Genomic DNA, 55,688 nt, shown 5'->3' with positions numbered 1-55,688 from the left:
AGGGCTACAACACTGCCGTTGGTGACGAAGGTGGTTTCGCTCCGAACCTGAAATCCAACGCCGAAGCGCTGGAAGTGATCGCCGAAGCCGTTGCCGCTGCCGGTTACAAACTGGGCACCGACATCACCCTGGCCATGGACTGCGCTGCTTCCGAGTTCTACGACGCAGAGAAGAAAGAGTACAACCTGAAAGGCGAAGGTCGCATCTTCACCTCCAACGGTTTCTCCGACTTCCTGGCTGACCTGACCACCAAGTTCCCGATCGTTTCCATCGAAGATGGCCTGGACGAATCTGACTGGGAAGGTTTTGCCTACCAGACTGCTGAACTGGGCAAGAAAATCCAGATCGTGGGTGACGACCTGTTCGTAACCAACACCAAGATCCTGAAGCGCGGTATCGACAACGGCATCGCCAACTCCATCCTGATCAAGTTCAACCAGATCGGTTCCCTGACCGAAACCCTGGCTGCCATCAAGATGGCCAAAGACGCTGGCTACACTGCCGTCATCTCCCACCGCTCCGGTGAGACCGAAGACGCGACCATCGCCGACCTGGCCGTTGGTACCGCTGCTGGCCAGATCAAGACCGGTTCCATGAGCCGTTCTGACCGTGTTGCCAAGTACAACCAGCTGATCCGTATCGAAGAAGCGCTGGGTGCCAAGGCTCCGTTCCGTGGTCTGAAAGAAGTGAAGAACCAGGCTTAATTTTCGCCTGCTTCCACGCTGTGCAAAGCCCCGCCAATCGGCGGGGCTTTTTTGTTTCTGCCGCCGCCACGGCGGGTTTCTGCATTTTTTATTCCGGCCCAACCCATCCGGGGCACAGGCTTTCTTTTGTCTTGCCTGCGAATATGGGAAACTAGGCCGCTTGAAGGAGACTCAGTGCATGCGGCTACTCACTCTTATCCTGCTTCTCCTGTTGGGGGGGCTTCAATATGACCTCTGGCTGGGGAAGAACGGCCTGTCTGACTATCATGAGCTGTCCGATGCCATCACCCGGCAGCAGCAGGACAATCTGGTACTCAAGGATCGCAACAACCTGATTTATCGCGAGATCGACGATCTGACCTCGGGCCTGGAAGCCATTGAGGAGCTGTCACGCAACGATCTTGGCTACATCAAGCAGGGCGAGACCTTCTATCGGATCATCCCCAAGGACAAAGACAAGGGTTCCAGCTCCGGAGACGCAGCCTACGATGACTGATCTCCGCCCCGGGCTGACCGCCATCGTCCCGGCCGCGGGCATCGGCAGCCGAATGGGGGCCGAGTGCCCCAAACAGTATCTGCAGTTGGCGGGTCGAACCATTCTGGAACATACCCTGACCCGGCTGCTCTCCCATCCAGCCATCGCTCAGGTGATCGTGGCACTGGCTCCCCATGACCGTTGGTTCGACACCCTGGCCGTGGTCGCCGATCCGAGGATCCTGCGAGTGGAAGGGGGCGCCGAGCGGGCCTTTTCCGTTCTCAATGCGTTGCATGTGGCCGCAGGGGAGTGGGTACTGGTGCACGACGCCGCCCGCCCCTGTCTGACCCACGGCGATCTCGATGCCCTGATTGCCACCGCCATGGCCTGTGATGGTGCCATCCTCGGCAGCCGGGTGCGCGACACCATGAAGCGCTCCGACGGAGCGGGCAACATCCTCGCCACCGTCGATCGCGAGCAGCTCTGGCATGCCCTGACCCCCCAGATGTTTCCCACCCGTCCTCTGCTGCGGGCACTGGAAGAGGGGCTGGCGCTGGGGGCCACCATCACCGACGAGGCCTCCGCCATGGAGCGTGCCGGTTTCACGGTGCGGATGGTGGAAGGACGAGCCGACAATATCAAGGTGACCCGGCCGGAGGATCTCTCTCTGGCGGGGCTCTATTTGCAGCAACAGAACGCGCGCCAGCCGGCGCAACCCGATTCACCCACAGAGGAGCTGGCATGATCCGGATTGGACATGGTTTTGATGTACACAAGTTTGGTGGGGTTGGCCCCTGCATGCTGGGCGGGGTGGCGGTGCCGTATGAGCAGGGCCTGCTGGCTCACTCCGATGGTGACGTGGTGCTGCACGCGGTGAGCGATGCGCTGCTCGGCGCCATCGGGGCCGGCGATATCGGCCGTCACTTTCCCGATACTGCGGCCGAGTTCAAGGGGATCGACAGCCGCATCCTGCTGCGAGACGTGTTTGCACGGGTGCAGCAGTCGGGCTATGCCATCGGCAACCTGGATGTGACCATCATTGCCCAGGCACCCAAGATGGCGCCGCATATCGAAGCCATGTGCGCCGTGCTGGCCGCCGATCTGCAATGTGATTTGAACCGGGTGAACGTCAAGGCGACCACCACCGAACAGCTGGGATTCACGGGGCGCAAGGAAGGGATCGCCACCGAAGCCGTCGTCTTACTGGTGAAACAATAATGCTGGAACAACTTGCCTATCTGCACGGGGCGCCCACCGCCCGTGGCATTCTCAAGGCGCAAGCCGCCGATTTCGTGGTCAATGAAGATCTCGGGTTTGAACCCTGCGGCGAGGGGGAGCACATCTTCGTCAGGGTGCGTAAAACCGGGGAAAATACCGCCTGGGTGGCTGGCCTGCTGGCCGATGCAGCCGGGGTCAACCGCAATGCGGTGACCTGGGCCGGGCTGAAAGACCGCCACGCGGTGACCGAACAGTGGTTCGGCATTCATCTGCCGGGCAAGGCGGAACCTGATCTCTCCGTCATCGAGAGCGACAGCATCCAGATCTTGCAGGTGAAGCGCCACAACAAGAAGCTGCGGGTCGGCTATCTCAAGGGCAACCACTTCACCCTGCGCCTCACCGGGCTGGAGCAGGCCGACGGTCTGGAATCCCGCCTGCAGGCCATCGCGGAGCAGGGGGTGCCCAACTATTACGGCGAGCAGCGTTTCGGCCGGGGCGGCAACAACCTGGAGGCGGCCAAGGCGATGTTCGCCGGCAAGCGGATCAAGGATCGCAACAAGCGCTCCCTCTATCTCTCCGCTGCTCGCAGCATGCTGTTCAATGCCATCGTCAGTGCCCGCATCGAGCAGGGACTGGCCCATCAGCTGCTGGCCGGCGACTGTGTGATGCTCAAGGGCAGCCACTCCATCTTCAGCGAAGAGGGCGTGACCCCTGAGCTGGCGGCGCGTCTGGCCTCCGGCGACGTACAGCTCACCGCGCCCCAGTGGGGCCGTGGCCGGTTGGCCAGCCAGGGTGCCGCCGCCGAGTTCGAGCAAAGCGTGCTGGCCCCCTATCACGATTGGTGTGACGGCCTGGAAAAAGCCGGGCTGGACCAGGACCGCCGCCCGCTGCTGCTCAAGCCGCAAGCCATGAGCTGGCAGCTGGAGGGGGCCGTGTTGACCCTGTCGTTCTTCCTGCCGGCCGGGGCGTTTGCCACCAGCGTGGTGCGCGAGTTAATGCAGGCCGAAGAGGCCGATCATGGTTTCAGGAATCAGTCCGATGAGAATTCTGGTCAGTAATGATGACGGTGTGCATGCGGAGGGCATAAGAGCCCTCAGCGAGGCGCTGGCTGCCTGTGGCGAGGTCATCGTGGTGGCGCCGGATCGCAATCGCAGCGGGGCGAGTCATTCCCTGACGCTGGAAGTGCCGCTGCGGGTCACCCGCATCGCCGAAACCGGATATCATGCGGTGAAGGGAACGCCGACCGACTGCGTGCACCTGGCGGTCAACGAGCTGGTACGCCCGGAGCCTGACATGGTGGTAGCCGGCATCAACCACGGCGCCAATCTGGGGGATGACGTCATCTACTCGGGCACGGTGGCGGCGGCAACCGAGGGACGCCACCTCGGCTTCCCCTCGCTGGCCATCTCGCTGGTAGGCAAGACCCATTTCGCCACGGCGGCCCACTACGCCGCCCAGCTGGTGAGGGGCATGATGGTGCACCCGCTGCCCGCCGATCAGATCCTCAACGTCAATGTGCCGGACCTGCCCCTCGACCAGATCAAGGGGATCAGGGTGACACGCCTTGGCAACCGCCACCGGGCGGAGTCGGTCATATGCAGCGAGGATCCCCGTGGCCAGCCCATCTACTGGATTGGCCCGCCCGGCAGCCAGCAAGATGCGGGCGAAGGTACGGATTTTGCCGCCATCGAGCAGGGCTACGTCTCGATCACCCCCCTGACCATCGATATGACTGCCTACAGCAGTCTGGCGGGGCTGGGGGCTTGGTTGGACCTGCAGGGATGAAGGTGTGATAGTACAGCGCCTGTTAAACCAGCTGATCGCGCAGGACATTCGCGATTTCCGCGTACTCGCGGCGATTGCCAAGGTGCCGCGCCAGCTGTTCGTGGATGAAGCCATGGCCCACAAGGCCTGGGACAATACGGCGTTGCCCATCGGCCACGGTCAGACCATCTCGCAACCCTACATGGTGGCGCGGATGACCGAGCTGCTGATCCAGAACGATCCGGCCCATGTGCTGGAGATCGGCACTGGCTCGGGTTATCAGACGGCGGTGCTGGCTCATCTGGTGGAGCACGTCTACACGGTGGAGCGGATCAAGTCTCTGCAGTTCCAGGCCCGGCGCCGGCTGCGTCAGCTCGATCTGCACAATGTTTCCGCCAAGCACGGCAATGGTTGGCTGGGCTGGCCCAACAAGGGGCCCTTCGACGCCATTCTGGTGACGGCTGCCGCCAGCGAGGTGCCGACGGCCCTCACTGACCAGCTGGCCGACGGTGGCCGGCTGGTGTTGCCGGTGGGGGACAGCCAGCAGACCCTGCAGCTGATCGAGCGGTCGGGCTCCCAGCTGACCAGCCGGATCCTGGAGCCGGTCCGTTTCGTCCCCCTGATTGACGGAGATGTCGAGTGAAGTTGTTTTCCCGCCTCTATGTGCTGGTGATGCAGTGGGCTCGCCACAAGTATGCCCCCTGGTATCTGGCGATCACCGCCTTCATCGAGTCGGTGTTCTGGCCCATTCCGGTGGACGTGATGTTGGCCCCCATGGCGCTGGCCAGACCGCACAAGGCCTGGCACTACGCCGCACTGGCGACCCTGTTCTCGGTGCTGGGCGCGCTGTTCGGCTATCTGCTCGGTTATGCCCTGTGGGAGCCGGTGGTCCAGCCGCTGGTGGTCTCGGTGGGCTATGAAGACAAGATTGCCCTGGCCCGGCAATGGTTCGAGCAGTGGGGCATCTGGGTGATTTTTATTGCCAGTTTCACGCCGCTCCCCTACAAGGTGTTTACCGTGACGGCCGGCCTGTTGCAAATGGCACTGCTGCCCTTCATCGTGACCTCGCTGATCGGGCGTGGCATGCGCTTTTTCCTGGTGGCAGGTCTGATGCGCTGGGGTGGCGAGAAGATGGAGCGCAAGCTGATGCACTATGTGGATGTGCTGGGTTGGCTCTGTATTGGTTTGGCCGTTGTGGCCTATTTCTGGTTTAGTCGTTAAAGGATCCACTATGCGTTCGCGTGTTTGGCAAGGAAGCAGTGTCGTCGTGTTGTCATGGCTGCTGCTCGCTTGCTCTTCCAGTAAGACTGCTGCTCCGGTACAAGGATTGGGCAATGATGGTCTCGTCTCTACCATTCCGGCTCGCCAGATAGCGGCCCAGCCCGCCATTCAGGGCAACAGCTACACGGTGAAAAAAGGGGACACCCTCTACTCCATCGCCTTCAATTCGGGCAATGACGTGCCCTCGCTGGCCAGTCTCAACGGCATCAGCCCCCCCTACAACATCTATCCGGGTCAACAGATCCGGCTCGATGCCTCCGGCAGCACCATGGCCGTTGCGCGCAGTGCAGGCACCTATCAGGTCCGTCCTGGGGACACGCTGAGCAGCATTGGCCGCCAGTTTGGCATGTCGAATCAGACTCTGGCACAAAGCAACAATCTGCAGGCGCCCTTTGCCCTGCAGGTCGGGCAGGTGCTGAATGTGCAGTCCGCCAGCAGCGGCAGTGGCCAGATGGTGGCGGCGACCCGCCCGGTGGTGACCCAGAGCTCCGGCCCCAAACCCCTGGCGCCAGCGCCCTCAGGTACGACCACTCCATTTATCAAACAGAAAACGATTGCTCAGCCATCTTCAAAAGAATACGCTCAGGTAAAAGAACAAAAATCAGACAATTCCTACAGCAAGCTATCTTGGCACTGGCCTACCAAGGGTCGGATCGTCGAAGGTTTCTCTGTTGCAGAACAGGGTAACAAGGGCATAGATATCGCTGGTCAGAAGGGGCAACCCATCTACGCGGCGAGCGGCGGCAAGGTCGTCTATGCCGGTAGCGCGTTGAGGGGTTATGGCAAGCTGATCATTCTCAAACATGATGATGACTACCTTTCTGCTTACGCCCACAACGACGAGTTGCGAGTGAAGGAAGGGGACAGCGTCAAAGGCGGATCAGTCATTGCCAACATGGGTAGCACGGACGCGCCGGATGTGCGATTGCACTTTGAAATCCGGTACAGAGGCAAGTCGATTAACCCGATGAGCCATTTGCCAAAGCGTTAGACCCAGAGAGTTAAGTCTTACTCTGGTGCCGGTCAGGGAGACACGCCATGAGCCAAGAACAACTGGTTATGCAGGATGCAGAGTTAGAGTTCGACGAAGAGCTGGAGACCCACGAAGAGGAAGAAGTTCAGGAAGTCGCGGCCGAGGCCGAAGAGACGATTTCCGATGAACTGATGGCACCTGAACTGAACAAGGTGATGGACGCCACCCAGCTCTATCTCGGGGAGATTGGCTTCTCCCCGCTGCTCACCGCCGAAGAAGAAGTCTATTACGCCCGTCGTGCCTTGCGAGGTGACAAAGCCGCCCGCAAGCGCATGATCGAGTCCAATTTGCGACTGGTGGTCAAGATCGCCCGTCGCTACAACAATCGCGGCCTGGTGCTGCTCGATCTTATCGAAGAGGGCAACCTCGGTCTCATCCGCGCAGTCGAGAAATTCGATCCCGAGCGTGGCTTCCGCTTCTCTACCTATGCCACCTGGTGGATCCGTCAGACCATAGAGCGGGCCATCATGAATCAGACCCGTACCATTCGTCTGCCCATTCATGTGGTCAAAGAACTGAACGTCTATCTGCGCACCGCCCGCGAACTCTCCCATCGGCTCGATCATGAACCGACGGCGGAAGATATCGCTTTCGCGCTGGATCGCTCGGTAGATGATGTGAATCGCATGCTCAAGCTCAACGAGAAGATCACCTCGGTCGATACCCCTATCGGTGGCGATCGCGACAAGGCGCTGCTGGATGTGCTCTCCGACGAGCGCGGCATGGGCCCTGAGCTGGAGTCCCAGGATGACGACATGCGCGCCAGCATAGTGCACTGGCTGGAGGAGCTGAACCCCAAGCAGCGCGAGGTGCTGGCCCGTCGCTTCGGTCTGCTCGGCTATGAGCCGGCGACTCTGGAAGACGTGGGCGCCGAGATTGGACTGACCCGCGAGCGGGTTCGCCAGATCCAGGTAGAAGGGCTGCGCCGCTTGCGGGAGATCCTGCTGGGGCAGGGACTCTCCATCGAGGCGCTGTTCCGTACCAACTAATGGCTGTGAGAGCGAAGATCCTTACCAAGCAAAACAAAAAGGGGCCGAAGGCCCCTTTTTCATGCTGACTGGATCCGCTGGATCAAACCGGATCCAGGGTATCCAGCGGCCAGCGTGGCACGGCCTTGACTGCCAGTGGCTCGAACACCCCGGCTTTCAGGCGCTGCATGCCGGCATAGGCGATCATGGCGCCATTGTCGGTGCAATATTCGGTGCGCGGGTAGAACACTTCCCCCTTGAGGCTCTCCATCAGCTCGGCCAGCTGGGCGCGCAGATGACGGTTGGCGCTGACGCCGCCGGCCACCACCAGGCGATTGAGGCCGGTCTCCTTCAAGGCGCGGCGACACTTGATGGCCAGGGTGTCGACTACCGCGTCTTCAAACGCTCGGGCGATATCGGCGCGGGTCTGTTCATCATCACCGTTGGCGGCGATGGTGTTGGCGGCGAAGGTCTTGAGGCCGGAGAAGCTCATGTCGAGCCCGGGGCGGTCGGTCATGGGACGCGGGAAGGTGAAGCGCCCGGTGGTCCCCTTCTCCGCCAGCCGAGAGAGCAGCGGACCGCCTGGGTAATCCAGTCCCATCAGCTTGGCCGTCTTGTCGAAGGCTTCGCCTGCAGCATCATCGATCGACTCGCCCAGCAGCTGATAGCTGCCGATGCCATCGACCCGTACCAGCATGGAGTGACCGCCGGAAACCAGAAGCGCCACGAAGGGAAACTCGGGGGCTCGTTCTTCCAGCATGGGCGCCAGCAGGTGGCCTTCCATGTGGTGCACGGCAATGGCCGGTTTGTTCCAGGCCATCGCCAGCGAGCGGCCTATGGTAGCCCCCACCAGAATGGCGCCAACCAGGCCTGGACCTGCGGTGTAGGCGATGCCGTCGATGTCGTCCTTGCCCAGTCCCGCCTCTCGCAACGCGGCCTGGATCAAGGGGATCGTCTTGCGGACGTGATCCCGGCTGGCCAGCTCGGGAACGACGCCGCCGTAGTCCGCATGCAGCTTGACCTGGCTATACAACTGGTGGGAAAGGATCCCTTTTTGATCGTCGAAGATCGCGATCCCGGTTTCGTCACAGGATGTCTCTATGCCCAATACACGCATTGCTAAAAAATTTCACTGCTAAAATGAGACGGCTATGGTAACCTTCGCGGGTTTTTTAAACCAGAGCGATCTCTGCGGGTTTACTTTCATTCCCTGTCCAGAGTATAATTTCGCACCATTTTAAGACATGCTGATCGATTGAAGGTCAGCTAACAATTTATCACTGAGGTGAAAGGCACATGCCAGTAATCAAAGTCCGTGAAAATGAGCCGTTTGACGTTGCTCTGCGTCGCTTCAAGCGTTCTTGCGAAAAAGCCGGTATCCTGTCCGAAGTTCGTAGCCGTGAGTTCTACGAGAAGCCGACTACCATTCGCAAGCGTGCCAAAGCGTCTGCCGTTAAGCGTCACGCCAAGAAGCTGTCCCGCGAAAACGCACGTCGTATCCGCCTGTACTAATCAAGGGTTCATGCCGTGTCGCTGAAGGATCAACTCAAGGATCAACAAAAACTCGCCATGCTTGCCAAAGACAAGGCTCGCTTGGGAGCGATCCGTTTGTTGATGGCTGAAATCAAGCAACGTGAAGTTGATACCCGTGTCGAGCTCAATGATCAGGATATCCTCGCTGTGGTGACCAAAATGGTCAAACAGCGTCGTGATTCCATCAGTCAATTCGAAGCTGCCGGTCGCCAGGATCTTGCCGACAAAGAGTCCGCAGAGATCGTTGTGTTGCAGGAGTTCCTGCCGCAACAGCTGACCGCAGCCGAAATTGCCGCACTGATTGAGCAAGCCATCGCTGAAAGTGGTGCTGCCGTCATGGCTGACATGGGCAAAGTCATGGCTGTCTTGAAGCCGAAAATTCAGGGGCGTGCCGATGTCGGCGCCGTCAGTGCTCAGGTGAAAACCCGCTTGGCGTAACAGGCAACTCTCTTGTTTGGTCAAAGAAGCCGTGCTTCCCTGGGAATGCGCGGCTTTTTTATTTTCTATGCAATGAAACAGGACGGTTATGGCAGGCAGGATCCCACAATCCTTCATCGATGATCTGCTCGTACGCACCGATATCGTCGAGTTGATCGACTCGCGGGTGCGGCTGAAGAAAGCCGGTAAGAACTACCAGGCTTGCTGCCCTTTTCATAACGAAAAAAGCCCCTCTTTTACTGTCAGTCAGGAGAAGCAGTTCTATCACTGCTTCGGTTGCGGCGCTCACGGCAATGCCATCGGCTTTGTCATGGAGTATGACGGGCTCGAATTTCCCGATGCCATTGAAGAGCTTGCCAGCCTGCATGGCATGCAGGTTCCCCGTGAGCAGACTGCAGGTGGGATGAGCAGCAGTCAACCTGCGGTCAGCAAGGATCTGTTCGAGCTGATGAACCAGATCGCCCGCTTCTACGAGAGCAATCTCAAGAGCGCGCCGCAGGCGGTGGAATACCTGAAGGGGCGCGGTCTGACCGGTGAAGTGGTCAAGCGCTTCAACATCGGGTATGCCTCTGCCGATTGGGATCAGGTGCGTCGGCGCTTTGGCGCCAGCCGGGAGCACGAGCAGTTGCTCATCTCGGGCGGCATGCTGATCACTCGTGACAGCGGTCCCGGCAGCTATGATCGCTTTCGCGATCGCATCATGTTTCCGATCCGTGACAAGCGTGGCCGGGTCATCGGTTTCGGTGGCCGGGTACTGGGGGAGGGGACGCCAAAGTATCTGAACTCGCCGGAAACACCCATCTTCCACAAGGGACGGGAGTTGTTCGGCCTTTACGAGGTCAAGCAGGCACACAAGGATCCGCGCCGGATCCTGGTGGTGGAAGGCTATATGGATGTGGTGGCGCTCGGCCAGTACGACATCGATTATGCGGTGGCGGCGCTGGGTACCGCGACCACCAGCGACCATATCCATACCCTGTTTCGCACCACGGCCGAGGTCGTTTGCTGCTACGACGGCGACAACGCTGGTCGGGAAGCGGCTTGGCGGGCGCTGGACAACGCACTCTCCCATCTGCAGGATGGGCGTGAACTCAAGTTCGTGTTTTTGCCGGATGGTGAGGATCCCGACTCGCTGGTGCGCCAGATCGGCAAGGAGGGATTCGAAGCTCTGCTTGACCAGGCCCAGCCCTTCGCCGATTTCATGTTTGAGCGCCTCGGACGCGATGCGGCACTTTCCGGTGAGGCTGGCAAGTTCGAAGTGGCCAACAAGGCCGCCGAGCTGATCCGGCGAGTCCCGGAAGGGTTCACGCGCGAGGGATTGATCACCCGCCTTTCCAGCATGATGCGCTGGGGCGAGAACAAGCAGCGGATCGCCGAACTGTTTGCCCGCAACAGTCAGCCGAAGGCCGAGCTCAACAAACCCAAGGCAGCCAAGTTGACGCCGCTGCGCCGGGCGCTGGCACTGATGGTGCAGTATCCGGCGATCACGGCCGAGTTGCCGGCCATGCCTGAACTGGCTGGACTGCGCCTGCAGGGCATCAGGTTCTTGCTGCAGTTGCATCAACAGATCCTGACTCAGCCCGGGGTCACGACGGGCATCCTGCTGGAGCACTGGCGTGGCACCAAAGAGGGAGAGATCCTGGCGCAACTGGCAATGCACGATCTGTTTGAAGAGGTAAAACTCGACCAGGAGCCGGATATTCTGGGAGAATTGCAGGATACTTTCGTCGGTTTCATCAACCTGTTCCTGAAGCAGCGTATCGAGGAATTGCAGGCCAAGGTGGCGCAGGAAGGGCTAAGCTCTGAGGAAACTCAGGAGCTGATGATGCTGATCAGAGAGGTGCAAATTGAGAAAAGAAATGAGAGTGGGGCTTGATATTTGAGTGATTAACCCCAATATGAATACCGTTGCCCGAATCGACGGGATTAAAAGCAAACATTTTATAACCGCCTGGCCCCGACAATACTGCGGGCAGGGGTTTCTCATGACCGACGCCGCAACCAGACATAGCATGTCTGGCGGTTTTCTATTAGAATTGGCTATTTGCGCAGCAGCGCACTGTACGCGCAACCTAGCAACACCAACCGGATGAGTTCTATGGAGCAAACCCCGCAGTCTCAGCTTAAACTCCTCGTTGCCAAAGGTAAAGAACAGGGCTACCTGACCTATGCCGAGGTGAACGATCACCTCCCGCAAGACATTGTCGACTCTGACCAGATCGAAGACATCATCCAGATGATCAACGACATGGGCATCCAAGTGGTGGAAAACGCCCCGGATGCCGATGACCTTATCATGGCTGAAGGTGGTACCGCCGATGAGGACGCTGCCGAAGCAGCGGCCCAGGCACTGGCATCTGTTGAATCCGAGATTGGTCGTACGACCGATCCCGTCCGCATGTACATGCGGGAAATGGGTACCGTCGAACTGTTGACTCGCGAAGGCGAAATCGACATCGCCAAGCGCATCGAAGACGGTATCAACCAGGTACAAAGCTCCGTCGCCGAGTACCCGGAAGCGATTACCTATCTGCTTGAGCAATACGACAAATACGAAGCGGAACAGCTGCGTCTGTCCGACATCATTTCCGGCTTCATCGATCCCAACGAGACCGATGACGTCGCCCCGACCGCTACTCATATCGGCTCCGAGCTCAGCGAAGAAGATCTGGCTGACGAAGATGAAGACGAAGATGAAGACGAAGACGGTGATGGCGATGACTCCGATGATGATGGCGACGGTGGTCCGGATCCGGAAGTCGCTCGCGAGAAGTTCGGTGATCTGCGCGCCCAGTACGAAGTAACTCGTCTCTCCATTCAGCAGAATGGTCGTGCGCACGAAGATACTCAGGCTGCGATTGCCCAGCTGGCCGATGTATTCCGTCAATTCCGCCTGATGCCCAAGCAGTTCGATCGCCTGGTCAACAACATGCGCGAGATGATGGAGCGAGTCCGCGTGCAGGAACGCATCATCATGAAACTCTGCGTTGAGCAGGCCAAGATGCCGAAGAAGACCTTCGTCGCGGCCTTCACCAACAACGAGTGCGAAACTGCCTGGTTTGAATACCAGAAGCAGGCCGGCAAGGCCTGGTCACCGCGTCTGGTCGAGATGGACGAAGATGTGCTGCGCGCCATCGGCAAGCTTCAGCAGATCGAGGAAGAGACCGGTCTGTCCATCGCCCAGATCAAGGACATCAACCGTCGCATGAGCATCGGTGAGGCCAAGGCCCGCCGCGCCAAGAAAGAGATGGTCGAGGCCAACTTGCGTCTGGTTATCTCCATCGCCAAGAAGTACACCAACCGTGGCCTGCAGTTCCTGGATCTGATCCAGGAGGGCAACATCGGTCTGATGAAGGCGGTAGACAAGTTTGAATACCGTCGTGGCTACAAGTTCTCGACCTATGCGACCTGGTGGATCCGTCAGGCCATTACCCGCTCCATCGCGGATCAGGCCCGTACCATCCGTATCCCGGTACACATGATTGAGACCATCAACAAGCTCAACCGTATCTCCCGTCAGATGCTGCAGGAGATGGGTCGTGAACCGAACCCGGAAGAGCTGGCCATGCGCATGGGCATGCCGGAAGACAAGATCCGCAAGGTATTGAAGATCGCCAAAGAGCCCATCTCCATGGAGACGCCCATCGGTGATGATGAAGATTCCCACTTGGGCGACTTCATCGAAGATACCACCCTGGCTCTGCCAGCGGATGCGGCCACCAGCGAGAGCCTGCGCAACGCCACCCGCGAAGTGCTGGCCGGCCTGACCGCCCGTGAGGCCAAGGTACTGCGCATGCGCTTCGGTATCGACATGAACACTGACCACACCCTCGAGGAAGTGGGCAAGCAGTTCGACGTTACCCGTGAGCGTATTCGTCAGATCGAAGCCAAGGCGCTGCGCAAGCTGCGCCACCCGAGCCGCTCCGAAGTACTGCGCAGCTTCCTGGACGAGTAATCCCGGGCGGGTCTACCCGTGACCGCTGCCAAAAAGCCCCGCCATGCGGGGCTTTGTTTTATCCGTGGTGACGGCGGCGTGAAGATGAGTCACGGAACCGCTTGAATATGGATGAAATCTCGCCAAGTGATTGATATGCCTATGGACGGGGTATCCGCCATCCCCTATAATCCACGCCGCAAACCAGTATCAATGGCCCCTTAGCTCAGTTGGTCAGAGCAGTCGACTCATAATCGATTGGTCGCCCGTTCAAGTCGGGCAGGGGCCACCAAATTTAGAAAGGCGTAGCAGGTTAGTAACCGCTGCGCCTTTTCTATTTCTGGCGTTTTGAAGTGTACTTGTGAGTGTACTTAACCTGAGATCGGTTTAAGCCAGCATTATCACGGCTTGCTCTTCGGATGTAAGATTCAAGGCTGGCTTGTTGTCTTTGTGGCAGTACGCGATCAGCCCTCCAAGCAGATTCAACATAAATCCATGCATACTCCTGTGCCGTGAATGCTCTATCTGCGAGATGTTTTTCAGCTGGTCATTGATTGTTTCAATGATGAACCTTTTGGATAGCATTGCCCTGTCAAAAAGCGAATGGACCTTTGGTTTCATATTCTTACGGTGCCCCGTTATCAATGTCACTCCCTTGGCTGCCAGCTCATCTGATAACGCTTGACTGATATATCCTTTATCGCCGTATAACCGGTCCGGTAAACAGGCTGCTAATTCCCTGACCGGTGCCCGGTCATCGACATTTGCTGGTGTCAGCTTGGCGGCAACCAGTCCGCCCATGTGATTCACAATGAGGTGTAATTTGAATCCATAAAACCAGCCCATTGTTCCCTTGCCTCGCTTTGCGACACCATCGAATACCTTGTGCCGGGGAATCCGCAGGTTATGACAGACCTTGATGCTGGTCGAATCAACAAATTCTATCCCGGTTGGGGTTGCCTTCAGCTGGGTGAAATAGGCACAGAGCGGGACCAATACGGATGGCATCATCTCGAGGAACCGGGTGTAACTGAGCAATTGAGGAAAATCCTGCATGTGATAGCGCCGGAGCAAACCGTTGTAGAAGTTTTTGAAATCCCGGTGGTGTGACATGTGGAAAGCAATGATGATGCACATTATCTCACTCGCGCTCATGCGCCCGGTACGCTGGCGTTGACGCTGACCGCTAACCAACAATTGCTGGTGCCATTGAGGCATAAATACGGCACAAAAATCATCAACATCACAGAAGAGTTCCAATAACTTGTCCATGCCCGTTCCTTTGTGGTCAGTGTCTTTGTCACTGCAGGATCAGATCTTGGAACGGGCATTGAGTTCATTTTTTACGCCGTTTTTTATCCCGAGTTCAGGTTACTTAGCTAACTGCTAGGGGCGGAATGGTGACGGCATTCCAAGCCCTATCAATTGCCCAGTGATAGGTTGACACAATGACAGTGGTTTTAGGGGACAGGAAGAAAAGTTGTGTGGGGAGCGGAGAGAGGCATCGTCGATTTGCTGGGGGAATTGCATGGAGGGGAGCAGGGGTAAGGGGGGTTCTTATATATATGCAATGAGGCTTGAAAAAATCTCACAGAAAATATGACAAATGGCCCTCTCTGCAATAGCCAATACAACCCCATAGATGTACTAGCAACAGAGGATAGTAATCAGATGGGGGCTGTATGTCTTGAGAGGCGTAAGGGGTAAAGCGCTTCCCCTCTGTCACCGGATTACTTCATCTTTCACGGCTTCATAGTAGGAATAATGTGAGTGTCGAGCGCACAAGGGGCAAGAAATCCGCTCCTCTTGCCAATCTCTCTTCTGAATGAGCGTTACTCCCTTACACGCTGGACAGTGGTAATTGATATTCAGCGCCCTTAGCTCTCCTTGGCGTTCACTGTCAACGTTCAGAAGGGCCAAATCAAGCGCCCCTTGTAGCGAACGAGTATCGGTATAGACACCAGCACACAAAGCCATATCAAAGCCTTTAAGTTTGGGTGGCGTAATGCGGTAGCTAGAGCCTTTACGCTCAATGACAATGCCCTTGTAAGAGAATCTGGTAACATCTGGTTTGTATTCATGAGTGCGGACAGGCTTATCTGCCTGCCCTCCGAATTTGTAGTTTGCTACCTTGGGCTTCTTGATGAGAGGCATTAACCACCTCTCAGCTTCTTGAAGAACTCGACAGCGTCCTGAGTGTTGTTAAGCGGATTTGGCTTATAGCCAGCTTTCACACGTCTAGCCCGTTCCCATTGCTGCCATTGCTTGGTTGTCCAATTGGCGTTGGCTAGTTCTTCCCCCGTAAATTCTGTTTGTTGGGGAGGTTCAGAGAATCCATGTTTGCGCATAGCATCATTCTTCAATGACTGCATATAAGCAATGTGCTCTTTAGAGCCAGCACCAATACCAAGGGCTTTCATGCTCTTGCTCACCTTAGAGGCGTCGCCTTGAGCCTCTTGAATGATGGCTGCAAGCTGATCATCACTAATTGATTCGTCTTGAAACAGGTCTTTGATTTGTTCATTCATATTTAACTTCTCCGAAAGGGGTTAGGTGCCCAGGTGAAAGGGGCATCAATGTCATAGTTTTTGAATTTTGAATAATCGCGGTAGTGGTCGCAGTGGGTTACAGGAACCCGTTTGCGTGTGTTAAGAAAACACCACATAGTAGAGTCCTACTTTGCTAAAAATGGCTGTTTTAAGCCTTGGTATACAAGGGCTAGAGAGGAAGTGACACAGGGGGGAGGTACTACCCTACAGGGTAGGGGGAGTGGCACTGATAAGCTCGTTACGCAATCGGTGATAAGTGCGTTTAGAAAGGCCGTATTTGGTATGCAATACAGAGTGGGAACAACCGAGCTTAATCTCTCGCTCTAGCTCTGGGGTGCGTTGGTAACGTATCCCTTTCGATTTATTCAAGAGCTCTTGCTTGGTGAGCAAGGCTTCATCTATTGCCTCTGAGAGAGTATAGGTATCAGTGACTAGCATTCGGCTGTAAAGGCTGGTCGGCCTGACACCTGCAATAATCTTGATGATACCATTTGTGCCTTGGCGCTCTACACACACCGCCTTGTCTTGTTGGTTGTAATAGACAAAATAGAGGTTCATAAAGTAACAACCTCCTTGCCAACTACGACTGTGACACCCTGAGACGAGACGGTGTTGCTAATCTCTCGCATAGCCAGGCTTATGTATCTTTCTGAAAGTTCTTTGTAACTCACCGCATTATCCAAACTCCCCGCCAGGAGAATTAGCTCCCCTGTTCGCTCTCGTTCTACTGCGCAGCAGCGACCATATTGATCGAGGTGCGCTATTATTGTTCTTTGCATTCTTGTTCTTCCGCTCCCACTGTAGAAAGCCGTAAGTTATTTAAGAGGGTACGCACACTCTCACGAGTGAAGGGCTTACCTCGTTGGGTTAGATAACCTTTCGCATTCAGTGCTGAAGCCAAAGCCTTGTATCCGTAACCAAACGCCAAGAGCTCTTGCACTGGCTCTAGCAGCTTAGTGAAGTAGGTTGCATTGGCCGCCTCTTTGGCTGTGTTAAATTGTTCATGAGTGGAGTTGTATCGTTGCATTGTCGTTACCTATTGGATTATAAAAATTGAAATCATGTGGGTTAAATAGACTACAAGGGGGTATAAAATTAGGATTTTACCAATCATCTAGATCATCCTCCCAAGCATCCTCTTTGACTTCCTGCGCTGCCGATACTGGCGTCAGCTTGTCTAGGTTAAGGATTAAAATCCGTGTTCGCTTGTTAGCGTCAGGATCAAACTTTGTCTGCCGCTCAATGAGGCCCATTGCCTCCAGCCTTACCAAAGCTCGGATAATTGCCCGTTCAGATAGCCCGGTCTGAGCCGCCAACAGGCTATTCGTGGGCCAACAACGAGCGCACTTATCCCGCTCTAGGTTAATGAAGGTGGAGATAACCAGCAGGGTGATCTGTTCGGAGGCGGTAAGATCTTTAGGAAGGTTGCGCAGAATCTTGGTTGTAATTTCTAGTTGCGTCATCACTTATATGTGATCCTCTCTTTTTATTGGCTAAGTCCTTTAGAATCAGGTCCACGATGTAGCGCGTTGCCTTTACACCTTCTGGTAAATGCTTGGCCAGCTCATTGGCGCAAAAGGCAGGTATCTTGACCCGAAGGCCATTTTCTTGGGAATACATTATCTCATTACCTCTATCTTGATTTGGAACGGGCAAGAGCCCACTTACTGGCGCAAGCAGGCTACAGTTTTCAACTATGTATACTTATATATACCTGTGAGACAGGTGTTTCTGCTACAACTATTTTTTAATAGTCAGGTGGGTAGCAGGGGACAATCTCTTGTTTCATTCCTCTACCCCTCAAAATTGAGTAATAGATGTGACTCTAGCCCAGAGCCAGCTTGAAGGGGAGAGCCTGCTATTATATTAAGAGGATGGGATGATACCATTTGTCATTAGGGGGCATCTTCTAAGTGCAAGAGGGGTGACAAATTGTCAGGGGGGGGGGTGACAATTTGTACCTAATAACAGATAAAGTAACAGATAATATAAATACTATTATAGGTGACATTTTGTCACCCCATTGTGCCGAAGGCGTATATAGAAACTATCTGACTGTATGTGCCTCAGGCCGGCAGGGCCAAGCTAAAGAAGACGCCTAAAGGAAAGAGAGAAAAGACTAACCCCTTCTCTCCCATGCTTCTGTAGCCCTTGGCTACTAACTACCTACTGTGTGGATTTCTTCCCTTCTTTTTGGCGTATCTTTTACTCTTTGCCGAAGGCGTTAGTCTGCTTACGTATGTCATAGAGTGTCACTAGGCGTAGCCTATGGATTCTACAGGTAATCTCCTAAACCTCGTTAGAGAGTCTCCTAGACGCCTTCCTGTGTGTTTATTTAATCAGCGTTGCTTTCTTCAATCACACACAAACGTCCTTTGGTTTGGATCAAAATGTGTCTGGGCTTACCACTATCCAATATTCCCCAGACACCAACCAATTCGATTCTATCGTCATAAACCCTGATGTCTCGTCCTTCAAAGCTAACGTGCCCTCCTTGTGACTCACACATAACCTTTCCCTTTTCAAAGTTTGGATAGAACTTGAAAAGGAATGGCCCTGCCACCAAGATCAGCAACACAGCAATGATCGCTATGAAGGAGACTTTTCTATAAAAATCCATGACAATCAAGCCCTAGTCTAAAACGATCCTTGGCGGTTCCTGACTGCCATCACTATCAAGGTACTCCTCAAACTTGGCAATGAAAGCAGAGAGGGCTTTGTGAAGCTTGTGCAAGTCGTACCCACGTAAATCAATATTAGAGAGTAGCGACTGTGCCATGCCTAACGCATTAGATTGGCCCCTTGAAGATCCAGACACTTCGCCCCTCTTAACTTAAGAGGTAGTCTTGGAGCTATGTTCAGTACTAGTCACAACGAGAAGATGGTCGAAGTGTTAACAGGGGCCGAGCGCCGTCGACGCCGGACTCCACAAGAAAAGATCGCCATCGTGCAGCAGACCTTTGAGCCCGGGATGACCGTCTCTCATGTTGCTCGCTTGCACGACGTCAACGCAAACCAGCTTTTCAAATGGCGTAAGCAATTCCAAGAAGGGTCTCTCACGGCGATCACCGCCGGTGAGGATGTTGTTCCTGCTTCCGAGTTGGCTGCTGCCATCAAGCAGATCCGAGAGCTTCAGCGTCTGCTCGGGAAGAAGACCATGGAGAACGAGATCCTCAAAGAAGCCGTGGAGTATGGTCGAGCAAAAAAATGGATTGCGCATGCGCCCTTGTTGCCGGGGGACGACGATTAAGTGCTGTGAGCCAGGCTCTTAATGTATCGCGTGCGCAGCTATCCGTTCGTGTTCATCGAAAACCGGGTTGGCAAGATGGTCGTCATCATCGCCAGCGTGATGATGCAGCCTTACTTGGCCGTATCATGGAGGCGATGGCAGAGCTTCCCTCCTATGGCTATCGCCGGGTCTGGGCGCTGTTACGGCGTCAGTCTGAGGCAACAGAACAACCTGTGGTAAACGCTAAGCGGGTATATCGCGTCATGCGCGAACATGGCTTGCTGCTGGAAAGAAAACCAGCTGCACCATTGGCCCAGCAGGCACATAAGGGGCGTGTTGCCGTCAAGGAGAGCAATCGACGGTGGTGCTCAGATGGCTTCGAGTTTCGCTGCGATAACGGTGAAAAACTACGTGTCACGTTCGCCATGGATTGCTGCGATAGGGAAGCGTTGGACTGGGCGGCCAGTACTGGGGGTTACGATAGTGACACTGTGCAAGATGTCATGCTGAGGTCTGTCGAACATCGCTTTGGGGATTCGTTGCCGGCATCACCGGTGGAGTGGCTGACTGATAATGGCTCGGCGTATCGAGCCCATGAGACCCGCGCGTTTGCACGAGAAATCGGGTTGGAGCCCAGAACGACAGCAGTGAGAAGCCCACAGAGTAACGGTATAGCGGAGAGCTTCGTGAAGACGATGAAGCGAGACTATATCGAGATGATGCCAAAACCGGATAGCCGAACAGCGGTAGGCAATTTGGCTATCGCGTTTGAGCATTATAACGAGCACCACCCGCACAGCGCCTTGGGATACCGTTCACCACGGGAATTTCTGCGCAGTCGGGTATCACAACCCTAAGCGGGAAAAGTGTCTGGACCTATGGGGTCAAATCCACGCATCTTCATCCATGCTAATCTGATCAATTGAAAACCCCTGTTTTGCTAAGTGTTGGTACAACCAATGAACATCTGAGGGGGTCTTATACAAACACCAATGGAAGAAAAATATCAGCGCACCACACTCATATATGAAGTGGAAAGGGGCGTCTGTATTCCCCTTTGTTTGCTCCACCATATGACACAGCTCATAACCATTCTTAGGCCCAAGATCCATCATCATACGTGATACCAATGATGACTTAATCCCCAGGGCACGTGACAATAATTTTACTCCCTTTCTTACAGTTTTTGCTTCGGGGTTTAGTCTAATGAACACTTGATATAAACAGATTCCCACAGCCAAAAGAGCAAGCAAACCGTAGCCTATTGTTATTGCCATTCCATCCCTGCCCTAGCTTGACATAACTAACCAGCATGGTAGCGCCTTTGGCGTCAGGAAGATAACTCACGTCCCCCAAAGTTAACGGAAACCACGGTATCCGCTGCCAGATCCAATAACCGCCGCTCCCATAGCTCCAAGGCTCGGCGCTTCTCTGGTAGGTACTCATATCGGTCATAGTGTTTACTGGATACGTCATTCAGGGCGTGATTCTGTAGGCGGTCGCGCAGATCTTTAGCTATGCCAAGCTCACCCATCAGGGTCTTACAGGTGCGGCGAAAATCACGGGGGATAAAGTGTGCCATCTCGGTGCGTTTACGGTAACGGTCAATCGCTTGGCTAAGTGAGGCCATCGGCATTGGCTCGTTTGGCTTGGTGGCGTGAGCAAAGATAAAGGGGCTACCCGCCGTTTCCTCTTGCTGCTCTCTCAATACTCGCAAGGCGCTATCAGTAAGGGGGATCAGGTGGGGGCGGCCATTCTTGGAAGTATCGGCGGTAATGGTCAGGGTCTTGGCTTGCCAATCGATATTGGCCCAGCGTGAGACGGCGAGTTCATAGGGACGCTGGCCACCAGTAAAGAAGCAAAGCCGGATCAAGCTACGCAGGGTCAAGCCTAAGCTAGTGGGTTGCTCCATATCATCAAGCAATTGGCGAGCCTCTGCCCACGTCAGGAAACGTTCCCCAACGCGTTCGGCGGCCTTCTGCTTGGGTATGGCAGCCACCGGATTAAGCACCAAACCAAATTTGGCATCGTCTATGAAGTTGGCGGGGTCGTTGTCATGCTTTAGCCCGTAATTGAATGCGGCCATTAGATAGCTTCTGACTCGATTGGATTGGGTAGCAGCACCACGGTGGATCATGTGTGCCAGAATGATTTTGATATCGTGTGCGGTCACGTCCTTAGCTTTGGTCGTGGGTTTGATTACTGGGTAGGTCTCTTTCTCCAAGGCCACCAATACGGCCTCATAGGTGCGCTTGCCATCCTTATTCATCTGCTCGGTGTAGCTTTTGAATAGCTGCTCAATGGTTCCTTGCTGCTCATGCTCCCGCTTTTCTTGCTCCCGCTCCTTTGCTTGACGGGCCAGTTCGTCTTTGGGGTCTAGACCATCGCGGATCATCTGACCAAACGCCTTGGCCTTCTCGCGGGCATCGGCAAGGGTGAGGTTTGGGAAGCTGCCAAGCGGTATAAATGCCCACTTCCCATCGCGCCTGTAGCGAAACGTCAGGGTCTTTGTGCCACTAGGGAATACCTGTACACCTAACCTCCCTTCTCCTCGGGTGCGATTGTCGTCAGTCTGAAAATACGGGTTCTTTTTCGCGGGTAGCGCGTTTACTTCACTGTGAGTCAATGGCATTGGATGGCAAACCTCGCTAAGTGCACTTCAATATTTTCGAAGTGTACTTGCAAGTGTACTTGGAATGAAGCTACCTGTTACTATCTGAGACATAATGATACACGTCATGCTTGTAAGTGATTGTTATATAGGTAATTAAAAATCCACGCCGCAAACCAGTATCAATGGCCCCTTAGCTCAGTTGGTCAGAGCAGTCGACTCATAATCGATTGGTCGTGGGTTCAAGTCCCCCAGGGGCCACCATTTTCAGACAAAGCCGCTCTCTTGAGCGGCTTTGTCGTTTCTGCCGTTCACCGGCGCCGGCCCTTAGAGATGAGCTCCATAGTGCGGCCTATAACGCAGTACGAACAGCCAGAACTGGGCAAGGTTTCGCACCGTGAGGCATCGCAGAGCCTCGCTGTGGCGGCCCTCTTAACGAGGAAGGGATAGCCTGATCCTCTCGCCCGAGCCTGCCGGGCAGGCTGGTCATGTGATCATGCAGACCGGCTTGTGTGCGGTGGGCTGCTCGCGCCTTTTTTCGGCGTTGAGGGGGGGCATGGTTTGAAATGAGCCAGGACATGGCGCCAGAGCATCAGCCTACCGAAAGGCTGGAAGCAGTGGCATGGCGCCATAAAAAAGGCCTCCCGCCGATGGTGGGAGGCCTGGGACAGTACTCTGGGTCTGGTGACCGAGCGTATTGAGCCTTACTGGGCGTTCAGGCTGTAGGCCAGGGTCTGGTCGTTGAAGCGCACCACATAGACACCGACCACGGCCGTGGTGATGTCGGCGCCGGCCAGCTCGGCGACACCGTCCCTGTTGGTGTCGCCGTAGTTCTGGGTCCAGTCGCCCTTGACGTCGAACTTGAAGCGCTGAGCGCCGTTGCCATCGCCGCTACCGGTGAAGGTGACTCTGGCCTGCCAGAGGTGATCGCCTACCAGAGACATGGGGGTGGAGCCCCAGTTGTTGGTGGTGCCGCGAATGTTGAGGCTGGCGAAGTTCTTCGCGTAGCCGACGCTGACCGGGGTCAGGCTGTATTGCAGGGTCTGATCGTTGAAGCGTACCCGATACTGGCCGGTGACCGAGGTCAGGATGTCACTGCCGGCCAGTTCGGCCACCCCATCCTTGTTGGTGTCGCCATAGTTCTTGCTCCAGTCCCCCTTGACGTCGAACTTGAAGCGCTGGTTTGCCTGACCATCGAAGGTGACGAGAGCCTCCCACTGATTGTCGGCGACCAGCGTCATGGCAAGGGATCCCCAGGCATTGGGAGTGCCGCGGAAATTCAGGATGGGCAGCACGCTGGCGTAGGTGCCGTTGTCGTCGGTGACGGTCACGGTAGCGCTGGCACTGGCGGTCAACCCTTCTGCATCGGTCACGGTGACCGTCACGGTATGGGTACCCGAGGTATCGAACCGGACTGTCTCGGTGGCGGCGGTGCCGCCGCTGGACCAGCTGTAGCTCACCACGCCCCCGTCGTCGCGGGAGGCGGAGGCATCGAACACCACGCTCTCACCCGCCTTGACGCTGAGGGTCTTGGGAGAGAGGGCGGCGACCGGCGCCTGGTTGCTGGTGAGGGGGGTGACCGTGTAATGCAGATCGCTTTCGTTCAGGGTGATGCGGTAGCTGCCCGCCCCGCTGACCAGAATGTCCTTGCTGCTGCCCTTGTCGGCGATGCCATCCCCTTCGTTGTCGCCGTAGTTCTCGGACCAGTTGCCGAAGACGTCGAACTTGAAGCGCTGGGCGCCGGTGGCGTCACCGTTGCCGGTCAGGGTGAGGGTGGCTGACCAGACACGGTTGGCATCGACGGTCATGGGGGTATTGCCCCAGGCGTTGTGGGTACCGCGCAGGTTCATGCTGCTGAACTTGGTGCCCGGCAGGGCGGAACCACCGCAGGGGCTGGCCTTGGTACAACCGGCGATGATGGCGGCCGCCTTCATGCCGGGCACGTTCAGGCTGGCCTTGCCACTGCCGTCGACGGTGACATAGCCGCCGCTGCAGTAGTCATTGCCGCCCAAGAGGTTGCAGTACTCGCCAGCCGGCAGACCGGTCTGCAGCGAGGCCACCAGGCTGCCGCTCTCGTTGTTGATGGCGACGAAGCCCTTGTCACCGCGGCCGAAGGCGATCTGGTTGTTGCCGTTGTCCCACCAGTTGTTGACCGGCTGGCCTTCGGTCCGGTTGTGGAACAGGGCCATGTTCATGATGGTCGGCCGGCGCTGTTCGCAGTTCCACTGGCTGTCCGAGCAAGGTGTGCTGCCCGGTGCCCCCTTGTCGGTTTCATAGGTGCTCATGTTTTCGAAGCGATAGCCCGACATCACCTGCTTCCAGCCATAGGGCCAGGCCATCATGAAGGTGTTGGCCAGATCGTAGCGAGCACCGCTCATGAAGGTGAGCATGCCACCCCCGCCGTGGCCGCGTTCGCGGTCGTGGTTGACCACGAAGACGAAGGCCTTGTTGGAGGGGAGCAGGCCCCAGCTCTCGCCCAGCGTCTTGAGGTTCTTGATCTGGCCGTTGAAGTTGGCGGCGAGATCGGTGCCGTATTTGAAATCGGTGACGGTATCGATGTAGGTGTAGCGCCCGGGCTGGATGTCGGGAGACTCCCCGCCTGCGCCGATCACCTCCAGGTAGGCCCTGGGGCTGCCCGCCTTGTCGAGGATGGCCTTCACATCGGTCGGGGCCATGTGCTTGGCCGCATCGATACGAAAGCCCGCCACGCCCCAGCCGAGCAGGGTCTTCATGTAGGTGGCGATCTGATCCTGCACGTAGGGAGAGCCGGTATTGAGGTCCGGCATGCCGTAGAGGGCGCCGTTCCAGACGTTGTTGCTGTCACCGTAGTTGGTGATGTCGCCGCTGTGGTGGAAGTCGTTGTAGCCGAACTGGGGATACTGGTACTGCCCCGCGTTGTAGCTGCCGCCACCGGTGGCGGTGCCTGAGCCCGATGCCAGCTGGTTGAAGACGGCGTCGGCATAGACCTTGACCCCGGCTGCGTTGCAGCGGGCGATCATGCTTCTGAGTTCCGCCTCGCTACCGCCGAAACTGTTGAAATTCTTGAAGCTGACGGGTTGATAGACGGTCCACCAGACCTGGCTGCCTTGCTTGTGCTCGGCCGGTGGGGTGATCTGGACGCCCCCGAACCCCTTGGGTCCGAGCACGGTTTCGCACTCGTTGGCGATGTCGTTGAACTTCCATTGGAACAGGTGAACCATGACCCCTTCGGCGGTGGCAGTGTGGCTGAAAGAGCCGAGTGCCGCCGTCAGCAGGGCGGTTCGAAGCAGTGTGCTGTGCATGACGATTTTCCCTTCGATCTTGTTATTGACATATCACTGTCGTGTAGTCGAACGGACAACGAACAACCTCGTTCAGCTCAGTAGCATTCATGAAATTGAAGTGGTTGAAAATCGAACAGCCTGAATTAATTAAGAAATGTGAATGAAAATGCTTTCATGGCTCCTAGCGATGCAAGTGGCGAAAGAGAGGGCAAGAGCCGGGGACAGGTGGGTAGTGTGGGATCTGGGGAGTGGCAGAGCAATGAACAGGGGCCCAGCAGGGCCCCATGAGTATTCAGGCGTCGGATTCCTGCGGCAAGGCCCGGGCTTTGTCACGGCGCCTTGGCAACATGCGCTTCACCAGATTGCTGCGCTGGCGCCAGGAGGTGAACAGGATGGCCAGCAGGTGCAGCGCTATCATGCCCTGCAGGGCCCAGGTACACCAGACGTGCCAGTCGTCCGCCCCCAGCTCGAACCCCATCTCGGTATTCTGGAACCAGCCGGTGCCGGCGGTGGCCAGGATCAGCAGCCAGAGCGTCCAGACCGCCAGCTTGCCGCTGCCGTGGTGACCGGGGGCCGGTGGCGTGCGCTCGCGCAGCTCCACCGCTTGCTGGCGAAAATCTGCCCGGCTTGGGATGAGGGCTCGCAACCGGGCATGGCCCTTGGCAAACGAGAGCCCCCACGCCAGGCGCAGGCTGATCAGGGCGATGGCCAGGTAACCCAGCCGCTCGTGCCACTCCTCGCCCGCCTCGTTGAGCCAGAGGTTGCCGATACAGATGGCCGCCACACCCCAGTGGGTGAGGCGGACCAGACTATCCCAGTGGAAGGGATCAGCCTTTTTGCTTGGCATATTTGTGGTACTCCTTCTTCAGGTCGTTGACCTTGGCCAGGTGCTCGCGCGCCTTGGCTTCGTCACCCGCCTTGAGGGCTGCCAGGCTGGCATCCAGTTCGGTCTGCACTTCGTTCATGCCTTCCAGGAACTTCTCTTTCTTGGCGGCCGGCATGTTCTTCTGCTTGGCGATGTCGAACTGCGCCTTCATCTCGTTGATGTATTTTTCCATGGTGGCGGCATCGTCAGCCTTGACCGCCTGCTTGTAGTTGAAGCCGATCTTCTTCATCGGCTGTTCCAGCTCACCGGCCATGGCGGGCAGGGTCATCAGGCCAAACATCAGTGGCAGCAACAGGGGGCGAACAGTTTTCAACATGGGATTTCCTTATTTAAACGACATGCTTATCGATTCTAAGTGGCTTCTTATGAACCCTTGTTTGGATTCATTACAGGCATGATGCCATGACAGTGCGTGAACTGTTTGTGAATATTGCTGTTTTTTGTCACAAAGGGTAACAGGGAAGGGGGAGATGTAAGGAAGTTGCTGAGTCAAGCTAACCAGGCCATTCGGGCCATCTGCCGGGCTGCGTGACCGCGAGATACGCCGGATAAAGAGAGGGCCCTTGCGGGCCCTGTTGATTACTGCTGCTGTTCACGCTCGATGGCGCGCCAGCCGATGTCGTGGCGGTAGAAGACGCCGTCCCACTTGATGCGACCCGCCAGCTGATAGGCCCGGTTTTGCGCCTCGGCCACGCTGTGACCGAGGGCCGTGGCGCACAGCACGCGGCCACCGGCGGTCACCACGGTATCGCCTTCCAGTTGCGAGCCGGCGTGGAATACCTTCTCGCCGCTCGCCTCTTCCACCGGCAGGCCACTGATGGGCTTGCCCTGCTGGTAGTCGCCGGGGTAGCCGCCCGCCGCCAGCACCACGCCGATGGCGACGCGGGGGTCATAGATGGCTTCGACCTGATCCAGCTTGCCGGCACAGGCCGCCAGGCAGAGCTCCACCAGATCGGAGCGCATGCGCAGCATGATGGGCTGGGTTTCGGGATCGCCGAAGCGGCAGTTGAACTCGATCACCTTGGGATTGCCCTGGCCGTCGATCATCAGACCGGCGTAGAGGAAACCGGTGTAGACGTTGCCTTCGGCCGCCATGCCGCGCACGGTCGGCATGATCACCTGCTCCATCACCTTGCGGTGGACGTCGGCCGTGACCACGGGGGCGGGGGAGTAGGCGCCCATGCCGCCGGTGTTGAGGCCGGTATCACCATCACCGACCCGTTTGTGATCCTGGCTGGTGGCCATCGGCAGCACATGCTCGCCGTCCACCATGACGATGAAGCTCGCCTCTTCCCCGTCCAGAAACTCCTCGATCACCACCCGGGCCCCGGCGTCGCCAAAGGCGTTGCCGGAGAGCATGTCGCGGACCGCCTCTTCCGCCTCGCTCAGGGTCATGGCAACGATCACCCCCTTGCCGGCGGCCAGGCCGTCAGCCTTGATGACGATGGGGGCGCCCTTCTCGCGCAGGTAGGCCAGCGCCGGCTCCACCTCGGTGAAGTTCTGGTACTCGGCAGTCGGGATGGCGTGGCGGGCCAGAAAATCCTTGGCAAACGCCTTGGAACCTTCCAGCTGGGCGGCGGCGGCGGTCGGGCCGAAGATGGCCAGCCCCTCGGCGCGGAACGCATCGACCACCCCTTTCACCAGCGGCGCTTCCGGCCCGACGATGGTCAGACCGATGCGCTGCTCCTTGGCAAACGCCAGCAGGGCCGGGATGTCGGTGGCCGAGATGGCCACGTTCTCGAGGCTCCCTTCATGGGCGGTGCCGGCATTGCCGGGGGCGACGAAGACCCGGGTCACCAGAGGGGATTGCTTGGCCTTCCAGGCCAGGGCGTGTTCACGGCCGCCGTTGCCAATGATCAGTACTTTCATCGTATCGCTCGCTTCTATTCGGGGTCACGGGCGGGCCTGGGGCCTGCGCCGGTGAAAATAGCCAGGTGAAAAGAGACAACAAAAGGGCCGCCGGCGGCGGCCCTGATCCATCAGTGACGGAAGTGGCGCATGTTGGTGAACAGCATGCACATGCCGTGTTCGTCGGCGGCGTCGATCACCTCCTGGTCGCGCATCGAGCCACCGGGCTGGATGACGCAGGAGATGCCGGCTGCCGCTGCCGCGTCGATGCCGTCGCGGAACGGGAAGAAGGCGTCGGAAGCCATGACGGAGCCCGCCACGGTCAGCCCTTCATCCTCGGCCTTGATACCGGCGATCTTGGCGGAGTAGACGCGGCTCATCTGGCCGGCGCCGACGCCGATGGTCTGGCCGTCTTTGGCATAGACGATGGCGTTGGATTTGACGAACTTGGCCACCTTCCAGCAGAACAGCAGGTCGTTCAGTTCGGCATCGGTGGGCTGACGCTTGCTGACCACCTTCAAATCCCCGAGCGTCACCATGCCAAGGTCGCGCTCCTGCACCAGCAGCCCGCCGTTGACGCGCTTGAAGTCAAAGCCTTGCGCCGGCGCGGTCCACTGACCGCACTCGAGCAGCCGCACGTTCTGCTTGGCGGCGACCGCGTCGCGGGCAGCCTGGCTGACGGTGGGGGCGATGATCACCTCGACGAACTGGCGCTCGACGATGGCCTTGGCGGTGGCGCCATCCAGTTCACGGTTGAAGGCGATGATGCCGCCAAACGCGGAGGTGGGGTCGGTCTGCCAGGCGCGCTCGTAGGCGCTCAGCAGATCGCTGCCGATGGCCACGCCGCACGGATTGGCGTGCTTGACGATGACGCAGGCCGGCTGGTCGAACTCTTTGACGCACTCCAGCGCCGCGTCGGTGTCGGCGATGTTGTTGTAGGAGAGGGCCTTGCCCTGCAGCTGGGTGGCACTGGCCACCGAGCCCGGTGCGGCCTGCTCTTCGGCATAGAAGGCGGCGGCCTGGTGGCTGTTCTCGCCGTAGCGCATGTCCTGCTTCTTGATGAACTGGCTGTTGAAGGTGCGCGGGAAGCGAGACTCCTCGTCACCCTCCTTGTTGTCACCGTAAGAGGGAACCATGGTGCCGAAGTAGTTGGCGATCATGCCGTCGTAGGCAGCGGTGTGTTCGAAGGCGGCAATGGCCAGATCGAAACGGGTGGCCAGTTTCAGGCTGTTGCCGTTGCCATCCATCTCGCGGATGACGCGGTCATAGTCGGCAGCCTTGACCACGATGGCCACATCTTTGTGGTTCTTGGCGGCGGAGCGAACCATGGTCGGGCCGCCGATGTCGATGTTCTCGACCGCATCGGCCAGGGTACAACTGGGCTTGGCGACGGTCGCGGCGAAGGGATAGAGGTTGACCACGACCATGTCGATGGGGGAGATAGCGTGCTGGGCCATGATGGCGTCGTCTTGCTCGCGTCGGCCGAGAATGCCGCCGTGGACCTTGGGATGCAGGGTCTTGACCCGGCCATCCATCATTTCAGGGAATCCCGTGTAATCGGAGACCTCAGTCACCGGCAGACCGGCGTCGGCCAGCAGCTTGGCGGTACCGCCGGTGGAGAGCAGGGCCACGCCACGTTCGTTGAGTGCCTTGGCAAATTCCAGGATGCCAGTCTTGTCAGACACACTCAGCAGTGCACGGCGAATGGGTCGAGCTTGTTCCATCACACTATCGTCCTCAGCATAACGGGGACCGTTCCATGGGAGGCGAGGCTCAACACAGAGAGTCCCCAAATAAATGGAAGTGGGGGATTTCGCAAACCGCTCTCGCCTGAAAAACCTGCCGACAGGCAAAAGCGTTTTAGGAAATGCCCGCTTGACGCGACGCTCTCTTGTGGGCGCGTATTCTACACAAAAAATGTGACCCGTGGTGGATTTTTTAAAGTGACAAAGCCTTGTCTGGTGCGGTGTTAAACGTTTTCTGGTTGGTTTTTGTGAAACGTTTGTCTTTTCAGTCTCTTGATGGCAAAAGGGTGGCCGCGTCCTCTTTCCTGCTGCCGGCTGGCAATCGCCGGGCAAAGGGGCGATAGTGGGGGCCGGTTGTGGCTGTGTGCAAATTCAACGGGAGAAAAGGCATGTATCGGATCGGGGAGCTGGCCAAGGCGTGCGGGGTGAAGGCGGATACCCTGCGTTTTTACGAGAAGAATGGTCTCATCTCGCCAGGCATCCGCAACGAGTCCGGCTATCGCCTCTATGGCGAGCAGGACAAGCGGCGGCTGGAGTTCATCATCCGCGCCAAGTCGGTGGGGTTCTCGCTGGCCGACATCGGCGAACTGCTGGATCTCGATACCAACAAGGCCAAGGTCACCTGTCAGGAGGTGAAGGCGGTGGCCGACACCAAGCTCGAACAGGTGGAGCAGAAGATCGTCGAGCTGACCCGTTTTCGCGACAACCTGCGCGAGCTCTCCAACATCTGCTGCGGCGGCCCGCGCTCGGCGGAGCACTGCGCCATCCTCGAGACGTTGGAGTCCGGCGCCCCCTCCCGTCATGAGCACCACGACCATGAGCACTGAGCTTCACCGGCCCCGGGTATCCGCCTTTCTCGCTCTCTCCCTCGACGGCTTCATTGCCGGGGAGGGGGGCGATCTGGCCTGGCTTGAGCTCTACAACGGCGACTCCCAGGAAGAGACCGGCTACAGCGCGCTGATGGCCAGCGTTGATACCCTGCTGATGGGGCGCAACAGCTACGACACTGTGCTGGGCTTTCCCGAGTGGTTTTATGGCGACAAGCCGGTGGTGGTATTGACCCACAGACCCGCCGCTCCCCGTGAGCATGTCTCCTTCCAGCAGGGGGCGCTGGCGCAGGTGCTGGACGAGCTGTGGCAGGCGGGCAGCCGCCATCTTTATCTGGATGGCGGCGAGGTGGTCAGGCAGGGACTGCAGGCCGCGCTGGTGGACGAGCTGATCCTGTTCTGGGTGCCGGTCACCCTGGGGGGCGGGGTGCCGCTCTTTGCAGGGCTGCTGCCTGGCGCGCTGGTACCGGTGTCGAGCAGCGTGCTGCCGAGCGGGCTGGTGCGGGTCGTCTATCAACCGGCCTGAGGAGCCCGCCAGCCCCCTTGCAGGCAGGCCGGGAGAGGTGCACAATCGGCACGTTTTTTCGCCGCCAGCCCCGGATCTGTGGTGGCAGGGGCGATGGGCAAACACGACCAACCGCATCAAGGAGCCGATATGGCCAAGAAGAAGGTGACCCGGGTCACCACCGAGCCCGCCTGCGAACATCAGCGTGGCATCATTCAGGACAACCACCTCAAGGCACTGGTGACCTCCCCCCTGTTCCAGGCCCGGGTCGAACCGAGCAAGAAAGGCAAGGGCAGCTATCAGCGCAAGGCCAAGCACGGCAAACGGTGGGAGCCCGGCCAACAGCAGATGGTAAGCGTCTGCTGCTGAGCGGGTTCATGCCGTAAGGTATCAGCTAAAACAATCAGGACGCCAATGGCGCCCTGATTGTTTTTCTATTCGCTGGTGCTGATTCACTCTCTTGCTGCAAGAGAGTGAATCCGTGCTCACTCGTCCATAAAGAGCTCGAGCAGCACGTTGAGATAGCGATGGCCGAGGGACGTGAGCTGCCAGCTGTCGCCGAGATCCTCGATCAGCTCCTTGCTCTGGGCGATGGTCAGCATGGTCTCTACCCGTTCCAGCGACAGCCCGGTATAGGCCTCGAACTCCGCCTTGGGGGCCGGTTCAAACAATCTGAACCGGTTCATGAAGTACTCGAGCGGCAGATCATCCGTACTTACCTGCCATTGCTCGTCCAGATAGGGGCGGCTCGGGTCCAGATAACCTTTCGGGTGCTTCACCTTGGCGCTGCGCAGGATCTGCTGGTTGGCGAGATCCGTCACCTTGCCGTGGGCGCCGCAGCCGATCCCCAGATAGTCGCCGAAGCGCCAGTAGTTGAGGTTGTGGCGGCACTGGTAGCCCGCCTTGGCATAGGCCGAGATCTCGTACTGCTGATAGCCGTGGGCGGTGAGCATGGCGTGACCCTGCTCGTAGATGTCCCACAGGGTGTCATCCTCCGGCAGGGTGGGCGGCTTGGAGGCAAAGGCCGTGTTCGGCTCTATGGTGAGCTGATACCAGGAGAGGTGCGGCGGTGCGCAGTCGATGGCTTGCTGCAGATCCGAGAGTGCGTCCGCCAGGCTCTGATCCGGCAGGCCGTGCATCAGATCCAGGTTGAAGGTGGGCAGTTTGATGGCGTGAGCCAGTGCGGCGGCCTTGCGCGCCTCTTCCGGGCCGTGAATGCGGCCGAGCCGGGTCAGCTTCTCCTGCTGGAAGCTCTGCACCCCGATGGAGATGCGGTTGATGCCGGCCCGCTGGAAGCCGGCGAACTTGTCCGCCTCCACCGTGCCCGGGTTGGCCTCCATGGTGATCTCGCAGTCCGCAGTGAGTTCGATGCGCGCGCGCACCCCGTCCAGCAGCGTCTGCATGGCCTCCACGGAGAGCAGGCTCGGCGTGCCACCGCCGATGAAGATGGAAGAGAGGGGGCGCCCCTGGGCCCAGTGCAGGTCTTGCTCCAGATCCTCCAGCAGGGCGGCCACGTACTCGAGGTGGGGCAGCTCCCCCTTCTGGGCGTGGGAGTTAAAGTCGCAGTAGGGACACTTCTGGACACACCAGGGCACGTGGATATAGAGGGAGAGGGGCGGCAGTTGCAGCATGGGGTTTCCAGTATTCAAAAAATCATCAGGGGTCGGGTTGCCCTTGTCGTCGATGACAACGGGCCGGGGCGCCGCGAACGAAACGGGGGCCGACGGCCCCCATTGTAGATGACAACGCGGCGGGAGACAGCGCTTTAGTTGACCGCCGCCAGGGCCGCTTTGAGCTTGGCCAGCGCCTGGCCGCGATGGCTGAGCTGGTTCTTGAGCTCGGCCGGCATCTGGGCCGAGGTGCAGTCGTGATCGGGCACGAAGAACACCGGGTCATAGCCGAAGCCGTGCTGACCGCGCGGTTCGTCGATGATCATCCCTTCCCAGCTGGCCTGGCAGATGATGGGGGTGGGATCGTCGGCGTGGCGCATGTAGACCAGCACGCACCAGAAACGGGCGCTCTTGAGATACTCGGGGGCGCCTTTCAGCTCGCCCAGCAGTTTGTCGATGTTGTCCTTGTCGCTGGCACCCTCACCGGCAAAGCGGGCGGAGTAGACGCCGGGACGGCCGTGCAGCAGATCCACTTCCAGGCCGGAGTCGTCGGCAACCGCCGGCAGGCCGGTGATGCGGGCGGCGTGGCGGGCCTTGATGATGGCATTCTCGACGAAGGTGGTGCCGGTCTCTTCGGCATCGGAGACCGCAAACTCGCTCTGTGGGATCACCTGGATCTTCATATCGGCCAGCATGGCGGCCAATTCCTTCACCTTTTTCTGGTTCCCTGTTGCCAGGACAAGCTTGTTCATCGAGCACCTCCGCAAAAATAATCTGCGCATTCTATGCGGGGCTGGCGCCCAGGAAAAGCGCCAATTGCCCTGGATCACCCTCACCGGGGTCATGGCAAGATGCGGATAAAATGAATGTTTCCTGAATGGAATAACAGAAGTGATTAAATACCATTTCAATTCATTACTGTGAGCCAGTAGACTCGCGCCCCAATCTATTTTCCCCATGCCACGAGGTGACTGATGCCATTGATTCTTTTGCTTGTCCTACTGGTGCTGTTCAGTCCGCTGGCCATCGACATCTACCTGCCCGCCATCCCGCAGATGGCCGAGCAGCTGGGGGCCGAGGTGACCCTGATGCAGGGCACCATCACCTGGTTCCTGTTCAGCATGGGACTGGGGCAACTGCTGGTGGGGCCGCTGGCCGATCGCTACGGCCGCAAGCCCATCGCCCTGGGCGGCGTGTTGCTCTACGGTCTGAGCGCCTTGGGGGCCGGCTTTGCCGCGAGCCTGGGCGAGCTGATGCTGGCGCGGGTGCTGCAGGGTTTTGGCGCCTGTGCCACCTCGGTGGCCGCCTTCTCGGTGGTGCGTGACAGCTACGGCCCCAAGAAGAGCGGTCAGATGATCTCCTACCTGAACGGTGCCATCTGCTTTATTCCGGCGCTGGCCCCCTTGCTCGGTGGCTGGCTCACCGCCAAGGCGGGCTGGTCGGCCAACTTCTGGTTCATGGCCGGTTATGCGGTCATCGTCGGTAGCTGGCTGCTGTGGCGGATGCCGGAGACCCGTCCGGAAGAGACCAGCAGCAGCGGCCCGCTCATCAGCTGGTCGCGCTACAGCCCGGTGCTGCGCTCCCCGAGCTTCCTGTTCAACGCGACGCTGTGCATGCTGGCGATGGCGGTGATCCTGGCCTATGTCACCGCGGCGCCGGTGCAACTGATGGTGAAGCTGGGGCTGGACATGAGCGGCTTCAGCTACTGGTTCACCGCCAACGCGGCACTCAACATCCTGGCCTGCTTCCTGGCGCCCCGTTTCATCGCCAGAGTGGGGCCAAGACGCACCCTGCGCATCGGCCTGCTGGTGCTGCTGCTCTCCGCCATCGCCTTGACCCTGGCCATGCACATCGAGCATCCGCTGGCCATGATGGGCCCGGTGTTCCTCTCCAGTATCGGCTTTGCCATGATCCTGGGCGCGGCCGCCGGCATGGCGCTGGCACCGTTCGGCCACTGCGCCGGCACCGCCGCCGCCCTGCTCGGTCTGTTCCAGATGAGCGGCTCAGGTGCGCTGGTGGGCTTCATCGGTGTACTGATGCATGATCCGCTCAGCCAGCTGGCGCTGCACATGTGGCTGCTGCTGCCCCCCCTGCTGATGCTGATGACCCGCCAGGGCCGGCGCTTGTGTTTGCAATAAATCCTGTGCTCTGATGGGCACACTCAGGGGGCCTTGGGCCCCTTTCTTTATTTGGCAGGCAAGGGTTTGCCTGCGCCCCGTGACACAGCTACCCGTGGAGAAAACCGGATGAGCCACACAATCAATGCCGCCCTGGTGGGCTACGGCTTTGCAGGCCAAACCTTTCACGTCCCGTTTCTGACCAGCACGCCCGGGCTCTCCCTCGGCTGGGTGGTGAGCCGCGATGCCGCCAAGGTGCAGGCCGAGCTACCCGGTTGCCGGGTCGGTTCGCTGGCCGAGGTGCTGGCGGACCCGTCGGTCGACCTGGTGGTGATCGCCACCCCCAACGACACTCATGCCCCCATCGCCCGTGAGGCCCTGCTGGCCGGCAAGCACGTGGTGATCGACAAGCCGTTCGCCCTGGATTTGGCCGAGGCGAAGGCGCTGGTCGAGCTGGCGGAGAAGCAGCAGCGGCTGCTCAGCATCTTCCACAACCGGCGTTGGGACGGTGACTTTCTCACCGTACGCCGCCTGCTGGTGGAAGGAGCGCTCGGCCAAGTTGCCCAGTTCGAATCCCACTTCGATCGCTATCGTCCCGAGGTGCGCCAGCGCTGGCGCGAGGCGGGCGGTCCGGGCTCCGGTCTCTGGTTCGATCTCGGCCCCCACATCCTCGATCAGTCGCTCCAGCTGTTCGGTCAACCGGACTGGCTGCAGGCGGATCTGGCTCAGCAGCGCCCCGGTGCCCTGGCGGATGACTACTTCCACGTGGTGCTCGGCTATGGCGAGATGCGGGTCGTGCTGCACGGCAGTTGCCTGGTGTCGGCCACCATGCCGCGGTTTGTCATCCACGGCAGCGAGGGCTCCTTCATCAAGTTCGGCATGGATGTGCAGGAGGAGCAGCTCAAGCTCGGCAAGCGGCCGCCGGCGGCAGACTGGGGAGTGGACAACGAACCCGGCCAGCTCAGCCGGATCCGCGACGGTCAGCTGCTGCAGCAGAGCGTGGCCGGCGAGGCAGGTGACTACGGCGCCTACTATCGCGGCGTCTGCGCCGCCATCCGTGGGGAGGGGGCGAACCCGGTGCCGGCCGGCGAGGCGCTGGCTGTGATGGCGCTGCTGGACCTGGCTCGCGACAGCGCCCGCGAGGGTAAGCGGCTGGCTTGTCAGATCCTGTCTGATTGAGGCGCAGTCCGCGCGTGGTTGCCGGCACAATGCAATAGCCGTTTATTGCCAGCAACCACGGGGCCTGTGGCGTTTTATTGTACAAAACTGCGCCGTTTGCAGTGTTTTGTATTAATGTTTGTCGTTGTAGTAGTTCTTTTCATCCAGCCAACGAGAAAATATCATTGTGATACTCGTTTTCATTGGGCGCGTATGGGGATATATTTCGCGCGCCTCTTGGCTCCCGGCATATGGGTTTTTCACCGGGTGAAAGGACGCACTGTGATGGTTGTACCAACCATCTCTCCATATTTTTCTGAGGGTATGCACATGAACAAAGTACTGGTAGCCGGTATCCTGGGTCTGATGTTGACCGCTTGTGGTCAGAAAGAAGAAGCCGCCGCTCCGGCTGCTACTCCGGCCGCCGACGTTGCTGCAACTGTTGAGAAAGCCGCTAGCGAAGCCACCTCTACCGTAGAGAAGGCCGCTTCCGAAGCGACTGCAACCGTTGAGAAGGCTGCCGCTGACGTAGCCACCAAGGCAGAAGCCGCAGTGAGCGATGCCAAGGCCAACTAAGCCTGCACCTCATCTGAAGAACGGGCCCGAAGGCAACTTCGGGCCCGTTTTTTTATGCCCGTTCCCCGCCTTTGACAGGATTCTTGCCGGCCCGAGAACCGGCTAGAGTGCCGGGTTGAGGCGCGCGGTGAGGATATGATCCTCCCAGCGGCCGTTGATCATCAGGTAGTCTTTGGCGTATCCCTCCCGCTCGAAGCCGAGCCGCTCGAGCAGGGCGCCACTGCGCTGATTCGACGGCATGTAGCCGGCCATGATGCGGTGCAGGCCGTGTTCCCGGAACAGGTAGTCGATGCCGGCCTCGACAATTTCCTGCATCAGCCCCTGTCCCTGGTGGGCCTGGTCGATGGCGTAACCCAGATGGCAGGCCTTGAAGGCGCCCATCAGGATGTTGGTGAAGTTGCAGGTGGCGATCACCTGCTCACCATGGGGATCGAGCGCCACCAGATGCACCCCGCTGCCATTGAAGAACTGGCCGTAGCTGTCGCGCAGCCGGCCGTGCCAGTGGCTCAGGGTGTAGAAGCTCTCGTCCCGGCTGGGCTCCCAGGGGGCGAGGTGGGCGCGGTTGCGCAGATAGAAATCCAGCATCAGATCGGCCCGTTCGGGGGGCAGTATGGTGAGCTGGCAGCGGGCCGTGCACAGGTGTGGCAGCGCCATCAGTGATCCCTCTGCCTGAGCCACTCATCGCGCAGCAGGCTGTAGTGAACGTGATCCACGATGCGGTCGGCCAGCCGCTCGGCACGGCGGGTGATCCCCTCCTGCTGCATGCCGAGGCGCTCGCAGACGGCCCGGCTGGGCTCGTTGTCGGTGGCGGCGCTGATCTCCACCTTCTCCATTCCCATCTCCTCGAAGGCGTGATGGATCAGGGCCTGGCAGGCGCGGGTGATGATGCCGTTGCCCTGCCAGCGTTCGGCCAGCCAGTAGCCGATGCTGACCTTGGCCAGCGCCCGGTCGATCTGGTTGTAGCCAATGACGCCGACCACTTCCCCCTGATACTCGATGGCGGTGGTCAGCCCTTCGCCGCGGGCAAACTTCTCGATGGCATGGCGGATGAAGGTGGCGCTGTCGGCGGGCTGCTGAATGTAGGGCGGCCAGGGCAGCCACTGGGTCAGGTAGTCGCGGTTCTCCCGACACAGGGCAAAGAGTTCGCTGGCCATGTCGGGCTGCAGGAACAGCAGCGCCAGCTCGTCGTCCAGTTGCCATGAAAACATCCGCACCTCCCCTCCAGTCAGAGCCCGACGCGGGCCGCCAAACCGCCAATGTAGCCAATCAACCCCTTGTACGCCAAGGGTTTTCCATCTGTTCTTGCGCCCCGCCATCCCCATATGGAGGGGCGGTTGGTGGCAGCCAGAAAGCGCCTGGCCATTGTTCGGCTTTTTTTGGTGTTATTCGCCATTTTGAACTCTTCTCACGCTACCAAACAGGGGCAACAGCAGATCCTGCTATGGGTTTGTGCTGCTCTGTCACATATGACAGGCAGCAATCTTGAGCGTGCCAACTAGTGTAGGAGCGCCGGGCAACGGACCCGACGTGTAATCTTCATCGACTTAAGGAAAAGACGGATGAACAAAGTCTATTTGGCCGTGGTATTGGCCTGCTGGGGAAGCGCAGCGCTGGCTGCAGAACAGGTGAATGTGCATCAGGTTGCGGGCATTCAGGGGGCGCCGAGCGGCGCTGCCGGTGTGAGCGCACTGGCAGGGGATGGCGAGTTTCGTCAGGTGCGGGCGGTCAAGCTGCCCAACGGTCAGCAGCGGGTACGCTATGAGCAGACCTGGCACGGGATCCCGGTGTGGGGCCAGGTGCTGGTGGCCGAGCAGTCCCTCGGCGGGCAGATCAGCCAGGTCTCCGGCCAGATCCTGCGCCAGATCGATGCCGACGTGGCCAGCCCGACCGCCGCCCTGTCGCCGGCCGATGCCGCCAGCAAGGCGCGGGCCGGGGCCAAGGGCAGCAACGAGCGGGTCAAGCTGTTCGTGATGCAGGATGAGGCCGGTCAGGCCCGCCTGGTCTATCTGGTCTCCTGGCTGGCGGCGAGCGACGAGCCAAGCCGCCCCTTCGTGGTGATCGATGCCCAGAACGGCAGCGAGCTCAAGCGCTGGGAAGGGATCAACCACAAGGACGCCACCGGCCCGGGTGGCAACGTCAAGACCGGCAAATATTTCTACGGCGCCGACTTCGGCCCGCTGCTGGTGGACGACAACTGCCGGATGACCAGCCCGAACGTGGACACCCTCAACATGAATCACGCCACCACGGGCGGCGCCATTCATCAGTTCACCTGCCCGGAGAACACGGTCAAGGAGATCAACGGCGCCTACTCGCCGCTCAACGATGCCCACTACTTCGGCAACGTGGTGTTCGACATGTACCGCAACTGGTACAACACGGCGCCGCTGACCTTCAAGCTGAAGATGCGGGTGCACTACAGCCGCAACTACGAGAATGCCTTCTGGGACGGCAGCCAGATGACCTTCGGTGACGGCGCCACCACCTTCTACCCGCTGGTGAGCCTGGACGTGGCGGCCCACGAGGTGAGCCACGGTTTTACCGAGCAGAACTCCGGGCTGGTCTACTCCGGTCAGTCGGGCGGCATCAACGAGGCCTTCTCCGACATGGCGGGGGAAGCTGCCGAGAACTTCATGAAGGGCAGCAACGACTGGCTGGTGGGCGCCCAGATCTTCAAGGGCAACGGCTCGCTGCGCTACTTCGAGGATCCGACCCGGGACGGCAGTTCCATCGGCCATGCCAGCGACTACTACGATGGCATCGACGTGCACCACAGCTCCGGTGTCTACAACCGCGCCTTCTATCTGCTGGCCAACACCAGCGGCTGGAACACCCGCAAGGCCTTCGAAGTGTTCGTGCTGGCCAACCGCCTCTACTGGGGCGCCAACACCACCTTCGATCAGGGTGCCTGCGGGGTGACCAAGGCCGCCACCGATCTGGGCTACAGTGTGACCGACGTGGCGGCAGCCTTTACCACCGTGGGGGTCAATGCCTCCTGTGGCGGTACCACGCCGCCGCCGGGCAGCGTGCTGCAAAACGGGGTGCCGGTGAGCGGTCTCTCCGCTGCCAAGGGTGGCAAGTTGAACTTCACCATCGACGTGCCGGCCGGCAAGAGCCAGCTGGTGATCGCCAGCAGCGGCGGCACCGGCGATGCGGATCTCTATGTGAAGTTCGGCAGCGTGCCGACCAGCAGCAGCTATGACTGCCGCCCCTACAAGAGCGGCAATGCCGAGACCTGCACCCTGAACTCGCCCAAGGCGGGGACCTGGAACGTGCAGCTGAGCGCCTACAGCGCCTTCTCGGGGGTGACCCTCAAGGCCAGCTACTGAGCCTGAGTTACCGTAACAGTGATAGAGCGCCGGACTTGTCCGGCGCTTTTTTTATGCGGATTTGCCCGCCCAGCGCCGGGCCAGGGTACGGGCGGCCTCCAGCACCCGCTCCTTGGCGGGATTGGGCCGTTTGCCGCTGCGCCAGGCCATCATCACATCCCAGTGATCCGGCGGCAGATCCACCACGTCCAGCTGCACCAGCCGGCCGAACTCCAGATCCCGGGCGATGGCGAGCGCTGGCATCAGGGTGATGAAGCCGTGCTCCAGCGCCAGCTCCCGCGCCGCGCTGGCGGGCTGGATGGCGTGCAGCGGGCTCGCCACCTGGCGCAGCAGGCGCAACTGCAGGATCAGCTCGTCGCAGCCGGTACCCCACTGCTGGGGGGCCAGCCGCTCGTTGGCGATGTCCTGCAGGGTCAGGCCCTGCCGCCCGGCCAGCGGATGGGTGGCGCAGGCTACCGCGATGATGGGGGAGCGATAGAGTAGTTCGAGTTGAATGCCGGCGATGGCGGGACACTTGAGGATGAAGCCGACGTCGGTCTCGCCGGTCAGCAGCTCCTGCATGATGATGCCGGAGTGATCGGTGTTGCAGCGGATCTCGAAGGTCTCGTCGACCAGTGCCAGCAGCAGGGGGCCGAACACCACGGTCGTCAGGGAGGGCAGGCAGGCGAGCCGGATGCGCGGTAGAGCTGGCGCTCCCTGCATCGCCAGGCGACCCCCTTCCAGCGCACTCAGTGCCGCACTCGCGGCAGGCAGGAATTGCTCGCAGGCCGGGGTGGGGGTGGCACCGCGCCGATGGCGACGAAACAGGGGTTGGCCCAGATCCTGTTCCAGCACGGCGATCCGCTGGCTCACCATGGGTTGTGACCAGCCGCGCACGGCGGCCGCCTTGCTGAAGCTGCCGCGATTGACCACATCCAGCAGCAATTGCAGATCGTCGAGGGTCATAGCCATAACATAATCCAATATAAAATATAGCCAGTTGTCGGCTACCACTATATCTGGCGTCCTTCCAGAATAGCAGTATCAATCGTTGTGCTTTGGCATATTGCCATATCGGTTCAGGGGCTCGTTGCACCTTGAGCCCGTTTGGTGACGGCGTCATTCGGGCGATGAGACGAATTAATCGGAATGTCATCAGAAAGCAGGGGACGGGTAGTCATGGTGGAGCGGGCGAGGCGGTTGGGGCGGTGGTTTTTGGCGTTGGATTCCCTGTTGGTGATCCTGGGGTTCTTCGTGGTAATGCCCATGATCAGCCTGCGTTTCGTGGATCAGCTCGGCTGGGCGGCCGGGGTGGTCGGGCTAGCGCTGGGGTTGCGCCAGCTGACCCAGCAGGGGCTGGGCATTCTGGGCGGCTCGCTGGCGGACAAGTTCGGCGCACGGCCGCTCATCGTGGGCGGCATGCTGCTGCGGGCGGCGGGGTTTGCCAGCCTGGCCTATGCCCAGAGCGGGCTGGAGCTGATCCTCTCCTGCATCATCTCGGGGCTGGGAGGCTGTCTGTTCGATCCGCCCCGCGCCGCGCTGGTGATCAAATTCACCCGGCCCCGTCAGCGGGGGCGCTACATCTCGTTGTTGATGATGCTGGAGAGCGCCGGCGCCGTGGTGGGGGCCCTGCTCGGCAGCTGGCTGCTCAACTTCGACTTCGAATATGTCTGTCTGCTGGGGGCCGGCCTGTTTGTCTGCGCCGCGCTGTGCAACCTGCTGATCCTGCCCGCTTATAAGCTCTCGGTGCGACCGACCCCGATCCGCGCCGGTCTCGGCCAGGTGCTGGCGGACAAGGCGTTCTGCCGGCTGGTGCTGATCCTGAGCGGCTACTACGCGCTCTGGGTCCAGGTGATGCTGATCTTCCCCATCCTGGTCAAGCAGATGGCGGGCACCACCACGGCGGTGGGCTGGATGTATACCCTGGAGACCGCCATCTCGCTGGCGCTGCTCTATCCGCTGGCGCGATATGGCGAGCGCCACTTCAAGCTGGAGAGCCGCTTGATGGCGGGGGTACTGTTGATGACCACCGGCATCGGGCTGGTGGCGTTTGCCAACACCCTGCCCGCGGTGTTCATGCTGCTGGCCTGCTTCTATCTGGGGATCGTCATCGCCGAACCGGCGCGGGAGACGCTGATGACTAAACTGGCGCAGCCGGGGGCACGCGGCAGCTACATGGGCTTCAGCCGGCTGGGGCTGGCGCTGGGGGGCATGACGGGTTACGTGGGGGGCGGCGCGCTGCATGACTACGCCATGCTGCAGGGGCAGCCCTGGTTACCCTGGCTGGTGCTGGGCACGGTCGGGGTGACGACTTTGCTGCTGCTGGTGAACTGTTTTCACCGCGAGCCGAGTCTGGCGCGGGTCGACATCTGACGGGCAATAAAAAACCGGCCGCTGGGCGGCCGGTAAAAAATACAGTAGGCAATTCAGGGAAGACTTAGAAGTTGTACTGCAGGGCCACGGCGACCACGTCGTCGGTGTTCTTGCCCAGCGAGTTGGTGTGGGATTTATCGCCGTTGTTGTCCAGCAGGTTGATCTTGTAATCAACGTAGGCGTTGAAGTTGTCGGTGAAGTTGTACCAGGCACCGATGGAAACGTACTCGGTGGCGGTGTCATCGATGCCGCGAGCGTTGTCCTTCACGTCGGTACGCAGGTAGGCCAGGGACGGCTTGAACTTGCCGAAGGCGTACTGGGCGACGGCTTCGTAGCCATCCATCTTCTCGGCGTAGCCGTTGAAGGTGCTGACGTACATGTGGTCTTCACCGTGGGAGTAGGTGGCAGCCAGGTAGAGGTCGCCGACGGCGTACTTGGCACCGACACCGTACAGCTTGGCATCGCGGTCACCACCGAAGGCGGCGTTGGCGGCCTGCTCGTCGGTCTTGCCAGCCTGGTTGTAGGCAGTACCCAGGCTCAGGCCCATGTCGAAGTCATAGTTGGCGGACACGGCGAAACCTTCAGCAGAACCCTTCGGATTCCAGGTGCTGTTGGCGCCGGTCAGGTTGGAGCGATCGGCATTCTGCGGATCGTTGTTGCCGGTGAACTGGGCACCCAGGGTCAGGCCCTGATAGGTGTAGATGTACTGGGCCAGGCCGTTGGTACGACCGGTACCGAATATTTCGGTGTCCTTGCCCAGACCGTCACCACCCCACTCTGGCAGCACGTCGGTGTAGTTGTTCACGGCTTTGGTGAACAGACCATCCTGACGGCCGTAGCTGAAGGCACCGAAACGATCGTGCTTGATGCCGGCGTAGGCATAACGCAGCTCGTCGTTGTCGGAGCCGGAGACCGGCAGGTTGTATTCAGCGAAGCCGAACGCGGTCAGCTCGTTGTCGATCTTGGTTTCGCCGGCAACGTGCAGACGCAGGTAGCTCTGGTCACCTTCAGAACCGTTGTCATCAGTGCCGTAGTACATGCCTTGAGCGCGACCACCGATGTCGAGTTTGGTGTCGTTCTGGTTGTAGACGGTAGCGGCTTGCGCACCACCGGCCAGCAGCACGCTGGAGATGGCCATGGTCAATGCTGTCTTTTTCATTGTTCGTTCCTCTGGTGTAAACACTGTCGGACCTGTGCTCGGCCCTGTTGATCGGTTTCTGTTCCGATGCCCCAGAGTAGATCTGCGAACCTTGATAGAAACTGAAGCGCACAAGGATTAATTAATGATTTGACCTGAAAAGCAGGTATAAAAAACGGCCCGAACAGGGCCGTTTGCGTGTTTGTGGAATTAAATGCTGGTTAGAGCATCATGCCACCGAAGAAGAAGCCCAGCGCCACGGCGATGGCGATGGTGGCAACACCCGGTACGAAGAAGGGGTGATTGAATACCGCCTTGCCGATGCGGGTGGAGCCGGTGTCGTCCATTTCGACCGCGGCCAGCAGGGTCGGGTAGGTCGGCAGTACGAACAGGGCGCTCACGGCGGCGAAGGAGGCGATGGCGGTCAGCGGGCTGACACCCAGTGCCAGAGCGGCCGGCATCAAGGCCTTGGTGGTGGCGCCTTGTGAATAGAGCAGCATGGCGGCAAAGAACAGCACCACGGCCAGCAGCCAGGAGTACTGGTTGAGCAGGTCGCCGGCGATCAGCTGGATGGTGTCCATGTTGCCTTTCACGAAGACGTTACCCAGCCAGGCCACGCCCAGTACGCAGATACAGGCGGACATGCCGGACTTGAAGGTCGGCATGTTGGTGACCTGGGTGGCGTCCAGCTTGCAGACCAGGGTCATGATGGTGGCCGCGGCCAGCATGATGCCCATGATGGCGCCATCACGGGGGATCGGCGGGTTGGCGATCAGGCCCACTTTACCGGAGATGGCGGTGGCGTAGGCCATCACGGCCACGATGGCGGCGATGAAGATCCAGACCGATACCTTGGCGTAAGGCTTGAGTTCCAGCTTGGTGGTGCCGCGCAGCTTGATCAGCCCCTTGGCCTTGCGCTCCAGGTAGACTTCGTCCTGGTCGAGCGGCTTGCCCAGCATGTTGGCGACGAAGGCACCGAGGATGCAGGCAATGAAGGTGGAGGGGATGCAGATGGCCAGCAGGGTCAGGTAATCCACGCCAAACGGCTCAAGCATGCCGGAGAAGGCAACCACGGCCGCGGAGATGGGCGAGGCGGTGATGGCGATCTGGGAGGCGATGACGGCGATGGAGAGCGGACGGGACGGGCGAATGCCCTGCTCCTTGGCCACTTCGGCGATCACCGGCAGGGTGGAAAAGGCGGTGTGACCGGTACCGGCCAGCATGGTCATCAGATAGGTGACGACCGGGGCGGCGAAGGTGATGTATTTGGGGTTCTTGCGCAGGGCTTTCTCGGCCAGGGAGACCAGATAGTCCATGCCACCGGCCAGTTGCATACAGGCAAGGCGCAGATGACGGACGCGATGATCATGATCACGTCCCAGGGGATGTAGGTGACCAGCTGGTCGCTGGGAATTGGCATCCCCAGACCCCAGGTCAGTACCAGTACCCCCAAACCACCGGCAAAGCCGATGCCGATGCTGCCTATCCGGGCCCCCAGATAGATAGCGGCGAGCACGACAAGTAACTCGATTCCAATCATAGCGAACACTCCATTTTCCAGTTTTTTTAGGTTTTATTTGGCAGAAAAGCCAATTCCCGATGGGGCTGGGCAAGACCTATCGGGAACTGACTTTATGGGCCGGGATAAACCCGGCCCATTTGCTCGCTTATACGGTGGCTTCGCGGGTATAACGCTTGGCTTTGTATTGCGGGTTCATCAGGTTCTCGATGGAGAGAATTTCATCCAGCTGCTCGGCGGTCAGCAGGCCGCGCTCCAGCACGACTTCACGGACGTTCTTGCCGGTCTGAGCACAGATCTTGCCGACGATGTCGCCTTCGTGGTGGCCGATGAAGGGGTTCAGGTAGGTCACGATGCCGATGGAGTTCAGCACGTGGTTCATGCAGATTTCCGGGTTGGCGGTGATGCCTTCCACGCACTTCTCGCGCAGGGAGATGCAGGCTTTTTCCATCAGGCTCAGGGATTCGAACATCGCCTGACCGATCACCGGCTCCATGACGTTCAGCTGCAGCTGACCGGCTTCGGCGGCGAAGGTGATGGTGACGTCGTTGCCAAAGACCTTGAAGCAGGACTGGTTGACCACTTCCGGAATGACCGGGTTGACCTTGGCCGGCATGATGGAGGAGCCAGCCTGCATTTCCGGCAGGTTGATCTCTTTGAGTGCAGTGCGCGGGCCGGAGGAGAGCAGACGCAGGTCGTTACAGATCTTGGAGAGCTTCATCGCCATGCGCTTGATGGCGCCGTGCAGCATCACGTAGGCGCCGCAGTCGGAGGTCGCTTCGATCAGATCTTCAGCCGGAACATAGGCACGACCGGTGATCTCGGCCAGGCGCTTGATGGCCAGGGCGGAGTACTCGGGCGGGGTGTTCAGGCCGGTACCGATGGCGGTGGCGCCCAGGTTCACTTCCAGCAGCAGCTCCTGGCAACGCTTGATGGACTTGATCTCTTCGCGCAGGGTGACGGCGAAGGCATGGAATTCCTGACCCAGGGTCATCGGCACCGCATCTTGCAGCTGGGTACGACCCATCTTCAGGATGCCCTTGAACTCGGCGGCCTTGGCATCGAAGGCGGCGATCAGTGCTTCCAAGGCGTGCAGGGTGGTGTCGGTGCTGTTGACCACGGCCACGCGGAAGCCGGTGGGGTAGGCATCGTTGGTGGACTGGCACTTGTTGACGTGGTCATTGGGGTTGATGACGTCGTAGCGGCCCTTGGCCAGACCCATGATTTCGAGGGCGATGTTGGCCAGTACTTCGTTGGTGTTCATGTTGACGGAGGTGCCGGCACCACCCTGGTAAACGTCGACCGGGAACTGGTCGAAGCATTTGCCGGTGTTCAGCATCAGGTCGCAGGCTTCTACGATCTTGTCAGCAATTTCAGGACGGATGGTACCCAGTTCGCCGTTCGCCAGGGCGGCGGCCTTCTTGGTCAGTACCATGCCGCGGACGAATTCCGGAACGTCAGAAATCTTCTGAGTGCTGATCTTGAAGTTCTCAACGGCGCGCAGGGTATGCACACCGTAGTAGAGATCGTTGGAAACTTCTTTGGTGCCCAGCAGGTCTTCTTCAATGCGGACGTTCTTGATGTCGCTCATTGTAATGCCTCAGAAATCAGATAAATGGAAACGATCCTCACCGAGTGGTCGCGAGTTCCTTACGCACGGTTCATCCTGAAGCACCACACATCGAGTGGGGCGGTTGGGGGCTTTTTTGCTCCCTTAATTACTGGCGTCGATATTACCCCAATTGAGGTATCTGATATTAGACCTGGATCACTAAATTTGAGACAACCTCAAATAACTTGTGGTCATTAAACAGATATTGCAATCAACCGATTTACTTTGACAGAACAATGACTTCAATCACAGTCTGGCAGGCCGGTTTTTCTGTGGATCCGGCGCCTCGTCACCCTGTGGACTTGAAAAATGCGCGTCACCCCCCATTTTAATCAACAGGAACCGATACCATGGTGGGTTGGCAACGGCATCAGCGGTTGTCGCACTTCGCCAGCGGTTCATTCACATTCATCCGCACTGAGGTTGTTATGGGCAAGTTGTTTCTATTGTTGGTCGGTCTGGTGGTGCTTGAGCTCACCGTGATGATCGAAGTCGGCTCCGTGATCGGTGCCTTGCCGACCGTCGGCTTGCTCATTCTGACGGCGGTGCTGGGCTCCTCGCTGGTGCGCAGCGAAGGGATCAAGACCCTGTTCAACGCGCAGCAGAAGATGCAGCAAGGAGAGATGCCGGGACGTGAGGTGATGGGGGGCATGATGCTGGCGCTGGCCGGTCTGCTGCTGATCATCCCGGGTTTCGTGACCGACTTCTTCGGCATTCTGCTGCTGCAGCCCTGGCTGCGCAACAAGCTGGCCGACAAGCTGATCGGCAGCAACCAGTTCAAGATGCAGATGGGCGGTTTTCAGGCCCGTCAGCAGCCGTTTGACGAGGTGCCGGGCAATGACCAGCCGGGTCAAGCTCCGCGCAGCGGCACCACCATCGAAGGGGAGTTCGAGCGCAAGGAGTAACTGCTGCGCTTACTTTCCTGCCATCAGGGCCTGCCCTGATGGCACAGCAGCTCGAAGCGGTGGCGGGCATACCACCAGGCCAGGGTGCCCGCCGCCAGATTGGCCACGAGAATTCCCAGATAGATTCCCTGCTCCCCTCCCAGTTTTGCCCCCAGCCAGGCTCCTGGCAGCAAGAAGACAAACAGCCGCAACCCGTTGAACAGGAAGGAGACGCTGGAAGCCCTCACGCCATTTAAGGCGGATGCGAGCAGCATCACCATGCCCTGAAAGCCGTAACCGATGGGCACCAGGTGCAGATAGAGCACGATGAGGCGCACCACCTGCGGATGACTGCTGAACAGCTCGGCGATGAAGGGGGCCAGCAGCCAGGTCAGTGCGTATACCGCCAGCTGGAACAGCAGGGCAAAGCGCATGCAAAACTGCAGCGCCGCCTTGGCACGGGCCGGGTTGCCCGCCCCGCAGTTTTGCGAGATGAAGGGCGCCAGCACGGAGGAGAGCGCCATCATCACGATAAGCAGCAGGGCTTCCACTCTCGATGCGGCGCCGTAGGCGGCCACCACTTCCGTCCCCAGCCCGGCGAAGATGGTCATCAGCACGGCGTTGGCCAGCGGGTTGAGCATGTTGGTGAAGGAGGCGGGCACCGCCACGTGCAGCAAGGCGCGCCAGTGGGCCAGCAACTGTGGGCGCGGGGAGAGGCGCCAGCGCAGCAGTCCTTCCCGGTGGCGCAATATATAGAGGCTGACCAGCATGGCCATCAGCCAGGAGAGTGAGGTGGCGATGGCGGCGCCGCGGATCCCCCATGCGGGGAAGGGGCCTATGCCGAAGATAAGCAGGGGATCCAGCACGCCGTTGACCAGCCCGGCCACCGTCATTACCAGGCTGGGGGTCTTGGTATCGCCGGTGGCCCGGATGGCGGCATTGCCCACCATGGGCAGCACCAGCATGGGGACGGTCAGATACCAGATCAGCATGTAGTCGTAGATGAGGGCGATCAGCTCATCGCTGGCGCCGAGCAACCGGAACAGCGGGTGTATGGTCAGCGCCCCCGCCAGGGCGATGAGGGCGACCAGCAGCACGGCCAGAAACAGGTTGTCGGTGGTGATGCGGGCGGCTTCATCATGCTTGCCCTGGCCGAGCGCATGACCCATCACCGCAGAGAGGCCGGCCCCCAGTCCCATCGCCAGCGAGGTGACCACGAAGGTCACCGGAAAGGTGAAGCTGATGGCGGCCAGCGCCTGGGTGCCCAACATGCCAATGAAGAAGGTATCGACCAGGTTGAAGGCGAGAATGGCGACGATGCCGAGGATCATCGGGCCCGTCATGCGCAGCAATACGGACGTCATGGGGGCAGTCAGCAGGGGATTGGGTCGGGTCACGGGCTTGTCTCTGTACGTCTGGCGGAGTTCTGGCTGCGGGCAGCACAAACCGGTTTCCTGACCGGGACTTCGGGAGATCCATCGAAGACGTTCATAGTACGTGAAAATATTTTTTTTGTATTTGCCCTTGAAGGGTTAACAAACGTGCCCCACATCGGAGACATATCTAATTTGGCCAGGAATGGCCATTCCTCAAAGCAACACAGAGACTCATTTTGGGAGAGTTATCGATGAAAATTCGTCCACTGCACGACCGCGTCATCATCAAGCGCATCGAAGCTGAAGCCAAATCCGCTGGCGGCATTGTCTTGACTGGTACTGCGGCCCAGAAGTCCACCCGTGGTGAAGTTCTTGCCGTGGGGACTGGCCGAATTCTGGATAATGGCGATGTCAAAGCCCTCGCCGTCAAGGTTGGTGACAAGGTGATCTTCAACGAAGGCTACGGTGTGAAGACCGAGAAGCTGGATGGTCAGGACGTACTGATCCTGTCTGAAACCGACATCCTGGCGATTGTCGAAGAGTAATCCACCCTTTCCCCCTGCGAATTGATTGAAGGATTGAAGAAATGGCAGCTAAAGAAGTCAAGTTTGGCAACGAAGCACGCAGCAAGATGCTGGAAGGCGTAAACATCCTGGCCGATGCCGTCAAGGTAACTCTGGGCCCGAAAGGCCGCAACGTGGTACTGGACAAGTCCTTCGGCGCGCCGACCATCACCAAGGACGGCGTCTCCGTTGCCCGCGAAATCGAGCTGGAAGACAAGTTCATGAACATGGGCGCCCAGATGGTCAAGGAAGTTGCTTCCAAGGCCAACGACGCCGCCGGTGACGGTACCACTACCGCTACCGTACTGGCTCAAGCCATCGTCAACGAAGGCCTGAAGGCCGTTGCCGCCGGCATGAACCCGATGGATCTGAAGCGCGGTATCGACAAGGCCGTAGTGGCCGCTGTTGCCGAGCTGCAAGCGCTGTCCCAGCCGTGTGCCGACAACAATGCCATCGCTCAGGTAGGCACCATCTCCGCCAACTCCGACGAGAAAGTGGGCAAGCTGATTGCCGAAGCCATGGACAAAGTCGGTCGTGACGGCGTCATCACCGTTGAAGACGGTCAGGGTCTGGACGACGAGCTGGCCGTGGTAGAAGGCATGCAGTTCGACCGTGGCTACCTCTCCCCGTACTTCGTCAACAAGCCGGAAACCGGTGCCGTTGAGCTGGACGATCCCTTCATCCTGCTGGTTGACAAGAAAGTCTCCAACATCCGTGAAATGCTGCCGGTGCTGGAAGGCGTAGCCAAAGCGGGCAAGCCGCTGATCATCGTGGCTGAAGACGTAGAAGGCGAAGCGCTGGCGACTCTGGTGGTCAACACCATGCGTGGCATCGTGAAAGTCGCTGCCGTCAAGGCTCCTGGCTTCGGTGACCGTCGCAAGGCCATGCTGCAGGATATCGCCATCCTGACCGGTGGTACCGTGATCTCCGAAGAAGTGGGCATGGAGCTGGAAAAAGCGACCCTGGAAGACTTGGGCCGTGCCAAGCGCATCGTCATCACCAAAGAGAACACCACCATCATCGATGGCGTGGGTGATGCGTCCCTGATCGAGAGCCGTGTGGCCCAGATCCGTCAGCAGATCGAAGAGACCTCTTCCGATTACGACCGCGAGAAACTGCAAGAGCGCGTAGCTAAACTGGCTGGCGGTGTTGCGGTGATCAAGGTTGGTGCTGCCACCGAAGTCGAGATGAAAGAGAAGAAAGCCCGGGTTGACGACGCCCTGCACGCGACTCGCGCCGCAGTAGAAGAGGGTGTGGTTGCCGGTGGTGGTGTTGCGCTGGTACGCGTGGCCGCCAAACTGGCCGGCCTGCGTGGCGACAACGAAGATCAGAACGTGGGTATCAAGGTCGCTCTGCGCGCCATGGAAGCCCCGCTGCGCCAGATCGTCATCAACGCCGGTGAAGAGGCCTCCGTCATTGCCAACGCGGTGAAGAACGGTGAAGGTAACTTCGGTTACAACGCCTACACCGAACAGTACGGTGACATGCTGGCCATGGGTATCCTGGATCCGACCAAGGTGACCCGTTCTGCCCTGCAGTTCGCCTCTTCCATTGCTGGCCTGATGATCACCACTGAGTGCATGATCTCCGAGCTGCCGAAGAAAGATGCCCCTGCCATGCCTGACATGGGCGGCATGGGCGGCATGGGCATGATGTAATTCAGCCCTGGTTACCAAACGGCTCGCTTTTGCGGGCCGTTTTTTTTATGGCGACTAAACTGAGTCTATTGTCAGTGACTTAATCAGAGGTGAGTATGCGTGTACTGGGTTTGATTCCATTACTGTTTTCTCTGGCCATGCCGGTGATGGCACTTGAGGCGCCACAGGGGCCCGTCATTTTGAAGGTGACCGGCAATGTGCTGCCGGCCGAAGCGACGGAGGGGGTGGTCTCCTTTGATCTCGCCATGCTCAAGGCCCTGCCGCAGCATGAGATAGTGACCAGCAATCCCTGGGTCGACAAACCGCACAAATATGTGGGGCCCAAGCTGGCCGATGTCTTGGCTGCCGTCGGTGCGGATGGCAAGGCGATCACCTTGACGGCCTTGAACAGTTTTCAGATCAGGATCAACTGGGATAAGGTCAGGCAATACGACCCGATTCTGGCCTGGCAAGATGATGGGGTCACCATGCGGGTACGGAATAAGGGACCGCTTTGGTTTATCCTACCGCTGGATCAGTATCCCGAGCTGAAACGCTCTGAGTTTACCGACATGATGATTTGGCAACTGAATGCCATTGATATTCAGCATTGATGTAGTGGCTTGCGGGAGTACGAGTGAAAGCAAAGACCAAGGCGTGGCCTTTACTCATCGTTCTTTACCTATCCATCCTGTTGTTTACGGGAAGCACTCTCTATTGCCTCGCGCAGATACAGAATGCGACCCGAGTGATGGAGAGGTACACCTATGACGTCTCCTGGGCCCTGATGCAGTTGCAACTGGAGTTGGGGCGTTTCCTCAACTCCGTCGAGATCTACCATTATGGCGGCATCGATCACGATACCCTGATGCTGCGCTATGACATCCTGTGGAGCCGGACCCCCATCCTGCTCAGTGGCCAGTTGCGTCAGAGCATGAAGGACAAGCAGAAGACCTTGCGGCTGGTGCAGCTGATCGAAAGCAACATTCGCGAGATGGAGCCCAATATCACCAATCTGAAGGCGGGGACACCCGATTATCAGCAGATATTGATGCGCCTGGTTCCTCTGCAGGAGCCACTCTCCTATTCTCTCGCCTCCGTGATGCAGAAGAACATCAACGTCTATTCAGGCAATGACAAACGCTTTGGCCAGCTGCGCAATGCGCTGCTGTTCATGGTCTCAGGGCTGGTGCTGTCGGTGATGTTGCTGAGCGGCTTGCTGATCCGTGAGGCTCGTCGTCATTTCAGGGCGGCGCGGATCGATCCCCTGACCGGGCTCTCGAACCGGTTGGCCTTGCTGGAGAAAATGGAGTCCTACGCTACCAAGGAGACGCCGTTTGGCCTGGTGCTGGTGGACATCAACGATTTTCGCGACATCAACAGCAAGTTCGGCTACAACACCGGCGACTTTCTGCTGCAGGAGCTGGCAAAGCGAATGCGCAATTTGTGTGAAAATGGTGAGTGGGTGGCCCGGCTGGGCGGCGATCAGTTTGCCATGATCCAGCGTGAAAGCAGTGACCTGCGCCAGGTGAGGGAGCTGGTGGCCCGCCTGCTGCATGCGCTCAAGCAGGATATCATCATCGACAACTACCCGTTCCGCCTGGAGGTGGGCATCGGCATCGCCTTCTTCCCGATGGACAGCAAGCATACTCAGGAGCTGCTCAGTCGTGCCGAGCAGGCCTTGTTTCACAGCCGCAAGACCCATGTGCCATACGTCATCTACGACAACTCGTTGCTCAATGAAACGGCGCGCCGCAAGCATTTGGCAAGCGACATGATCATGGCGCTCGAGCACAATGCACTCGAGCTCTATTACCAGCCCATCGTCAACCTCGAGAGTGGCCGCTGCGAAGCGGTGGAAGCCTTGCTACGCTGGCGTCACCCTGAATTGGGCTTCATTCCACCCAACGAGGTGATCCAGGTCGCCGAAGAGTTCCAGCTGGCCGAGAAGCTGGGCAGTTGGGTATTGAACACGGCCTGCGAGCAGCTCTATCAGTGGCAGCAACTGGGTTTGGTTGATTTGCAGATGTGCGTGAATATCTCGCCCGGCATGTATCAGCGCAATCTGTTGAAGCTGGTTGCCAAGGCCTTGATGGACCACCATATCCCGGCCGCCAGCCTGGTGCTGGAGGTGACGGAAGACACCACCATGCGCGAGGTGAAAAACTCCCTGCAACTGATGCAGGATCTCAATCAGCAGGGGGTACAGCTGGCACTGGATGATTTTGGTACCGGCTACTCCTCGCTCAGCTATCTGCAGAAGCTGCCGGTCAGCAAGGTGAAGATCGATCGCTCCTTCATCCAGGGGATCGATACGTCTATCGAGGCATCCGAGCTGGTCGCCAACATCTGCCGGATGGGTTCCATGCTGGGCAAGAGTCTGGTGTGTGAAGGGATAGAAACTCAGGCTCAGCTCGACGTGTTGCGCACCCTCACTGATATTCATCTCTATGGTCAGGGCTATCTGTTCAGCCGCCCAGAACAGGCGGAGAAGGTTTATCAAACCCTGCTTGAGATGGAAGAAGAGTGGCTGGAGCGGCGTCAACCGGACAAGGCGTATTTAATTTAGCCAAAATGGCTCATGCTTGGCCCAAGATGGCCGATAGTCTTAAAGCAGGAGGTACACCATGGATATATCTAGTTCTGCATCTGCGTCATTTGGTTCTGCATTGATGACGGCCAGCCTGGCCAAGAAACAACAGACCCAAGAAGGTGAATCTGCATTGAAACTGCTGCAAACAGCAGCTCAATCAGCACCGGTTGCACCGACATCGGCCAACGCTTCTTTGGGAAGTAACATCGATATTCGCGTCTGACCCTAACGAAAAAGCCCCCATCCAGTCGATGGGGGCTTTTTTATGTCTGCGATATTGCGATGTCTATCTTGGCTCAGACCGAAAAAGGGGTTGGTGCCTCGAAGGTCATCTTCTCGCCGCTGCGGGGGTGGCTGATGGTCAGACTCGCTGCATGCAGATAAAGGTGCGGTGCTGCCGCCAGTGCATCCGGATGGGCGTAGAGGTTGTCGCCCAGAATCGGGTGTCCCAGCTCCAGCATATGGACGCGCAGCTGGTGCGAGCGACCCGTGATGGGAGTCAGCTTGATCAGGCTGTTACCATTCTCTACCTTCAATTTTTCCCACAGGGTCAGGGCGTGACGCCCCTCCTCGTGATCCACCTTCTGTTTCGGCCGGTTGGGCCAGTCGACGCAGAGCGGCAGGTCGACCTGACCTGACGCTGCCTCCGGCTCGCCCCACACCCAGGCGAGGTAGTGCTTCTCGGTCTCCCGCTCGCGAAATTGCCGGCTCAGCTCCCGATGGGAATTGGGATTGAGGGGAATGACAATGACGCCAGTGGTGGACATGTCGAGGCGATGAGCCGCCGCCGCCTTGGGGTGCTGCTGCTTTACCCGATGCAGGACGCTGTCTTCATTCTCGGGGCCGCGCCCGGGCACGCTCAGCAGGCCAGTGGGCTTGTTGACCACCATGATGTCCTTGTCCTTGAACAGGATATCGAGCCAGGGTTCCAGAGGCGGTGAGTATTCAAACATAAATGTCTCGCATCAGAAGGTGGGGGCAAGCCCCCATCAGTTATGAGTAACCACAATCATAAAGGGCATGGCATCCGGCATGAGCCGGTCATGTCTCTTCAGTATCGCGTCAGTTATGGGTGACCACGATAAAGCGGATGGCATCCAGCTTGAGTTGGGTCTGATCGATCAGGTGGTGCAATTCTGCCTGCAGATTGCGCAGATAATCCAGTTCGCTGTCGCGCACGTTCGGGTTGACCGCCTTGAGCGCTTCCAGCCTGTCCAGATCCTGCTGCAGGGTCTGTGCCATCTGGGCGCGGGCCTTGTCGACAATCCCGCCTTTCAGCTCTTCGGCAATGGCCTGGCCCTTGCCAATCAGACCGTGGATCACCGGTTGGGACGCGGTGACCAGCTTGCTGCCGAGGTGGCGATTGACCGGCGTGAGCTGGCGGTTGAAGGCATCGAACGCCACTTTTTCACCCAGATTCTGGCCGTTCTTGTCCATCAGCAGACGGATCGGGGTCGGTGGCATGAAGCGGTAGAGCTGGGGATGGGCCGCAGACTCGGCAACGAAGATCAGCTCAAGCAGGATGGAGCCGATAGGCAGTGCCTTGTTCTTGAGCAGGGCGACCGAGGTCGCACCGATCTCGGAGCCCAGGATCAGGTCGATACCGCCACGCATCATGGGGTGATCCCAGGAGAGCAGCGCCATGTCATCCCGCGACAGGGCTGTATTGCGATCGAAGGTGATGGTCATGCCATCTTGCGGCAGGCCCGGGAAGCTGGAGACCAGCATGTGATCCCCCGGGGTCAGCACCAGCGCGTTCTCGCCACGGTCATCCTGATTGACGCCGATCTCGTCGAACATCTTGAGGGCGAAGGAGATCATGCCGGTGTCGTCATCTTCGGCGGCCAGCTTGTCGACCAGCTGCTGGGCAGCGGCGCCACCGCTGGAGTGGAGCTCCAGCAGGCGATCGCGACCCTGTTCCAGCCGGGCCTTGAGCGGCTCGTGCAGTTCGCGGGTTTTGACCAGCAGGGCGTCGAGGGGGGCCTGATCGCCTGTGTTGGCGGCCAGCAGCTCGAACAGCTCGTCACGCACCGCTTCGAATACCGGGCGGGCAGTCGGGCAGGTCTGCTCGAATGCATCCAGACCATCGTGATACCAGAGCTGCAGGGCGCGCTGGGCGGTCCCTTCCAGGTAGGGCACGTGGATTTCGACGGTATTCTGCTGACCGATACGATCCAGTCGACCGATACGCTGTTCCAGCAGATCCGGATTGAGCGGCAGATCGAACAGCACCAGATGACTGGCAAACTGGAAGTTGCGACCTTCTGAACCGATCTCGGAGCAGAGCAGCACCTGGGCGCCACCATCCTCTTGCGCAAAATAGGCCGAGGCCTTGTCCCGCTCGAGGATGGACATCCCTTCATGGAATACGGTGCCGCGGATCCCTTCACGGGTGCGCAGCGCCTCTTCCAGT

The 55,688-nt window shown here is 59.0% G+C and carries 54 protein-coding genes, 2 tRNA genes and 1 pseudogene (2 of these 57 cut by a window edge); 31 read left to right on the top strand and 26 right to left on the bottom strand.

Features of this window, described 5'->3' with window-relative positions:
* The 10 genes from eno to rpoS all read left to right on the top strand — a co-directional run.
* Window positions 1-704, top strand: partial view of a phosphopyruvate hydratase gene (gene eno, locus ACPW75_RS16410; RefSeq protein ID WP_017410642.1) — the 3' portion only. 598 nt of this gene lie to the left of the window's left edge; 704 of the gene's 1,302 nt are visible here — the last part of the coding sequence; its start codon lies off the left edge, out of view; its stop codon occupies window positions 702-704.
* 178 nt (window positions 705-882) lie between these two features.
* Window positions 883-1,200: a cell division protein FtsB gene (ftsB, locus tag ACPW75_RS16405; protein ID WP_011704770.1), complete on the top strand. Its 318-nt coding sequence runs from the start codon at window positions 883-885 to the stop codon at window positions 1,198-1,200.
* The gene (ispD, locus tag ACPW75_RS16400; protein WP_425904327.1) at window positions 1,193-1,924 is read left to right on the top strand and encodes a 2-C-methyl-D-erythritol 4-phosphate cytidylyltransferase; all 732 of its coding nucleotides are present in this window, start codon (window positions 1,193-1,195) and stop codon (window positions 1,922-1,924) included. The genes ftsB and ispD overlap by 8 nt, the downstream gene beginning before the upstream one ends.
* A complete protein-coding gene (ispF, locus tag ACPW75_RS16395) occupies window positions 1,921-2,397 on the top strand; it encodes a 2-C-methyl-D-erythritol 2,4-cyclodiphosphate synthase (RefSeq protein ID WP_016349536.1) in 477 nt (158 codons plus the stop codon). Before ispD ends, ispF begins: the two co-directional genes overlap by 4 nt.
* Window positions 2,397-3,455, top strand: coding sequence for a tRNA pseudouridine(13) synthase TruD (truD, locus tag ACPW75_RS16390; RefSeq protein WP_077096098.1), 1,059 nt, complete (start codon window positions 2,397-2,399; stop codon window positions 3,453-3,455). Before ispF ends, truD begins: the two co-directional genes overlap by 1 nt.
* Window positions 3,436-4,182, top strand: a complete 747-nt coding sequence (gene surE / locus ACPW75_RS16385; protein ID WP_029305164.1) for a 5'/3'-nucleotidase SurE — start codon at window positions 3,436-3,438, stop codon at window positions 4,180-4,182. Before truD ends, surE begins: the two co-directional genes overlap by 20 nt.
* A gap of 4 nt (window positions 4,183-4,186) precedes the next feature.
* Window positions 4,187-4,804, top strand: a complete 618-nt coding sequence (locus ACPW75_RS16380) for a protein-L-isoaspartate(D-aspartate) O-methyltransferase (RefSeq protein WP_011704775.1) — start codon at window positions 4,187-4,189, stop codon at window positions 4,802-4,804.
* Window positions 4,801-5,382: a YqaA family protein gene (locus ACPW75_RS16375; RefSeq protein WP_179101395.1), complete on the top strand. Its 582-nt coding sequence runs from the start codon at window positions 4,801-4,803 to the stop codon at window positions 5,380-5,382. The genes ACPW75_RS16380 and ACPW75_RS16375 overlap by 4 nt, the downstream gene beginning before the upstream one ends.
* Before the next feature lie 10 nt (window positions 5,383-5,392).
* Window positions 5,393-6,433: a peptidoglycan DD-metalloendopeptidase family protein gene (locus ACPW75_RS16370; protein ID WP_081398591.1), complete on the top strand. Its 1,041-nt coding sequence runs from the start codon at window positions 5,393-5,395 to the stop codon at window positions 6,431-6,433.
* Between the two features lie 47 nt (window positions 6,434-6,480).
* Window positions 6,481-7,464 carry an RNA polymerase sigma factor RpoS gene (gene rpoS, locus ACPW75_RS16365; protein WP_011704778.1) on the top strand — a complete coding sequence of 328 codons (984 nt, stop codon included), beginning with the start codon at window positions 6,481-6,483 and terminating at the stop codon, window positions 7,462-7,464.
* Between the two features lie 82 nt (window positions 7,465-7,546).
* On the opposite strand, the gene tsaD is transcribed toward rpoS, so the two are convergent.
* On the bottom strand, window positions 7,547-8,560 hold the full coding sequence (tsaD, locus tag ACPW75_RS16360) for a tRNA (adenosine(37)-N6)-threonylcarbamoyltransferase complex transferase subunit TsaD (RefSeq protein WP_024946180.1): 1,014 nt from the start codon (window positions 8,558-8,560) through the stop codon (window positions 7,547-7,549).
* A gap of 179 nt (window positions 8,561-8,739) precedes the next feature.
* On the opposite strand from tsaD, the gene rpsU reads away from it, so the two are divergent.
* The 5 genes from rpsU (at window position 8,740) to ACPW75_RS16335 (ending at window position 13,640) form a co-directional block, all read left to right on the top strand.
* Entirely contained in the window at window positions 8,740-8,955 is a 216-nt protein-coding gene (gene rpsU / locus ACPW75_RS16355; protein ID WP_005309452.1) for a 30S ribosomal protein S21, read from the top strand.
* Between the two features lie 15 nt (window positions 8,956-8,970).
* Window positions 8,971-9,414 (top strand): GatB/YqeY domain-containing protein, encoded by a 444-nt coding sequence (locus ACPW75_RS16350; RefSeq protein ID WP_016349543.1) that lies wholly within the window; start codon window positions 8,971-8,973, stop codon window positions 9,412-9,414.
* A gap of 88 nt (window positions 9,415-9,502) precedes the next feature.
* Entirely contained in the window at window positions 9,503-11,290 is a 1,788-nt protein-coding gene (gene dnaG, locus ACPW75_RS16345; protein WP_077096096.1) for a DNA primase, read from the top strand.
* A gap of 183 nt (window positions 11,291-11,473) precedes the next feature.
* On the top strand, window positions 11,474-13,369 hold the full coding sequence (gene rpoD / locus ACPW75_RS16340; RefSeq protein ID WP_263642045.1) for an RNA polymerase sigma factor RpoD: 1,896 nt from the start codon (window positions 11,474-11,476) through the stop codon (window positions 13,367-13,369).
* Between the two features lie 194 nt (window positions 13,370-13,563).
* A tRNA-Ile gene (locus ACPW75_RS16335) sits at window positions 13,564-13,640 on the top strand.
* A gap of 95 nt (window positions 13,641-13,735) precedes the next feature.
* Here ACPW75_RS16335 and ACPW75_RS16330 read toward each other — a convergent pair.
* The 7 genes from ACPW75_RS16330 to ACPW75_RS16300 all read right to left on the bottom strand — a co-directional run bounded on the left by ACPW75_RS16330 (window position 13,736) and on the right by ACPW75_RS16300 (window position 18,517).
* Window positions 13,736-14,620, bottom strand: coding sequence for an IS982 family transposase (locus tag ACPW75_RS16330; RefSeq protein ID WP_077097209.1), 885 nt, complete (start codon window positions 14,618-14,620; stop codon window positions 13,736-13,738).
* Between the two features lie 450 nt (window positions 14,621-15,070).
* A complete protein-coding gene (locus ACPW75_RS16325; RefSeq protein WP_143239053.1) occupies window positions 15,071-15,502 on the bottom strand; it encodes a hypothetical protein in 432 nt (143 codons plus the stop codon).
* Window positions 15,502-15,876 (bottom strand): hypothetical protein, encoded by a 375-nt coding sequence (locus tag ACPW75_RS16320; protein WP_077098424.1) that lies wholly within the window; start codon window positions 15,874-15,876, stop codon window positions 15,502-15,504. Before ACPW75_RS16320 ends, ACPW75_RS16325 begins: the two co-directional genes overlap by 1 nt.
* 225 nt (window positions 15,877-16,101) lie before the next feature.
* Entirely contained in the window at window positions 16,102-16,455 is a 354-nt protein-coding gene (locus ACPW75_RS16315; protein WP_077098422.1) for a hypothetical protein, read from the bottom strand.
* Window positions 16,456-16,660: 205 nt separating this feature from the next.
* Window positions 16,661-16,924: a recombinase family protein gene (locus ACPW75_RS16310; RefSeq protein ID WP_077098420.1), complete on the bottom strand. Its 264-nt coding sequence runs from the start codon at window positions 16,922-16,924 to the stop codon at window positions 16,661-16,663.
* A gap of 76 nt (window positions 16,925-17,000) precedes the next feature.
* Entirely contained in the window at window positions 17,001-17,360 is a 360-nt protein-coding gene (locus tag ACPW75_RS16305; RefSeq protein ID WP_042864147.1) for a helix-turn-helix domain-containing protein, read from the bottom strand.
* Window positions 17,361-18,232: 872 nt separating this feature from the next.
* A complete protein-coding gene (locus ACPW75_RS16300; RefSeq protein WP_042643601.1) occupies window positions 18,233-18,517 on the bottom strand; it encodes a hypothetical protein in 285 nt (94 codons plus the stop codon).
* A 261-nt stretch (window positions 18,518-18,778) separates the two neighbouring features.
* Here ACPW75_RS16300 and ACPW75_RS16295 point away from each other — a divergent pair.
* Window positions 18,779-19,983, top strand: a protein-coding gene (locus tag ACPW75_RS16295; protein WP_102948393.1) for an IS3 family transposase whose coding sequence is annotated in 2 segments (ribosomal slippage) — window positions 18,779-19,097 and window positions 19,097-19,983 — 1,206 coding nt in all. Because the reading frame shifts where the segments join, the coding sequence is not laid out codon by codon here.
* A gap of 27 nt (window positions 19,984-20,010) precedes the next feature.
* On the opposite strand, the gene ACPW75_RS16290 is transcribed toward ACPW75_RS16295, so the two are convergent.
* Both ACPW75_RS16290 and ACPW75_RS16285 read right to left on the bottom strand, forming a co-directional pair.
* The gene (locus tag ACPW75_RS16290) at window positions 20,011-20,403 is read right to left on the bottom strand and encodes a hypothetical protein (RefSeq protein WP_425904325.1); all 393 of its coding nucleotides are present in this window, start codon (window positions 20,401-20,403) and stop codon (window positions 20,011-20,013) included.
* A 53-nt stretch (window positions 20,404-20,456) separates the two neighbouring features.
* On the bottom strand, window positions 20,457-21,758 hold the full coding sequence (locus tag ACPW75_RS16285) for a tyrosine-type recombinase/integrase (RefSeq protein ID WP_077097494.1): 1,302 nt from the start codon (window positions 21,756-21,758) through the stop codon (window positions 20,457-20,459).
* 166 nt (window positions 21,759-21,924) lie between these two features.
* On the opposite strand from ACPW75_RS16285, the gene ACPW75_RS16280 reads away from it, so the two are divergent.
* A tRNA-Ile gene (locus ACPW75_RS16280) sits at window positions 21,925-22,001 on the top strand.
* A 440-nt stretch (window positions 22,002-22,441) separates the two neighbouring features.
* Here the strand turns inward: ACPW75_RS16280 and ACPW75_RS16275 are convergent.
* The 5 genes from ACPW75_RS16275 to purH all read right to left on the bottom strand — a co-directional run bounded on the left by ACPW75_RS16275 (window position 22,442) and on the right by purH (window position 29,458).
* A complete protein-coding gene (locus tag ACPW75_RS16275; RefSeq protein ID WP_077097493.1) occupies window positions 22,442-25,018 on the bottom strand; it encodes an alpha amylase C-terminal domain-containing protein in 2,577 nt (858 codons plus the stop codon).
* Window positions 25,019-25,292: 274 nt separating this feature from the next.
* Window positions 25,293-25,847, bottom strand: coding sequence for a cytochrome b/b6 domain-containing protein (locus ACPW75_RS16270; protein WP_029302376.1), 555 nt, complete (start codon window positions 25,845-25,847; stop codon window positions 25,293-25,295).
* Window positions 25,828-26,202, bottom strand: coding sequence for a cytochrome b562 (locus ACPW75_RS16265; RefSeq protein ID WP_011704785.1), 375 nt, complete (start codon window positions 26,200-26,202; stop codon window positions 25,828-25,830). The genes ACPW75_RS16270 and ACPW75_RS16265 overlap by 20 nt, the downstream gene beginning before the upstream one ends.
* Window positions 26,203-26,465: 263 nt before the next feature.
* A complete protein-coding gene (gene purD / locus ACPW75_RS16260; RefSeq protein ID WP_077097491.1) occupies window positions 26,466-27,755 on the bottom strand; it encodes a phosphoribosylamine--glycine ligase in 1,290 nt (429 codons plus the stop codon).
* A 110-nt stretch (window positions 27,756-27,865) separates the two neighbouring features.
* Entirely contained in the window at window positions 27,866-29,458 is a 1,593-nt protein-coding gene (gene purH, locus ACPW75_RS16255; protein WP_077097489.1) for a bifunctional phosphoribosylaminoimidazolecarboxamide formyltransferase/IMP cyclohydrolase, read from the bottom strand.
* A 410-nt stretch (window positions 29,459-29,868) separates the two neighbouring features.
* Here purH and zntR point away from each other — a divergent pair, with 410 nt between their 5' ends.
* The 3 genes from zntR to ACPW75_RS16240 all read left to right on the top strand — a co-directional run bounded on the left by zntR (window position 29,869) and on the right by ACPW75_RS16240 (window position 31,180).
* Window positions 29,869-30,306 carry a Zn(2+)-responsive transcriptional regulator gene (zntR, locus tag ACPW75_RS16250; protein WP_005309469.1) on the top strand — a complete coding sequence of 146 codons (438 nt, stop codon included), beginning with the start codon at window positions 29,869-29,871 and terminating at the stop codon, window positions 30,304-30,306.
* Window positions 30,296-30,832 carry a dihydrofolate reductase family protein gene (locus tag ACPW75_RS16245; protein WP_077097487.1) on the top strand — a complete coding sequence of 179 codons (537 nt, stop codon included), beginning with the start codon at window positions 30,296-30,298 and terminating at the stop codon, window positions 30,830-30,832. The genes zntR and ACPW75_RS16245 overlap by 11 nt, the downstream gene beginning before the upstream one ends.
* Before the next feature lie 129 nt (window positions 30,833-30,961).
* Window positions 30,962-31,180 carry an alternative ribosome-rescue factor A gene (locus ACPW75_RS16240; RefSeq protein ID WP_042065979.1) on the top strand — a complete coding sequence of 73 codons (219 nt, stop codon included), beginning with the start codon at window positions 30,962-30,964 and terminating at the stop codon, window positions 31,178-31,180.
* 116 nt (window positions 31,181-31,296) lie between these two features.
* Here the strand turns inward: ACPW75_RS16240 and hemW are convergent, their stop codons facing one another.
* Together hemW and ACPW75_RS16230 are read right to left on the bottom strand one after the other, a co-directional pair.
* Window positions 31,297-32,442, bottom strand: coding sequence for a radical SAM family heme chaperone HemW (gene hemW, locus ACPW75_RS16235; protein WP_077097485.1), 1,146 nt, complete (start codon window positions 32,440-32,442; stop codon window positions 31,297-31,299).
* Between the two features lie 134 nt (window positions 32,443-32,576).
* Window positions 32,577-33,173, bottom strand: coding sequence for an XTP/dITP diphosphatase (locus ACPW75_RS16230; protein ID WP_011704791.1), 597 nt, complete (start codon window positions 33,171-33,173; stop codon window positions 32,577-32,579).
* 222 nt (window positions 33,174-33,395) lie between these two features.
* Here ACPW75_RS16230 and ACPW75_RS16225 point away from each other — a divergent pair, with 222 nt between their 5' ends.
* The 3 genes from ACPW75_RS16225 to ACPW75_RS16215 all read left to right on the top strand — a co-directional run bounded on the left by ACPW75_RS16225 (window position 33,396) and on the right by ACPW75_RS16215 (window position 36,272).
* Window positions 33,396-34,559, top strand: a complete 1,164-nt coding sequence (locus ACPW75_RS16225; RefSeq protein ID WP_024946189.1) for a multidrug effflux MFS transporter — start codon at window positions 33,396-33,398, stop codon at window positions 34,557-34,559.
* Between the two features lie 108 nt (window positions 34,560-34,667).
* Entirely contained in the window at window positions 34,668-35,717 is a 1,050-nt protein-coding gene (locus ACPW75_RS16220) for an oxidoreductase (protein WP_190283855.1), read from the top strand.
* A gap of 309 nt (window positions 35,718-36,026) precedes the next feature.
* The gene (locus tag ACPW75_RS16215) at window positions 36,027-36,272 is read left to right on the top strand and encodes a hypothetical protein (protein WP_005309486.1); all 246 of its coding nucleotides are present in this window, start codon (window positions 36,027-36,029) and stop codon (window positions 36,270-36,272) included.
* 102 nt (window positions 36,273-36,374) lie between these two features.
* Here the strand turns inward: ACPW75_RS16215 and rimJ are convergent, their stop codons facing one another.
* Together rimJ and ACPW75_RS16205 are read right to left on the bottom strand one after the other, a co-directional pair.
* Window positions 36,375-36,926: a ribosomal protein S5-alanine N-acetyltransferase gene (rimJ, locus tag ACPW75_RS16210; RefSeq protein WP_016349554.1), complete on the bottom strand. Its 552-nt coding sequence runs from the start codon at window positions 36,924-36,926 to the stop codon at window positions 36,375-36,377.
* Window positions 36,926-37,480: a GNAT family N-acetyltransferase gene (locus ACPW75_RS16205; RefSeq protein WP_017410624.1), complete on the bottom strand. Its 555-nt coding sequence runs from the start codon at window positions 37,478-37,480 to the stop codon at window positions 36,926-36,928. Before ACPW75_RS16205 ends, rimJ begins: the two co-directional genes overlap by 1 nt.
* 351 nt (window positions 37,481-37,831) lie before the next feature.
* Between ACPW75_RS16205 and ACPW75_RS16200 the strand changes: the two genes are divergently transcribed.
* A complete protein-coding gene (locus tag ACPW75_RS16200; RefSeq protein WP_077097481.1) occupies window positions 37,832-39,601 on the top strand; it encodes a M4 family metallopeptidase in 1,770 nt (589 codons plus the stop codon).
* Window positions 39,602-39,652: 51 nt separating this feature from the next.
* On the opposite strand, the gene ACPW75_RS16195 is transcribed toward ACPW75_RS16200, so the two are convergent.
* Window positions 39,653-40,552 (bottom strand): LysR family transcriptional regulator, encoded by a 900-nt coding sequence (locus ACPW75_RS16195; protein ID WP_024946193.1) that lies wholly within the window; start codon window positions 40,550-40,552, stop codon window positions 39,653-39,655.
* 207 nt (window positions 40,553-40,759) lie between these two features.
* Here ACPW75_RS16195 and mdtH point away from each other — a divergent pair, with 207 nt between their 5' ends.
* Complete coding sequence (gene mdtH, locus ACPW75_RS16190) at window positions 40,760-41,953, top strand: multidrug efflux MFS transporter MdtH (RefSeq protein ID WP_190284304.1); 1,194 nt, start codon at window positions 40,760-40,762, stop codon at window positions 41,951-41,953.
* Between the two features lie 64 nt (window positions 41,954-42,017).
* On the opposite strand, the gene ACPW75_RS16185 is transcribed toward mdtH, so the two are convergent.
* From ACPW75_RS16185 to aspA, 3 genes and pseudogenes are all read right to left on the bottom strand, one after another.
* Complete coding sequence (locus ACPW75_RS16185) at window positions 42,018-43,112, bottom strand: porin (RefSeq protein ID WP_077097915.1); 1,095 nt, start codon at window positions 43,110-43,112, stop codon at window positions 42,018-42,020.
* Window positions 43,113-43,312: 200 nt separating this feature from the next.
* Window positions 43,313-44,631 (bottom strand): annotated as a pseudogene (locus tag ACPW75_RS16180) (anaerobic C4-dicarboxylate transporter).
* 127 nt (window positions 44,632-44,758) lie between these two features.
* The gene (aspA, locus tag ACPW75_RS16175; protein WP_011704801.1) at window positions 44,759-46,201 is read right to left on the bottom strand and encodes an aspartate ammonia-lyase; all 1,443 of its coding nucleotides are present in this window, start codon (window positions 46,199-46,201) and stop codon (window positions 44,759-44,761) included.
* Window positions 46,202-46,650: 449 nt separating this feature from the next.
* Here aspA and ACPW75_RS16170 point away from each other — a divergent pair, with 449 nt between their 5' ends.
* Entirely contained in the window at window positions 46,651-47,127 is a 477-nt protein-coding gene (locus tag ACPW75_RS16170; RefSeq protein ID WP_024946196.1) for an FxsA family protein, read from the top strand.
* A gap of 23 nt (window positions 47,128-47,150) precedes the next feature.
* Here the strand turns inward: ACPW75_RS16170 and ACPW75_RS16165 are convergent, their stop codons facing one another.
* Window positions 47,151-48,551 (bottom strand): MATE family efflux transporter, encoded by a 1,401-nt coding sequence (locus ACPW75_RS16165; protein WP_077097917.1) that lies wholly within the window; start codon window positions 48,549-48,551, stop codon window positions 47,151-47,153.
* 182 nt (window positions 48,552-48,733) lie between these two features.
* Here ACPW75_RS16165 and ACPW75_RS16160 point away from each other — a divergent pair, with 182 nt between their 5' ends.
* The 5 genes from ACPW75_RS16160 to ACPW75_RS16140 all read left to right on the top strand — a co-directional run bounded on the left by ACPW75_RS16160 (window position 48,734) and on the right by ACPW75_RS16140 (window position 53,498).
* Window positions 48,734-49,027, top strand: coding sequence for a co-chaperone GroES (locus ACPW75_RS16160; RefSeq protein WP_005309514.1), 294 nt, complete (start codon window positions 48,734-48,736; stop codon window positions 49,025-49,027).
* Between the two features lie 41 nt (window positions 49,028-49,068).
* Entirely contained in the window at window positions 49,069-50,703 is a 1,635-nt protein-coding gene (gene groL / locus ACPW75_RS16155) for a chaperonin GroEL (RefSeq protein ID WP_011704804.1), read from the top strand.
* A 95-nt stretch (window positions 50,704-50,798) separates the two neighbouring features.
* Window positions 50,799-51,296: a hypothetical protein gene (locus tag ACPW75_RS16150; protein ID WP_016349563.1), complete on the top strand. Its 498-nt coding sequence runs from the start codon at window positions 50,799-50,801 to the stop codon at window positions 51,294-51,296.
* A gap of 23 nt (window positions 51,297-51,319) precedes the next feature.
* Window positions 51,320-53,251 (top strand): putative bifunctional diguanylate cyclase/phosphodiesterase, encoded by a 1,932-nt coding sequence (locus ACPW75_RS16145; protein ID WP_077097918.1) that lies wholly within the window; start codon window positions 51,320-51,322, stop codon window positions 53,249-53,251.
* 58 nt (window positions 53,252-53,309) lie between these two features.
* Window positions 53,310-53,498 carry a hypothetical protein gene (locus ACPW75_RS16140; protein WP_073348952.1) on the top strand — a complete coding sequence of 63 codons (189 nt, stop codon included), beginning with the start codon at window positions 53,310-53,312 and terminating at the stop codon, window positions 53,496-53,498.
* Window positions 53,499-53,571: 73 nt separating this feature from the next.
* Here ACPW75_RS16140 and rluA read toward each other — a convergent pair whose 3' ends face one another.
* The gene (gene rluA / locus ACPW75_RS16135; protein WP_077097920.1) at window positions 53,572-54,228 is read right to left on the bottom strand and encodes a bifunctional tRNA pseudouridine(32) synthase/23S rRNA pseudouridine(746) synthase RluA; all 657 of its coding nucleotides are present in this window, start codon (window positions 54,226-54,228) and stop codon (window positions 53,572-53,574) included.
* Between the two features lie 109 nt (window positions 54,229-54,337).
* Window positions 54,338-55,688, bottom strand: the 3' portion of a protein-coding gene (rapA, locus tag ACPW75_RS16130) for an RNA polymerase-associated protein RapA (protein WP_077097921.1). Its footprint extends 1,517 nt past the window's final position; the window shows 1,351 of its 2,868 coding nt (coding positions 1,518-2,868); the start codon falls outside the window, past its right edge; the stop codon is at window positions 54,338-54,340.

The sequence above is a fragment of the Aeromonas sp. FL131 genome (genome assembly GCF_049860615.1).
Lineage (GTDB): Bacteria > Pseudomonadota > Gammaproteobacteria > Enterobacterales > Aeromonadaceae > Aeromonas > Aeromonas hydrophila.
The sequence above is the reverse complement of the archived record's forward strand: the minus strand, read 5'-3'. Positions and strand labels throughout refer to the sequence as shown.

Excerpts from the sequence above, each read along its gene's own strand:
- ftsB (WP_011704770.1), top strand. The coding sequence starts at position 883 with ATGCGGCTACTCACTCTTATCCTGCTTCTCCTGTTGGGGGGGCTTCAA.
- ispD (WP_425904327.1), top strand. The coding sequence starts at position 1,193 with ATGACTGATCTCCGCCCCGGGCTGACCGCCATCGTCCCGGCCGCGGGC.
- ispF (WP_016349536.1), top strand. The coding sequence starts at position 1,921 with ATGATCCGGATTGGACATGGTTTTGATGTACACAAGTTTGGTGGGGTT.
- truD (WP_077096098.1), top strand. The coding sequence starts at position 2,397 with ATGCTGGAACAACTTGCCTATCTGCACGGGGCGCCCACCGCCCGTGGC.
- surE (WP_029305164.1), top strand. The coding sequence starts at position 3,436 with ATGAGAATTCTGGTCAGTAATGATGACGGTGTGCATGCGGAGGGCATA.
- ACPW75_RS16370 (WP_081398591.1), top strand. The coding sequence starts at position 5,393 with ATGCGTTCGCGTGTTTGGCAAGGAAGCAGTGTCGTCGTGTTGTCATGG.
- rpoS (WP_011704778.1), top strand. The coding sequence starts at position 6,481 with ATGAGCCAAGAACAACTGGTTATGCAGGATGCAGAGTTAGAGTTCGAC.
- tsaD (WP_024946180.1), bottom strand. The coding sequence starts at position 8,560 with ATGCGTGTATTGGGCATAGAGACATCCTGTGACGAAACCGGGATCGCG.
- rpsU (WP_005309452.1), top strand. The coding sequence starts at position 8,740 with ATGCCAGTAATCAAAGTCCGTGAAAATGAGCCGTTTGACGTTGCTCTG.
- dnaG (WP_077096096.1), top strand. The coding sequence starts at position 9,503 with ATGGCAGGCAGGATCCCACAATCCTTCATCGATGATCTGCTCGTACGC.
- ACPW75_RS16330 (WP_077097209.1), bottom strand. The coding sequence starts at position 14,620 with ATGGACAAGTTATTGGAACTCTTCTGTGATGTTGATGATTTTTGTGCC.
- ACPW75_RS16325 (WP_143239053.1), bottom strand. The coding sequence starts at position 15,502 with ATGCCTCTCATCAAGAAGCCCAAGGTAGCAAACTACAAATTCGGAGGG.
- ACPW75_RS16320 (WP_077098424.1), bottom strand. The coding sequence starts at position 15,876 with ATGAATGAACAAATCAAAGACCTGTTTCAAGACGAATCAATTAGTGAT.
- ACPW75_RS16315 (WP_077098422.1), bottom strand. The coding sequence starts at position 16,455 with ATGAACCTCTATTTTGTCTATTACAACCAACAAGACAAGGCGGTGTGT.
- ACPW75_RS16310 (WP_077098420.1), bottom strand. The coding sequence starts at position 16,924 with ATGCAACGATACAACTCCACTCATGAACAATTTAACACAGCCAAAGAG.
- ACPW75_RS16305 (WP_042864147.1), bottom strand. The coding sequence starts at position 17,360 with ATGACGCAACTAGAAATTACAACCAAGATTCTGCGCAACCTTCCTAAA.
- ACPW75_RS16300 (WP_042643601.1), bottom strand. The coding sequence starts at position 18,517 with ATGGATTTTTATAGAAAAGTCTCCTTCATAGCGATCATTGCTGTGTTG.
- ACPW75_RS16290 (WP_425904325.1), bottom strand. The coding sequence starts at position 20,403 with ATGGCAATAACAATAGGCTACGGTTTGCTTGCTCTTTTGGCTGTGGGA.
- ACPW75_RS16285 (WP_077097494.1), bottom strand. The coding sequence starts at position 21,758 with ATGCCATTGACTCACAGTGAAGTAAACGCGCTACCCGCGAAAAAGAAC.
- ACPW75_RS16275 (WP_077097493.1), bottom strand. The coding sequence starts at position 25,018 with ATGCACAGCACACTGCTTCGAACCGCCCTGCTGACGGCGGCACTCGGC.
- ACPW75_RS16270 (WP_029302376.1), bottom strand. The coding sequence starts at position 25,847 with ATGCCAAGCAAAAAGGCTGATCCCTTCCACTGGGATAGTCTGGTCCGC.
- ACPW75_RS16265 (WP_011704785.1), bottom strand. The coding sequence starts at position 26,202 with ATGTTGAAAACTGTTCGCCCCCTGTTGCTGCCACTGATGTTTGGCCTG.
- purD (WP_077097491.1), bottom strand. The coding sequence starts at position 27,755 with ATGAAAGTACTGATCATTGGCAACGGCGGCCGTGAACACGCCCTGGCC.
- purH (WP_077097489.1), bottom strand. The coding sequence starts at position 29,458 with ATGGAACAAGCTCGACCCATTCGCCGTGCACTGCTGAGTGTGTCTGAC.
- zntR (WP_005309469.1), top strand. The coding sequence starts at position 29,869 with ATGTATCGGATCGGGGAGCTGGCCAAGGCGTGCGGGGTGAAGGCGGAT.
- ACPW75_RS16245 (WP_077097487.1), top strand. The coding sequence starts at position 30,296 with ATGAGCACTGAGCTTCACCGGCCCCGGGTATCCGCCTTTCTCGCTCTC.
- ACPW75_RS16240 (WP_042065979.1), top strand. The coding sequence starts at position 30,962 with ATGGCCAAGAAGAAGGTGACCCGGGTCACCACCGAGCCCGCCTGCGAA.
- hemW (WP_077097485.1), bottom strand. The coding sequence starts at position 32,442 with ATGCTGCAACTGCCGCCCCTCTCCCTCTATATCCACGTGCCCTGGTGT.
- ACPW75_RS16230 (WP_011704791.1), bottom strand. The coding sequence starts at position 33,173 with ATGAACAAGCTTGTCCTGGCAACAGGGAACCAGAAAAAGGTGAAGGAA.
- ACPW75_RS16225 (WP_024946189.1), top strand. The coding sequence starts at position 33,396 with ATGCCATTGATTCTTTTGCTTGTCCTACTGGTGCTGTTCAGTCCGCTG.
- ACPW75_RS16220 (WP_190283855.1), top strand. The coding sequence starts at position 34,668 with ATGAGCCACACAATCAATGCCGCCCTGGTGGGCTACGGCTTTGCAGGC.
- ACPW75_RS16215 (WP_005309486.1), top strand. The coding sequence starts at position 36,027 with ATGAACAAAGTACTGGTAGCCGGTATCCTGGGTCTGATGTTGACCGCT.
- rimJ (WP_016349554.1), bottom strand. The coding sequence starts at position 36,926 with ATGGCGCTGCCACACCTGTGCACGGCCCGCTGCCAGCTCACCATACTG.
- ACPW75_RS16205 (WP_017410624.1), bottom strand. The coding sequence starts at position 37,480 with ATGTTTTCATGGCAACTGGACGACGAGCTGGCGCTGCTGTTCCTGCAG.
- ACPW75_RS16200 (WP_077097481.1), top strand. The coding sequence starts at position 37,832 with ATGAACAAAGTCTATTTGGCCGTGGTATTGGCCTGCTGGGGAAGCGCA.
- ACPW75_RS16195 (WP_024946193.1), bottom strand. The coding sequence starts at position 40,552 with ATGGCTATGACCCTCGACGATCTGCAATTGCTGCTGGATGTGGTCAAT.
- mdtH (WP_190284304.1), top strand. The coding sequence starts at position 40,760 with ATGGTGGAGCGGGCGAGGCGGTTGGGGCGGTGGTTTTTGGCGTTGGAT.
- ACPW75_RS16185 (WP_077097915.1), bottom strand. The coding sequence starts at position 43,112 with ATGAAAAAGACAGCATTGACCATGGCCATCTCCAGCGTGCTGCTGGCC.
- aspA (WP_011704801.1), bottom strand. The coding sequence starts at position 46,201 with ATGAGCGACATCAAGAACGTCCGCATTGAAGAAGACCTGCTGGGCACC.
- ACPW75_RS16170 (WP_024946196.1), top strand. The coding sequence starts at position 46,651 with ATGGGCAAGTTGTTTCTATTGTTGGTCGGTCTGGTGGTGCTTGAGCTC.
- ACPW75_RS16160 (WP_005309514.1), top strand. The coding sequence starts at position 48,734 with ATGAAAATTCGTCCACTGCACGACCGCGTCATCATCAAGCGCATCGAA.
- groL (WP_011704804.1), top strand. The coding sequence starts at position 49,069 with ATGGCAGCTAAAGAAGTCAAGTTTGGCAACGAAGCACGCAGCAAGATG.
- ACPW75_RS16150 (WP_016349563.1), top strand. The coding sequence starts at position 50,799 with ATGCGTGTACTGGGTTTGATTCCATTACTGTTTTCTCTGGCCATGCCG.
- ACPW75_RS16140 (WP_073348952.1), top strand. The coding sequence starts at position 53,310 with ATGGATATATCTAGTTCTGCATCTGCGTCATTTGGTTCTGCATTGATG.
- rluA (WP_077097920.1), bottom strand. The coding sequence starts at position 54,228 with ATGTTTGAATACTCACCGCCTCTGGAACCCTGGCTCGATATCCTGTTC.